The following is a 40,891-nucleotide window of genomic DNA, read 5'->3' on the forward strand; positions in this document are numbered from 1 at the left end:
CGGCTGATGATGCCGTGGAGCAGGGAGCGACGTTTCACGTGAAACACGATGCACGGCGGCCAGGTCACCGGCTGCGCGACACCCCGGTATGCGCACGTTTGGCTTCTTGGATGGGATATGCCCGCCTGCTCGTCTCGCGCAGCGGTGCCATCCCGACCGCAGGCTTCCTGGCGACCTGCATTCCACGCTGATCCGCCGGAAAGCCGACCGGACCGCCGGAAAGCCGACCGGAGGTAGCGCAGCGATCAGGTGTCCGGCGCGGCGTGCGGTGCCACGCCGGGCAGCCGACCGGATCAGCGGCGTCGCCGGGTCCGGCCCGTCCGCGCCGCCTTGGCGCGCTTGGCCGCAAAGCGCACACCACCCGGACTCTCCCCGACCTCGACCCGCACCACCGTGGACAGAGGATCGACGACGCCCTCCCCGACGTGGAGGATCGAGGTCCCTACAGCGCCGAGCTTGCTCAGCGCCGTGGTAGCGCTCTTCAGCTCCTCCTCGGCGGTGTCGCCCTTGAGAGCGAGCATCTCCCCGTAGGGGCGCAGCAGCGGGATGCCCCACGTGGCCAGGCGGTCCAAGGGCGCCACGGCACGGGCGGTCACCACATGGACCGGTGGAATCTTGCCCATGACCTCTTCCGCGCGACCGCGCGCGACGGTCACATGGTCCAGGCCGAGAAGCTCCACGACCTCGGTGAGGAAGTTGGTGCGTCGCAGCAGCGGCTCCAACAGGGTGATCTTGAGGTCTTCCCGTACGAGCGCCAGGGGGATGCCGGGCAGACCGGCGCCCGAACCGACGTCGCACACGGTCACACCCTCGGGCACGACCTCGGAGAGCACCGCGCAGTTCAGGATGTGCCTCTCCCACAGGCGGGGCACCTCCCGCGGGCCGATGAGCCCACGCTGCACGCCTGCCTCGGCCAAAAGCTCGGCGTAGCGGACCGCATCGCCGTAGCGATCGCCGAACACCTCGCGAGCTACTTCAGGCGCGGGGGGGAGTTCCGCTGCCTCCGTCACGGGGACCGTCCTTCCGTACCGCATCGGCGCTGCTTCGAGCGCCGACCACCAGAACTACCAGGCTGACAAAGACCGGCCCCGTCTGCGCAACAGACGGGGCCGGGGACGCGTGTGTAACGAATCAGTTGGGCAGCACGACGACGAAGCGCTGCGGCTCCTCGCCCTCGGACTCGCTGCGCAGGCCGGCCGACTTCACGGCGTCGTGGACGACCTTGCGCTCGAAGGGCGTCATCGGCTTGAGCCGCACCGGCTCACCGCTGTTCTTCGCGTCGGCCGCTGCCTTCGCGCCCAGCTCGGAGAGCTCGGCGCGCTTGCCGGCCCGGTAGCCCGCGATGTCCAGCATCAGCCGACTGCGATCGCCGGTCTCCCGGTGCACGGCGAGACGCGTGAGCTCCTGCAACGCCTCCAGCACCTCACCGTCACGACCGACCAGCTTCTGCAGGTCACGGGTGCCCGCGTCACTGATGATCGACACAGCGGCGCGGTCGGCCTCGACGTCCATGTCGATGTCGCCGTCGAGGTCGGCGATGTCCAGCAGACCCTCGAGGTAGTCCGCCGCGATCTCGCCCTCCTGCTCGAGGCGGGTCAGGGTGTCTGCACCCTCGGCGGCAGCGGAGGTGGTGCCTTCCGTCACGGGATGGGCTCCTTCTACTTCTTGGACGGCTACTTCTTGGACGGTGACTTGGGACGCTGCGGGCCGCCCTTGCGCTGCCCGGACTGCGCCTTGCTGCGGCCCGCGGAACCGGGCTTGGCGGCAGGCTGGGTCCTGGCGGCGTCACCGGATCCGGAGGGCTTGTCGTCCTCCGGGTCCTCGGACTTGATCAGCGAGGTGGCCTCACCGGCCGCCTTCGGCGTCGCCGACTGGCGCTGGGACTTCGACTGCCGCTTGGGCTGCTGGCGCTTCGCGGCGGCCGCGCTCGTCGGCGTTCCGTCCTCGGCATGGGTCTCGGCCTGAGCCTCGCCCTTGGCCACGACACCGTCGGCCTGGGCCACGAAGCCGGCCTTGCTCAGGGCGTTGATGAACTTGCGCTCGGCCTCGTTGCGGTCACGGCCCTTGGCCACGATGGCCTTGACGATCGCCTTCTCGCTGCGCCGACGCGTCCCGCCGTGGTGCGTGACGTGCTTGTGCAGACGCTCCAGGTAGGCGGCCTGAGCCTTGGAACCCGGCGTCGGGTTGTTGCGGATCACGTACATCTGCTGGCCCATGGTCCACACGTTGGTGGTCAGCCAGTAGACGAGGACACCCACCGGGAAGTTGATGCCGAAGACCGCGAACATGACCGGGAAGACGTACATCAGCATCTTCTGCTGCTGCATGAACGGCGTCTTGACGGAGGTGTCGACGTTCTTCGTCATCAGCTGGCGCTGCGTGAAGAACTGCGAGGCCGACATCAGGACGATCATGATCGCGGTGACCACACGGACGTCCGTCAGCGAGGCGCCCAGCGCCTCCACCTTCGCCGAGCCGTCGGTGAACTTCGCCGCCAGCGGAGCGCCGAAGATGTGCGCCTTACGCGCGCTCTCCAGCAGCTGCTCGTTGATGACGCCGATCTTGTCGCCCGTCGCGATGCCGTTGAGCACGTGGTACAGAGCGAAGAAGAACGGGGACTGCGCCAGGATGGGAAGGCACGAGGAGAGCGGGTTGGTACCCGTCTCCTTGTACAGCTTCATCATCTCTTCGGACTGGCGCTGTTTGTCGTTCTTGTAGCGCTCCTGGATCTTCTTCATCTCGGGCTGCAGCGTCTGCATGGCCCGGGTCGACTTGATCTGCTTCACGAAGAGCGGGATCAGGCAGATACGGATCAGGATCACCAGGGACACGATCGACAGGCCCCAGGCCCACCCGGTGTCAGGGCCGAAGATCGACCCGTACACCTTGTGGAACTGGACGATGACCCAGGAGACAGGTGTCGTGATGAAGCTGAAGAGGCTGGCAATCGTGTCCACTAATCATGCTCCTTGGGCATGGGACGGTGTCTCTGCGGCCGGGCTCGAAGAGAGGTCCTCGTCGGTGGCCGTTTCGGCGGCGGAGGTCCCGCCCTTGCGTGCACGCCAGGCGTCACGCAGCATTTCGTGCCACCGCGGGCGCTTGCGCGGCGGGACATGGTCCACGCCCCCCAGCGACCACGGATTGCACCGCAGGATGCGCCAGGCGGTGAGTGCCGTTCCCTTGACCGCGCCGTGCCGGTCGATGGCCGTGTACCCGTAGTGGGAGCACGACGGGTAGTACTTGCAGACCGGCCCGAGCAGCGGACTGATCGTCCACTGGTAGAGCTTGATGAGAGCCAGCAGCGGGTACTTCATCGCGCGCCCCCTCCCAGTAGCCGTTGAAGGGCGGCGTCCAGGTCTTGGGCCAGCTGTGCGTGGTCGGCGTCGCCCGCCCCGGGCAGCGCCCGTACGACTACCAGGCTACCGGGGGGGAAGAGGGTGACTCGATCGCGCATCAGGTGACGCAGTCTGCGCTTCACCTTGTTGCGCACGACCGCGCCGCCCACAGCCTTGCTGACGACGAAACCCGCACGCGTCGGGGGAGCGCTCTCCCCAGGCGCGTGCGGGTCCGTGGCACCGCTTCGAAGGTGGACGACGAGAGTCGGGCGTCCGGCCCGACGACCCCGTCGTACCGCGGTCGCGAAGTCCTCGCGCCGCCTCAGCCGATGCTCGGTAGGCAGCACGACGTCATGACCTGATCAGGCTCAGGCGGACAGGTTGGCGCGACCCTTGCTGCGGCGGTTCGCAAGAATCGCGCGGCCGGCGCGGGTGCGCATCCGCAGGCGGAAGCCGTGGGTCTTGGCGCGACGACGGTTGTTCGGCTGGAAGGTGCGCTTGCTCACTCGGGGGCTCCAGAAATCAATCGGTGGTGGCGGGGTGCCGTCCTGGCTGTCACCGTGCGCCCACGAGGTAGCTCGCGGTCAACGCCCGAGTGCACCGCTTCCCGATCACCTGACGCGATCTGTGCCCATCGGAGGCAGGCGGCAGCAGCCATCGACAACTCGACCTGGTTACGGTACGCGCGGCTGCGCCATCCGGTCAAACCGGCGGTCACAGGGAGACACTGTCCACAGGCTGGGGACAACAACTTGAACCGTACCCGCCGCCCTGACTACCGTGGCTGAACTCCGATTCGTTCCTTTGTCCCTGCCCCCGCCCGATATGAATCCCGACCGTCCCACCACCACACGAACGTGGGACCCACGAGAGAGCGTGCCCTGTGGCTGACGTGCCTGCCGATCTTGCCGCAGTGTGGCCACGAGTACTGGAACAGCTCCTCGGTGAGGGCCGTAGCCAGGGCGTCGAGGTGAAGGACGAGCACTGGATCCGGCGCTGCCAGCCGCTCGCGCTGGTGGCCGACACCGCCCTGCTCGCCGTCCCCAACGAATTCGCGAAGAACGTCCTCGAAGGACGTCTCGCCCCGATCGTCAGCGAGACGCTGAGCCGCGAGTGCGGACGCCCGATCCGCATCGCGATCACCGTCGACGACTCGGCGGGCGAGCCCCAGTCCCCGGCCCCGACGTCCATGTCGAACCCCGCCCGCCAGCAGCCGCGCTACGAGGAGCCCGAGCTCCCCGCCGGCCCCTACGAAGGGCAGGACGGACGGTACGACGCCCCGTACGAAAGCCAGTACGAGGGCTACGGCCGGCACCGCGCCGACCAGCTGCCCCCGACGCCGGGCGACCAGCTCCCCGGCTCGCGCCCGGACCAACTGCCCACCGCGCGCCCCACGTACCCCTCGGAGTACCAGCGCCCGGAGCCCGGCGCCTGGCCGCGGCCCCAGCAGGACGAGTACAGCTGGCAGCAGCAGCGGCTCGGCTTCCCGGAACGCGACCCCTACGCGTCGCCGTCCTCGCAGGACTCCTATGGCGGCCCCGCCGCCCAGGACCCGTACGCCTCGCCGTCGCAGGACTACCGCCCGCAGTCGGCGGAGCGGCCGCCCTACGACCCGTCGCCGTACGAGCAGAAGCGCCCGGAGTACGACAAGCCCCGCTCCGACTACGACCAGCGCGACTCCGGCCGCCGGGACTTGTCCGACGCCTCGTCCGGGCCCGGCCATCCGCACCGCGGGGGTCCGGGTGGCCAGGGCGGACCGGGGCAGTCCGGCATGGGCGGGCCCGGACCGTCCGCCGGCCAGTCCTCGCCGACGCCCGGACCGGGTGAGCCGACCGCGCGCCTGAACCCGAAGTACCTGTTCGACACGTTCGTCATCGGCGCCTCCAACCGGTTCGCGCACGCGGCCGCCGTGGCCGTCGCCGAAGCACCCGCGAAGGCCTACAACCCCCTTTTCATCTACGGGGAGTCGGGCCTCGGCAAGACGCACCTGCTGCACGCCATCGGGCACTACGCGCGAAGCCTCTACCCGGGCACGCGGGTGCGCTACGTGAGCTCGGAGGAGTTCACCAACGAGTTCATCAACTCCATCCGCGACGGCAAGGGCGACAGCTTCCGCAAGCGGTACCGCGAGATGGACATCCTCCTCGTGGACGACATCCAGTTCCTCGCGGACAAGGAGTCGACGCAGGAGGAGTTCTTCCACACCTTCAACACGCTGCACAACGCCAACAAGCAGATCGTGCTGTCCAGCGACCGGCCGCCGAAGCAGCTGGTCACCCTGGAGGACCGGCTGCGGAACCGTTTCGAGTGGGGCCTGATCACCGACGTCCAGCCGCCGGAGCTGGAGACGCGGATCGCGATCCTGCGCAAGAAGGCGGTGCAGGAGCAGCTCAACGCCCCGCCGGAGGTGCTGGAGTTCATCGCCTCGCGGATCTCGCGCAACATCCGTGAGCTGGAGGGCGCGCTGATCCGGGTGACGGCGTTCGCGTCGCTCAACCGGCAGCCCGTGGACCTGGGCCTGACGGAGATCGTCCTGAAGGACCTGATCCCCGGCGGCGACGACTCCACGCCGGAGATCACCTCGACGGCCATCATGAGCGCGACCGCCGACTACTTCGGCCTCACCATCGAGGACCTGTGCGGCAGCTCGCGTGGCCGCCAGCTGGTCACGGCCCGGCAGATCGCCATGTACCTGTGCCGTGAGCTGACGGACCTGTCGCTGCCGAAGATCGGCGCGCTGTTCGGCGGCCGTGACCACACGACGGTCATGCACGCGGACCGCAAGATCCGCAATCTGATGGCCGAGCGGCGCTCCATCTACAACCAGGTGACCGAGCTGACCAACCGCATCAAGAACGGCTGACGGCGCGCCGCAGAGCGCGGCCCGCAGCGTCCCGGCGCCGGAGAGGGCGTCCCCGGAGGTGTTCCGGGGACGCCCTCCGTCGTTTCCACGCCCGCCGGCGGCAGGCCCGCCACGGGCCACCACGGCCCACGAGGCCGAGGCAAGGGGCCGGTGGAAGAACCCCGACGGGAGGGCCGAGGGGAGACCGGTAGAGGGCCGACGGGAGACCGGTGGAGGGCCTGCGGAGGGCCGGCGGGGCCCGCCGCAGGGGGTCCTCGGGGCTCGTACGGGCCCGATGCGGGCCGCGCGGCGGTCGTACAGGGGTCGCTCGCAGCTCACCCGGTGTTCGATTAACAGGCCGGGTTACGGCCGCCCTCCACAGATTCGGTGACTTTTTCCCGTCCACACCCTGGGGACTGCGAAGTTGTCCAGACTGTGTCCACAGGCGTCTGCGGTGCGGGACGATCGAGGCAGGTCAACCGGCTGTGGATTCGTGGACAAAGGTTTTCCACAGCCTGTGGACGAAGAAATGATCCACAGGCTGTGCACGGAGTTGTCCACCGGCAACCCACAGGCTGGAGCCCGTTGTCCCCAGCGATCCCCGGCTTCTCCACATGTCTGTCCACTGTTCGGCAACGCGACGCGCCTCCTCACCGCGTCGAGTGAAAGGCGTCACACGAAGTTGCCGAGGTGGCCTGTGGGAAAGACGACGAAACCTGGGGACGACGCTGGGGACAAGTCGCCCCTCCCTGTGCACGGAGTGTGCAGAACTTTCCGTTCTCCACAGAAGGGCCTGGTTATCCACCGGCTCCACCCACAGGGTCGGTGGATAAAATATCGCCCCTGAGCTGGGAAAACGGGGTTATCCACGGTATCCACAGGCCCTACTACTACTGACAACTAGAGAGAGCGAGGAATCCGTTTCGAAGTGGGTCCTGTGCACAACTCGCTGTTCGGCGTCCGGCTGCCCCTCGTCACGACTTGACCCCGAGGGGCACCGACTGACAGTGCGGTGCGTCAGACTGGTCCCCGATGGTCCTTCCCCTCACCGGGGCCGACCACACCGAGACAGACGACGAAGGCCAGGCAGGGCGAGAAGCGCCGGCAACAGCAGGAGGCGGCAAGAGTGAAGATCCGGGTGGAACGCGACGTACTCGCGGAGGCCGTGGCCTGGGCGGCGCGCAGCCTCCCGGCCCGTCCGCCGGCGCCGGTCCTCGCCGGCCTACTGCTGAAGGCCGAGGACGGCCAGCTGAGCCTGTCGAGTTTCGACTACGAGGTCTCCGCGCGCGTCTCCGTGGAGACCGAGGTCGAGGAGGAGGGCACCGTCCTCGTCTCGGGCCGCCTGCTCGCGGACATCTGCCGCGCCCTGCCCAACCGCCCGGTGGAGATCTCCACAGACGGTGTACGGGCGACGGTGGTCTGCGGCTCCTCGCGCTTCACCCTCCACACCCTGCCCGTGGAGGAGTACCCGTCGCTGCCGCAGATGCCGAACGCGACGGGCACGGTCCCCGGTGACGTCTTCGCCTCCGCGGCCGCCCAGGTCGCCATCGCCGCCGGCCGTGACGACACGCTCCCCGTGCTCACCGGTGTGCGCATCGAGATCGAGGGCGACACCGTCACGCTGGCCTCCACCGACCGCTACCGCTTCGCGGTCCGCGAGTTCCTGTGGAAGCCGGAGAACCCGGAGGCCTCCGCGGTCGCCCTGGTGCCCGCCAAGACGCTCCTGGACACCGCCAAGGCGCTCACGAGCGGCGACAGCGTCATCCTGGCGCTGTCCGGCGGTGGCTCGGGCGAGGGCCTGATCGGCTTCGAGGGCGCGGGCCGGCGTACCACGACCCGCCTCCTGGAGGGCGACCTCCCGAAGTACCGCACGCTGTTCCCGACCGAGTTCAACTCCGTCGCCGTGATCGAGACGGCCCCCTTCGTGGAAGCCGTCAAGCGCGTGGCCCTGGTCGCCGAGCGCAACACCCCGGTGCGGCTCAGCTTCGAGCAGGGCGTGCTCATCCTGGAGGCCGGCTCCAGTGACGACGCACAGGCTGTGGAGAGGGTCGACGCGCAGCTGGAGGGCGACGACATCTCGATCGCCTTCAACCCGACCTTCCTGCTGGACGGCCTGAGCGCCATCGACTCTCCCGTCGCCCAGCTGTCGTTCACGACGTCCACCAAGCCCGCGCTGCTCAGCGGCAAGCCGGCCCTGGACGCGGAGGCGGACGACGCCTACAAGTACCTGATCATGCCGGTGCGGCTCAGCGGCTGACCGGCTCCTGCGTCGGCGTCGGAGGTCGTCCACAGGCTGTGCCCGAGGGGCCCCCGGTCTGTGGACGAAGCCGCAGGTGAGCGGCGGGATGGGCAGTACGTCTGAGCGCGTATGCCCACAGGTGTGCGTGACGGTCCGGGTTTAGGCTCGGACGTGGGCACGAGGTGCCCCACACGCCACACAGCGACCTAAGGAACAACTGATGGAGCTCGGTCTCGTCGGCCTCGGCAAGATGGGCGGCAACATGCGCGAGCGGATCCGCCGCGCCGGCCACACCGTCGTCGGATACGACCGCAACCCGGACCTCGCCGACGTCCACAGCCTCGAAGAGCTCGTGGGCAAGCTCAAGGGCCCGCGCGTGGTCTGGGTGATGGTCCCGGCCGGCGCCGCCACCCAGTCGACCGTCGACGAACTCGCCGAGCTGCTGGAGCCGGGCGACGTCGTCGTCGACGGCGGCAACTCCCGCTGGACGGACGACGAGAAGCACGCCGAGGAGCTCGCCGCCAAGGGCATCGGCTTCGTCGACTGCGGCGTCTCCGGCGGCGTCTGGGGCCTGGAGAACGGCTACGCGCTGATGTACGGCGGCGAGGCGGAGCACGTCGCCACGGTGCAGCCGGTCTTCGACGCGCTCAAGCCCGAGGGCGACTTCGGCGCGGTGCACGCCGGCAAGGTCGGCGCCGGCCACTTCGCCAAGATGGTCCACAACGGCATCGAGTACGCCATGATGCAGGCCTACGCCGAGGGCTGGGAGCTGCTGGAGAAGGTCGACTCGGTCACGGACGTGCGCGAGGTCTTCCGCTCCTGGCAGGAGGGCACGGTCATCCGTTCCTGGCTGCTGGACCTGGCCGTCAACGCCCTCGACGAGGACGAACACCTGGACAGGCTGCGCGGCTTCGCCCAGGACTCCGGCGAGGGCCGGTGGACCGTGGAGGCCGCCATCGACAACGCCGTGCCGCTGCCCGCGATCACGGCCTCGCTGTTCGCCCGGTTCGCCTCCCGTCAGGACGACTCACCGCAGATGAAGATGATCGCGGCGCTGCGCAACCAGTTCGGCGGCCACGCGGTCGAGAAGAAGTAATCCACAGGGTCGCCCCGCGATCCACAACCCTGGGGGAGGTCGGGACACGACCATGCACGTCACGCATCTGTCGCTGGCCGACTTCCGCTCGTACGCCCGGGTCGAAGTGCCGCTCGACCCGGGCGTCACCGCTTTCGTGGGACCCAACGGGCAGGGCAAGACCAACCTCGTCGAGGCCGTGGGCTATCTCGCCACCCTCGGCAGCCACCGGGTCGCCTCGGACGCGCCCCTGGTGCGGCTGGGCGCCGACCGCGCGATCGTGCGGGCGCAGGTCAGACAGGGCGAGCGGCAGCAGCTGATCGAGCTGGAACTGAACCCGGGCCGGGCCAACCGGGCTCGTATCAACCGCTCTTCGCAGGTCAAGCCACGTGACGTGCTGGGCATCGTACGGACGGTGCTGTTCGCGCCCGAGGACCTCGCGTTGGTCAAGGGCGACCCGGGTGAGCGGCGCCGGTTCCTCGACGAGCTGATCACCGCGCGCTCCCCGCGGATGGCGGGGGTCCGCTCGGACTACGAACGGGTGCTCAAGCAGCGCAACACCCTGCTCAAGTCGGCGGCGCTGGCCCGCCGGCACGGCGGCCGTTCCATGGATCTGTCCACGCTGGACGTGTGGGACCAGCATCTCGCGCGCGTGGGCGCGGAGTTGCTCGCCCAGCGGCTCGACCTGGTGGCCGCGATCCAGCCGCTCGCCGACAAGGCGTACGAGCAGCTCGCGCCGGGGGGCGGTCCCGTGGCCCTGGAGTACAAGCCGTCCGCGCCGGGCGAGGCGCACACGCGCGAGGACCTCTACGCGCAGTTGACGGCGGCGCTCGCGGAGGCGCGCAAGCAGGAGATCGAGCGGGGTGTGACGCTCGTGGGGCCGCACCGGGACGACCTGACGCTCAAGCTGGGTCAACTGCCCGCCAAGGGGTACGCCTCGCACGGGGAGTCCTGGTCGTACGCCCTGGCGCTGCGGCTGGCCTCGTACGACCTGCTGCGGGCGGAGGGCAACGAGCCGGTGCTGGTCCTGGACGACGTCTTCGCCGAGCTGGACGCCCGTCGCCGGGAGCGGCTGGCGGAGCTGGTGGCGCCCGGCGAGCAGGTGCTGGTGACCGCGGCGGTCGAGGACGACGTGCCGGGTGTGCTCGCGGGGGCGCGCTATGCCGTGTCCGAAGGGGCGGTGGAGCGCGTATGAGCGGCGACGAGCCCGCTGCGAAGCGGGCGCCGGAGCCGTCCGGCGTCGATCTCGCGCGCGTGGCGCTCAGGGCGGCGCGGGAGCAGGCACGCGCGCGTGGGGACGCGGCGCAGCAGAAGAAGCAGGCCCGGCGCGGGGGCGGCCTGCGCTCCGGCGCGGGCGCGGACGGCCGCGACCCCCTGGCGCTGGGCGCCGCGATCAACCGGCTGCTCACCGAACGGGGCTGGGAGGCGCCGGCCGCGGTGGGCGGTGTGATGGGCCGGTGGCCGCAGATCGTCGGCGAGGACGTGGCCAAGCACTGTGTGCCGGAGAGGTACGACGAGGAGGAGCGGGCGCTGATCGTGCGCTGCGACTCCACGGCGTGGGCGACGAACCTGCGGCTGCTCGCGCCGACGCTCGTGGCGCGGCTCAACGAGGATCTGGGCCATGGCACGGTCCGGGTGATCAAGGTCCTCGGCCCCGGTGGTCCCCAGCGTCGCTACGGCCCCCTGAGGGCCCCTGGAAGCACCGGTCCCGGCGATACCTACGGGTGACGTGCATCACGTCTTCGTGCGGCCGGGCGGTCCCGTCGGGACGGCCCGGCCTTCTTTTCGCGCGCCCGCGTGCGAGTGCGAATCGGGACCTGACTCCCAAGTAGCCAAGGGTTGACACCCGGAAGCGCTGAGTGCCTCCGTGAGCCTCTTGGAGCCCCCTTCCGCATATCGGGACCCGGAAGAGACCGGTTGAGGGCGGCACATGCGGACTCAGGTACCGGCAAACCCCCATCAGTGTCAGTGCTACCGGTAGACTGGAAGCTAATCCCGCCCCGAACGTGGGGACCGCCCGGGAAAAGCTGAGCAACGCTGATCAAGGCTTACCAACGCAACATGCCGCAGCCGCTCCGGCAACCCGCCGACGAGCCTGGCTGGTGCTGTGCCAGAAAGGGCGCTTCGTGGCCGATTCCGGCAACCCCAACGAGAACATCCCGTCCACCGACGCCGGCGCGAAGAGCGAGGCACCTGCCTCGTCGGGCCACGAGGTCACCGCCTCGTACGACGCCAGCGCCATTACCGTCCTCGAGGGCCTGGACGCCGTCCGCAAGCGACCCGGTATGTACATCGGTTCGACCGGTGAGCGCGGTCTGCACCACCTCGTGTACGAGGTCGTCGACAACTCGGTCGACGAGGCGCTGGCCGGACACGCGGACACCATCGACGTGACGATCCTGGCCGACGGCGGCGTACGGGTCACCGACAACGGCCGCGGCATCCCGGTGGGCATCGTCGCCTCCGAGGGCAAGCCGGCCCTCGAGGTCGTGCTGACCGTGCTGCACGCGGGCGGCAAGTTCGGCGGCGGCGGCTACGCGGTCTCCGGCGGTCTGCACGGCGTCGGCGTCTCCGTCGTCAACGCCCTGTCGAGCAAGGTCGCCGTCGAGGTGAGGACCGACGGCCACCGCTGGACGCAGGACTACAAGATGGGCGTCCCCACGGCGCCGCTGGCCAAGCACGAGGCCATCGAGGACACCGGCACGGCGGTCACCTTCTGGGCCGACGCCGACATCTTCGAGACGACCGAGTACTCCTTCGAGACGCTGTCGCGGCGCTTCCAGGAGATGGCCTTCCTCAACAAGGGCCTGACGATCAAGCTGACCGACGAGCGCGAGTCGGCGAAGGCCACCGCCGGGGCGGACGAGGCGGGTGCGGACGAGAAGGACGAGGTCAAGACCGTCACGTACCACTACGAGGGCGGCATCGTCGACTTCGTGAAGTACCTCAACTCCCGCAAGGGCGAAGCGGTGCACCCGACGGTCATCGACCTGGAGGCGGAGGACAAGGACAAGAGCCTGTCCCTCGAGGTCGCCATGCAGTGGAACAGCGGTTACAGCGAGGGCGTGTACTCCTTCGCCAACATCATCCACACGCATGAGGGCGGCACGCACGAGGAGGGCTTCCGTGCGGCGCTGACCAACCTGGTCAACAAGTACGCGCGCGACAAGAAGCTGCTGCGCGAGAAGGACGACAACCTCACGGGCGACGACATCCGCGAGGGTCTGACGGCGATCATCTCGGTGAAGCTGAGCGAGCCGCAGTTCGAGGGCCAGACGAAGACCAAGCTGGGCAACACGGAGGCCAAGACCTTCGTCCAGAAGGCCGTCTACGAGCACCTCAACGACTGGCTGGACCGCAACCCGGTCGAGGCCGCGGACATCGTCCGCAAGGGCATCCAGGCGGCCACCGCGCGCGTGGCGGCCCGCAAGGCGCGGGACCTGACGCGCCGCAAGGGTCTGCTGGAGTCGGCGTCGCTGCCGGGCAAGCTCTCCGACTGCCAGTCGAACGACCCCACCAAGTGCGAGATCTTCATCGTCGAGGGCGACTCCGCCGGCGGTTCGGCCAAGTCCGGCCGCAACCCGCAGTACCAGGCGATCCTCCCGATCCGGGGCAAGATCCTCAACGTCGAGAAGGCGCGGATCGACAAGATCCTGCAGAACCAGGAGATCCAGGCGCTGATCTCCGCCTTCGGCACGGGCGTGCACGAGGACTTCGACATCGAGAAGCTGCGCTATCACAAGATCATCCTGATGGCGGACGCCGACGTCGACGGTCAGCACATCAGCACCCTGCTGCTGACCTTCCTGTTCCGCTTCATGCGGCCGCTGGTCGAGGCCGGGCACGTGTACCTCTCCCGTCCGCCGCTCTACAAGATCAAGTGGGGCCGGGACGACATCGAGTACGCGTACTCCGACCGCGAGCGCGACGCGCTCATCGAGATGGGCCGCCAGCGCGGCAAGCGGGTGCGCGAGGACTCGATCCAGCGCTTCAAGGGCCTCGGCGAGATGAACGCCGAGGAACTGCGCATCACCACGATGGACCAGGAGCACCGCGTCCTCGGCCAGGTCACCCTCGACGACGCCGCCCAGGCCGACGACCTGTTCTCGGTCCTCATGGGCGAGGACGTCGAGGCGCGCCGCGCCTTCATCCAGCGCAACGCCAAGGACGTCCGCTTCCTCGACATCTGAGTCGGTCTCAGCTGACCGCACCAGGAAGGATCCCCACCAGCAATGACCGACGAGAACACTCCCGTCACCCCTGAAGAGGGCGGCGACATCGCCATGCGCATCGAGCCCGTCGGGCTCGAGACGGAGATGCAGCGCTCGTACCTCGACTACGCGATGTCCGTCATCGTCTCCCGCGCGCTGCCGGACGTCCGCGACGGCCTCAAGCCCGTCCACCGCCGGGTGCTGTACGCGATGTACGACGGCGGCTACCGACCCGAGCGCGGCTTCTACAAGTGCGCCCGCGTCGTCGGCGACGTCATGGGCAACTACCACCCGCACGGCGACAGTTCGATCTACGACGCCCTGGTGCGCCTTGCCCAGCCGTGGTCGATGCGCATGCCGCTCGTGGACTCCAACGGCAACTTCGGCTCGCCGGGCAACGACCCGGCGGCGGCCATGCGGTACACCGAGTGCAAGATGGCGCCGCTGTCGATGGAGATGGTCCGTGACATCGACGAGGAGACCGTCGACTTCACGGACAACTACGACGGCCGCTCCAAGGAGCCGACCGTCCTGCCGGCCCGTTTCCCGAACCTGCTGATCAACGGCTCGGCCGGCATCGCGGTCGGCATGGCGACCAACATCCCCTCGCACAACCTGCGCGAGGTCGCGTCCGGCGCCCAGTGGTACCTGGAGAACCCGGAAGCCTCGCACGAGGAGCTCCTGGACGCGCTGATGGAGCGCATCAAGGGCCCCGACTTCCCGACCGGCGCGCTCGTCGTGGGCCGCAAGGGCATCGAGGAGGCGTACCGCACGGGCCGCGGCTCGATCACCATGCGGGCCGTCGTCGCGGTCGAGGAGATCCAGAACCGCCAGTGCCTGGTGGTCACCGAACTGCCCTACCAGGTCAACCCGGACAACCTCGCCCAGAAGATCGCCGACCTGGTGAAGGACGGCAAGGTCGGCGGCATCGCGGACGTCCGCGACGAGACGTCGTCGCGCACGGGCCAGCGCCTGGTCATCGTGCTCAAGAGGGACGCGGTCGCCAAGGTCGTCCTGAACAACCTGTACAAGCACACGGACCTGCAGACGAACTTCGGCGCCAACATGCTGGCGCTCGTCGACGGCGTTCCGCGCACCCTGTCCCTCGACGCGTTCATCCGCCACTGGGTGACGCACCAGATCGAGGTCATCGTCCGCCGTACGCGCTTCCGGCTGCGCAAGGCCGAGGAGCGGGCGCACATCCTGCGCGGCCTGCTGAAGGCCCTGGACGCGATCGACGACGTCATCGCGCTGATCCGGCGCAGCGACACCGTCGACATCGCGCGCACGGGCCTGATGGAGCTCCTGGAGATCGACGAGATCCAGGCCAACGCCATCCTCGAGATGCAGCTGCGCCGACTGGCCGCCCTGGAGCGCCAGAAGATCATCCAGGAGCACGACGAGCTCCAGGCGAAGATCACCGAGTACAACGCGATCCTCGCGTCCCCGGTGCGCCAGCGCGGCATCGTGAGCGAGGAGCTGGCCGCGATCGTCGAGAAGTACGGCGACGACCGCAAGACGATGCTGGTGCCCTATGACGGTGACATGTCCATCGAGGACCTCATCGCCGAGGAGGACATCGTCGTCACCGTCACGCGCGGGGGCTACGTCAAGCGCACAAAAACGGACGACTACCGCGCCCAGAAGCGGGGCGGCAAGGGTGTGCGCGGCGCGAAGCTGAAGGAAGACGACATCGTCGACCACTTCTTCGTCTCCACCACGCACCACTGGCTGCTGTTCTTCACCAACAAGGGCCGCGTCTACCGGGCCAAGGCGTACGAGCTGCCCGACGCCGGGCGGGACGCGCGCGGCCAGCACGTCGCGAACCTGCTGGCCTTCCAGCCGGACGAGGCGATCGCCGAGATCCTCGCGATCCGCACCTACGAGGTGGCGCCGTACCTGGTCCTGGCCACCAAGGGCGGACTGGTCAAGAAGACGCCTCTGAAGGATTACGATTCGCCGCGTTCCGGTGGCGTCATCGCGATCAACCTCCGTGAGACGGAGGACGGTTCCGACGACGAACTGATCGGCGCCGAACTCGTGTCGGCCGACGACGATCTGCTTCTGATCAGCAAGAAGGCACAGTCGATCAGGTTCACCGCCACGGACGAAAGCCTGCGGCCCATGGGCCGTGCGACCTCGGGCGTCAAGGGCATGAGCTTCCGCGAGGGAGACCAGCTGCTCTCGATGAATGTTGTTCGACCCGGTACGTTCGTGTTCACTGCCACAGACGGCGGGTACGCGAAGCGCACCGCCGTCGACGAGTACCGCGTCCAGGGTCGCGGCGGCCTCGGCATCAAGGCCGCCAAGATCGTCGAGGACCGTGGTTCTCTCGTCGGCGCGCTGGTGGTCGAGGAGACCGACGAGATCCTCGCCATCACGCTGGGCGGCGGTGTGATTCGTACGCGAGTCAACGAGATCAGGGAGACGGGCCGTGACACCATGGGCGTCCAACTGATCAACCTGGGCAAGCGCGATGCCGTCGTCGGCATCGCACGTAACGCCGAGGCGGGGCGCGAGGCGGAGGAGGTCGACGGCGACGTTGCCGTCGACGAGACCGCCGACGGCGTCACGACCGCCGGCACGGACGAGGGCGAGGCGCCCTCGGCCGAGTAGCACGAGGAGTGAGTCATCGTGAGCGGAGCCACGGGCGCCGGTACGTCTGCCGGTACGGACAAGAGCGGCGGCGGCCGTGGCTCCGCCGCGCCTGAGGGGGACGCGCGTACGACCGACGCGCGGGGCGCGGGGGGCGCCGAGGGTCGTGCGGCGGACACCCACACGACCCAGCTGAAGGCCATCAAGGCGCCCGTGGCCGGCTCGCCCTCCTCCCCCTCGCCCTCGACCGACACACAAGGCTCGAAGGGATCCCAGGGGGGAACCGTGACGGACACCCGAGGCTCACAGGCCAAGCAGCCCGAGGCGTCGCCGCTCCCCGGTGAGCGGCAGCCGCAGCAGCCCACCGGGCCCTACCACCCGCCGCAGGCCTACCCGCCGCAGGCGGCCCCGGCCACGGCCGGCGCGGTACGACGGCCCCGGACCGGCGCCCGCACCGCGCCCCGCGTCCGCAAGGCGCGGCTGCGCGTGGCCAAGGCCGACCCGTGGTCGGTCATGAAGGTCAGCTTCCTGCTCTCCATCGCCCTGGGCATCTGCACGATCGTCGCGGCCGCCGTGCTGTGGATGGTCATGGACGCGATGGGCGTCTTCTCGTCGGTCGGCGGCACGATCTCGGAGGCGACCGGTTCCAACGAGTCGAACGGCTTCGACCTCCAGTCGTTCCTGTCGCTCCCCCACGTCCTGATGTTCACGGCGATCATCGCGGTCATCGACGTCGTCCTCGCGACGGCCCTGGCGACCCTCGGCGCGTTCATCTACAACCTCTCCGCGGGCTTCGTGGGCGGCGTCGAACTGACGCTGGCCGAGGACGAGTGACCTGGCCGTTCCAGCGGCCGCGCACCCGCACCGAGAGCCCCGCGACTATCGATTTTGGGACTGCCCAGGTCGTGCGCTAATCTTCAGGAGTCAGCGCGCGGGACACACACCGCACAGCGCGGCGGGGCTATAGCTCAGTTGGTTAGAGCGCATCCCTGATAAGGATGAGGCCACAGGTTCAAATCCTGTTAGCCCCACATGCGAGAAGACCCCCGGACCATCGGTCCGGGGGTTTTTGACATCCCCGGCGAGGCCGACGGTGGACGGGACGGGAGCCAGGGACGGTGCTCCGGCCAGTGAGCGGGCGGGTGGAGCCGGCGGGCACGTCTCTCGCAGCCGGGGCAGGTGCGGTGACAGATCGCCAGGGTGCGATGATGAGCCGCTCCGACCGGGCTTCCGGCCCCTCGAAGCCTTCCGCGGGTCTACGCCCGCGGCGAACGGGGCCCTGATCCGGGCACCCTTCGCAGAACGTTCCCTGGGGAGGGACCCGTGACATTCAAGCGTGCCGTCACCGCTGCCGCTGTGACCGCGACAGCTGCCGTGCTCCTGGCCTCCGGAAGCGCCCACGCGTCCAGCATCAGCGACTTCACCGCGAAGGCGACCTGCGACACCAGCACGGGCGAGGCCCGGGCCGCCGTCACGGTCACGGACAAGGACCCCTCCGGCACGCCCGCGGACATCACCGTGCGGATACGGATGGCGGTCGGCAGCGATGGCGAGACCGTCGGCACCGGGCGCATCGAGCACCCCACCGCGGCCGGCGTGAGCACGACCGTCCTGGTGCCGTGGCTGCAGGGCTACCAATGGAACATCTACGTGACGGCGGGCGACGTCCACGAAGAGCTGTTGACGAACCTGCCGATCTCCCCGGACACCCCCTGCGTGGCCACCGCCTCCCACCCGTCCAACGCCCCGACCGGACCGTCCCCCTCGGCCTCTCCGAACGCCACCGCGACTCCCGCTCCTTCGGCCGCCGCGCCCGCGACCTCGACGTCCCCGGTCCCCTCGGCATCCGCGTCCTCGCCGGCCGCGGACCAGGGGCTCGCCGAGACCGGAGGCGGCGGCGACACCCCTCTCATCGTCGGATCGGCCGCCGTGGTGATCACGGCCGGTGCAGGCGTGCTGGTCGCGGTGCGACGCCGTACGGCAGCCGCACGGCACTGACCGCCGACCGCCGACGGCCGGCGGCCCCGTCCCGCACGCGGGACCCGTACTCCTCGGGGCCCCCGGACCATCGGTCCGGGGGCCCTTCGTCCGATGAGCCGTCGCTTCTCAGGAGTTCAGCGCGCTGCTGATCTCCACGGCATGGGTTTCCGCCATCGCCCCGGTCGTCGGTGGGCGGGGCACCGGGTGGGCCGGGTGGGGGACGTGGCGAAGGCCCGGGGGCTCCTGGGGGGAGCTGCCGGGCCTGTCCGTGCGGGCTGTACGCAAGTTCGCCGTTACGTCTGCATCAGGGTCGGGCGGGCGCAGGGACTCAGCGCTGGAGGGGGACCGCCGGTTCGGCGAGCTCGGCCGGCTCGCAGGAGGCGGCGTTCTGCTCGGCCTGTTCCGTGTCGGGCAGGCCGCGGTGGCGGCAGCTGGGGGACTTGCCGTGGGCCTCGGCGCGGATGCGCTGCTTCATCGTGGGGGGAAGAGAGCGGGCCTGGGACCAGAGCCCCGGCGACGAGGCCGTCGGCCAGTCCGGCGTGTGTGCGGTGATCGCGCTCTCACCGGTGTGCGCCGGCTCGGTGCGTGCCGGCTCGGTCTGCGCCGTCGCCGTGGCGGCGGTCGTCGTGATCAGTCCGAGCGCCGTGCACAGCGCCAGAACGGCGGTGACGACGGCGGTCCACAGCTTCATGACCCGGTTCTCGGTCATGGCCCCTCACTTTCGGGTTGGGCGATTTGCGTACTTTCCTCATGATGTGTATGGACGCCGCGAAGTGGTGGACCGACGCTCGCGGCGTGGCGTTGTTCTGATGAACACCACCCGGATGGCCGCAAGAGGGCTGAAAACGGCAGAAGAAGGTGCTTTAGCGGTGATGCCGGTCGAAAATCACCCTCTGTCAAGGTGTGATCACCCTCCGATCGGAGCGCCGCCGTCCGCTCCTACTGCGCTGCCGAAGGCGGGAGTTGGGGGCGGGACGCAGGTCACCGATCGGTATCGGTCGGTGTGTATAGTCGGGCGCCAGAGGTCCCCAACGTCAAGGAAAGACGAGGTCGCGCGGTGAAGAAGCTTCTCCTGGTCGCACTGGCCGCTATCGGCGGGCTCCTCGTGTACCGCCAGATCCAGGCGGATCGCGCCGAGCAGGATCTGTGGACGGAGGCGACTGACTCCGTGCCCACGGGTTCGTGAGTATCGATACCGAAGACTGAGCAGACCCCGGCCGCCGTAGCGGTCGGGGTTTTGTGTTCCGTGTTGCACAAGCGTCCCAGCGGGGTTAGACGCGGGCTTTTCGGACGCTCGTACGCAATGCACGGGTGCCATGGACGCGGGCGGGGCAGGATGGCCCACGTTCGGTCGAAGGCGAGGGGGCGGGGTCGATGGGCCGGCGTGCGGGGCGGCGTGGCGGACGGCGTGGGGTTGCCGGGTGGCGCGCCGCCGTACGGATCACGGCCGTGGGCGCGGCGCTCTGCGCGTCGTCGGCGGCACTGCCAGGACCGGCCGCCGTGGCCGCGCCGGACGACGTGACGTCGTACGCCTTCTCCGACGACGTCCGCACCGTCCAGGCCGCCACGGGCACCACCGGGGCCGCCGGGCTGGAACCCGGCGCGACCTACCGGAGTTCCCTCTCCCTTCCCTCCCCGACCGCAAGCGAGGGCCAGAGCCCGGACGACAACCAGGGACAGGGACAGGGACAGGGACAAGGACAGGGGGGCGAGACGGAGGGAGAGGTCGCCAAGGCCTACTTCCGGCTCGAACTCGATGACGTCTCGAACGTCTACGTCGCCGTGACGGCCATCCCGCGCGCGGGATCGAAACTCACCGTCGGCGACGGGATCAGCGTCTCCGTGCAGGACGCCGACAGCACTCCCTGCTCCCGCGACTCGGCGATCGTCGGGGCGTCCAAGAGCCCGCAGCCGATCACCGCGTGGGGCGCGCGCGAGCTTCTGCAGGGCAGGGGAGCGTGCCACGGGGCCGGGACGTACTACGTCATCGTCGAACGCACCAGGACCAGAGCCGGGGCGAGCGCCGGAACGGGAGCCGGAACGAACGCCGGAACCGATGCTGGAGCAGGTTCTGGAACTCGTGCCGGTGCCGGTGAGGAGCCGTGGGAACTGGAGATCGCGCCCGTCTCCGAGCCTGCGCTCACGAAGGCGGTCGCCACGAGCGTGCCCGAGGAGTGGGACTCCGCCACCCCCACCCCGCCCACCGGCACACCGGTGGCCGTCCGGGGCGGCGCCGGCTTCGCCAAGGCGACGGCCGTGGACCAGGGCGTCTGGCGCGACGAGATCGTCCCCGGGCAGACCCTCTTCTACAAGGTCCCCGTCGACTGGGGCCGTCAGGTGTCCGCCTCCGTCGACCTGGGCAGCGCGGACAAGGACTCCGGGTATGTGGTCGACGCCCTGGACATGACGCTCTACAACCCGGTGCGCGCCGAGGTCAAAGACGCGAGCGTGGGCTACGGAGGCCGACAGAAGTCGGCGGCACTGCAGCCCGTACCACCGGTCAGGTACGTCAACCGGTACGCGTCCGCGAGCGCGACGAAAGCCCTGCGGTTCGCGGGCTCCTACTACCTCGTGGTGCACCTCGCCGCACAGGTCGGCGAACGCTTCGGAGCGGGCCCCTACGGGCTGACCCTGCGCGTGCGGGTCGGCGGGAGCGTACAGGCCGCGCCGGGCTACGCGGGGCGGTCGGCGCCCCGCGGGTTCTTCGACGTCGGCCCGCGCGACCCCGAGCTCTCGGCGGGGCCGGGCCTGACCAGCGGTGACGCCTCAGGAGGCCGCGGCGCGTCGGACGGCGACCCCGCGATGAAAGCCGTCGCCGTCGGTGGCATCGGCGCCGGAAGCGTGCTGCTCGCCGTGCTCGGCGCCTGGACGCTGACCGCTCGGCGCAGAGCCACGGCTCAGATGCGCGCCAACGCCCAGAACCCCACGGCGTAGCAGGCCAGCGCGAGGAGCAGCATCGGCACCGCGACCTTGGCGGGCGGGCCCGGACGCCCACGGCGGACCGCGCGGTGCCCTCGTCGACGTCCGCCGTGCTGCGAGACCTGCGAGACCTGGGAATCCGGAGAGACCTGCGAGACCTGTGGGGCTTGAGAGATCTGGAGGGACTGAGGGGCTGGGGAGGGCTGGAAGGACTGGGGGCTTCCCGGGTCCTGCGCGGTGTACGAGGCGGTGGAGGAGTCCGGGGCGCGGCCGCCGCGAGCGGGCAGCGCGAACGTCGGCTCCGGCCCGTAGGGGGCGGGGGAGCCCAGGGGAGCATGGGGCGGTGGGGTCGGCAGAGACGCGGGTGGCGGTGCGTACCCGGGCGGACGGGGAGCGGCGGGCCGCGTCGGCGGGTGCGCCGGCGTGGGGGAGGAGGTTCCGGTCGACTGCGGCGGCGGCAGGTGGAAGCTTCCGGTGTCCGACATGGAGGGATGCCGCGCCCGCCGTGGGTCCACCGGCACGGAGTCGGTGCCGGGCCACGCCGAGCCGGAACCGGGGCCGGTGCCCGGGCCGGATCCGACCCGAGCGCCGGGGCCGGGCCACGCCGCACCGGAGGGACGGGCACCGCTGCCCGCGGGGGCCGACCCGGGGGCAGTCGTTTCCGGCCGCAAGGGCAGAGATCCGGCGTCCGGACGGGCCGTGTCGGCGACCGCGCCACCGGTGATGCCGGATCGAGTGGGCGAGGAAGCGGCGTCCCGCGCGGAGGCCGAGGGACCTTCCGGACCGAACCCCGGCGGGAGAGGCCCGAGTTGGTCGAAGATCTCGATGATCTCGTCGTCCGGGCCCGGCTCTGGCAGCAGCTCGACGGCAGCGGCGAGCGCCTTGCGCGCGCCCGTGGCCGAGCGGAAACGTGCCTGCGGATCCGGTTGCAGCAGCGTGGCCACGACCTGCCAGAGAGGCTCCGGAACGGTCTTGGGGGCGCTCGGCGTCCCGTGTTCCGTGAAGTACTGCACGAGCGCCTTGGCGTCCGGCTTGGCGCCTTCCAGCAGATACAGCGCCACCAGGCCGACGGCGAACAGGTCGGCGGCGAAGTCCGGATCGGCGCCCAGCATCTGCTCGGGCGCGAGGTAACCGGGCGTTCCCACCACGAGGTTGGTGTCGGTCAGACGCGGCTCGCCCAGCCGCATCGCGATGCCGAAGTCCGAGAGCCGCAGGCGCGGCCGCCCCGTGCCGGTGGCCTCCAACAGGATGTTGGCCGGTTTGATGTCACGGTGCACGACGCCTTCCGCGTGAACCGCCGTGAGCCCGGCGAGCAACTGGTCGAGCAGACTGCACACGAACACCGGTGGCAGCGGCCCGTAGTCGTTGACCAGGTGGACCAGCGAGCCCCCCGCGACCAGGTCCATCGTGAACAGGACCTTGTCGTCGTCGGCGGCCCAGCTGGCGGGGGCGAGCACATGGGGATGGTCGATCCGCAGCGCCTGCTCACGCACGAAACGCAACAGCGCATGCGCGTCGCTCTGCTGAAGCACCTTGGCGGCCACATAGCGCCGTCGGCGGTGGTCCCAGGCTCGCCAGACCGCGCCGACCCCTCCCCGGCCGATCGGGTCGGCCAGTTCGTACCGTGCGGCGAAGACCTCACCCATGACAGTGCGTCGCTCCTCCCCCTCGGTCCCCCTCGGTCCCCCTGGCCCCCGCTTCCCCCTGACCCGCGTCTCCCCCTGGTCCCCCGTCCCCGGGCCCCCGGGTTCCCTTTCAGGAGCCCCTCTTCTGCCACTTCCCCCCGTCAGGAGCGATACGACCCTCCGTGGCGAGCTGCACGACCCCCCGTGCGCGCTGCCGTGCCGCGTCGTACCGTCCCCGACCGCTGTCCCCCGACTCCTCGCCCACCGCCCGGCTGCCGAACCCCCTCCGACGACCGGGCCGGGAGATCAGTTCTGGTGGGACTGGTAGTGCGCGACCGCGTCGGAGGTCCGGCCCGCGCCGTACACCCGGAGGAACTCTGCCAGTTCCGGGTGGGTCGGGGCGAGAGTGTCCGCAGCATCGATGATGTCGCCGGCGGCAGCCACCGAGCGCAGCAGCGACTGGATCTCGCGGACCACCCGCTTGACCGTGGGCGCCCCCGAACTGTTCGTCGTGTGTGTGGTGTTGCTGAGCACCGAACCCCCCTGGGACCGCTTGATCTCGTCCATGCGCTCGGTCGCCTCGGCGGCGCTGACGCTGCCGTCCGCGACCTGCGCCGCCAACTCCTGCAGCAGCTGCACCCGCTGCACCACAGCCGGGTTGCCGATCTTCGCCCGCTGACCGCTCATCAGCTGCGACAGCATCGGCGCCGAAAGTCCCAGCACCCCCGCGAGACGAGCCTGGTTGAGACCAAGATCGTCGATGAGCTTACGGAAGAGCGCCCCCAGCGGCTCCCCGTACCAGTTCCGCTGCAGTTCCCGCGCTCTCGCGGTCGCTTCCTGCTGTGCGGCGTCCATTGCGTCTCCCCATCGCTTCCCCAGAAGCGCGGTTCGCTGTAGCGAACCGCGTTTCTGCATCTTACGGAGAGTGGTCATCCGCGGGGACCCCCCATCTTTTTGCGAGATACCCCCGGTGACCCGGTACTCTGGTCTGCGGCGCCCACCGGTACGAGGTCTGCACCGGGCCGGACGTCCGTCGCGGGGCCTTAGCTCAGTTGGTAGAGCGCTGTCTTTGCATGGCAGATGTCAGGGGTTCGACTCCCCTAGGCTCCACACGAAGAAGACCCCTCCTACCTGCGTAGACGCAGATGGGAGGGGTCTTCGGCGTGACAGGGGGCGGTGTGCGGGAGCCGCTTCGCCGTCCGCGCCGCGCAGTGCCCGGCAGCAGCCGCTGCAGTGCCCGGCGGCAGCCGCTCAGGAGCGGTCGTCGCGATTCGCGGCCTCCTCCTCGGCCTGCTTGGCCTGCACCTCGGGGTCGAGGACGGAAGGGTCTTCGCTGCCGTCCACGGCGGTCAGGCCGCCCGAGGCGGGCACCTCCGTGGCCGCGGGCGGCTCGACCAGCCAGTCCGGGTTGGCCTGCTTGTCCCACCACTTCCAGGCCGCGAAAGCACCACCGGCGACCACACCGACCACGGCGAGCGCCTTGGCGAACTTGCCGGCCTTGGCACGACGCCGGTGCTTGCGCACCAACTTCTCGATCTCCTTGGGCGTCACCTGACCGCGCAGGGCGGCCAGCGCGGCGACGCCACGGGCGGCGGCCTCCTCCTTCACGGGCCCGGCCGCGGCGACCGCCTGTTCGATCCGCGGTCGGGAGTACTCGGCGGCCTGCCGTGCGGCCAGGCGGGTACGAGCTGCCGCTTCCTGCGCGGCCAGGTCGACCTTCGGCGGGACATGCGTCTTCGCTTGCTCCAGGCGCGGGGCGACGTGGGCGTCATACTGCACGCGGGCCTGTTCGGCGGCCTGCGACACCTTGGGCGCGAGCCGTACGCGGGCCTCATGCGCATAAAGCGCGGCCCGCTCCTTGGCCGTGTCGGCGTAGGGCGCCACCACTTCCGCGGCGTGCAGCACGCTGTCCTTCGCCGAGCCGGTCGCGGCGCGCACGCTGTCGATGCGGGTCACGTGTTCCTCCTCCTCGGTGGCGTACGGTATTTCGACTTTCCACCCTTTTACGGATCATGCCTGCCGACGGCCTACTCGGCATGCGAGGACGCGCATCCGGGTGCTGATTCCGGACAGATCACTGACGGATCATGGGTCATAGTGGATGAAATCGAGCCAGATTCGGGACAATGGCAACAGAGGGTCGACAGAACGACAAAGCCGACGATGCCACGGATCGGCCCCGACCGCTCCCGTCCTGAGCGACTCGGGCGCAATTCCGTACCCGATCCGTCGGTTCCGGTCCCGGAACGAGCCGTCCGGCCTCGACCACCCCGGACCGTGCGAGGATCGGGGCGTCACAGGAACAACGGAAGGCAGATCGTGGCCGAGCAGCTGTACGCCACCCTGAAGACCAACCACGGCGACATCGAGATCCGGCTCTTCCCGGACCACACCCCGAAGACGGTCAAGAACTTCGTCGAACTCGCCACCGGTGAGCGGGCATGGGTCAACCCCGAGACGGGTGCGAAGTCCACGGACAGGCTGTACGACGGCACCGTCTTCCACCGGGTGATCAGCGGATTCATGATCCAGGGCGGTGACCCGCTCGGCAACGGAACCGGCGGTCCCGGCTACCAGTTCGAGGACGAGTTCCACCCGGACCTGCGATTCGACCGGCCCTACCTGCTGGCCATGGCCAACGCCGGTCCGGCCACCAACGGCTCGCAGTTCTTCATCACCGTCTCGCCCACGGCCTGGCTGACCCGCAAGCACACCATCTTCGGCGAGGTCACCGACCCCGCGAGCCAGAAGGTCGTGGACGCGATCGTCGCCACCCCGACCAACCCCCGCACGGATCGCCCGCTGACGGACGTCGTCATCGAGTCGGTCGTCGTCGAGACCCGCCAGGCCTGAGCGAGGGCCACGGCTGCGCCTGAGCCCCTGAGCCCCGGAGGCCGAGTCCGGGGCCCCGGATGCCGAGCCGGGGACTCCAGGGGCTGAGCCCGAGGCTTCAGGGACTGAAGTCGGGACCGCGACCGGGACCCGGACCGGGAGCGGGTCCGGAGTCGGGTCCAGGTCCGGGGGCCGGGTCCGGATGCCGGGTTCTGGGCGGGGCGCGCTCGTCCAGCCCCCGGGAACCATGCGCCCTGTTCATCCGTAAGGATGGACAGGGCGGTTCCTTTCCGACCATGCCGCCTCGCACGACTCATTTGGGGGAGCCCATGGACCAGGCGCCTGGCAGCCGGCAGGACGACGCCCATGACGGCCTGCCCGTCTGCTACCGGCACCCCGACCGGGAGACCGGCGTCCGCTGCACCCGCTGCGAGCGCCCGATCTGTCCCGAGTGCATGGTCAGCGCCTCCGTCGGCTTCCAGTGCCCGACCTGCGTCCGCGAGGGCTCCGGCACGGGCCACGCGCCCGACGCCTCGCGGCCCCGCACCGTCGCGGGGGGCACGATCGCCGCCGATCCCCACCTGGTCACCAAGATCCTGGTCGGCCTCAACCTCGCGCTGTACCTGGTCCAGCAGGCCGCCGGCGACAGCTTCACCGAGCGTTTCGAGCTGATCGGCCGCGCGATCATGCCGGCCCTCGGGTACGGCGCGCTGCAGGGCGTGGCCGAGGGGCAGTGGTACCGGCTGCTGACCGCGATGTTCCTGCACCTGAGCTACATCCACATCCTGTCCAACATGCTCAGCCTGTGGTGGATCGGCGGTCCGCTCGAAAAGGCCCTCGGCCGGGCCCGCTACCTCGCGCTGTACCTGGTGTCCGGCCTGGCCGGCAGCGCACTGACGTATCTGATCGCCGCACCCAACGAAGCCTCGCTCGGAGCCTCCGGCGCGATCTTCGGTCTCTTCGGGGCGCTCGTCGTGCTGGTGCGCCGGCAGCGCTACGACATGCGGCCGGTCATCGCCCTGCTGGTGATCAACCTGGTCATCACGTTCGGCTGGTCCGGAATCGCCTGGCAGGCGCACATCGGCGGCCTGGTCGCAGGCCTGGTGGTCGGCGCCGCCATGGTCTACGCCCCGCGCGAGCGGCGTGCCCTGATCCAGTTCGGGGCGTGTGCGCTGATGCTGGCGGTCGTGCTGGTCGTGACGCTCCTGAGGACTGCCCAGCTCACCTGAGCGTTTCGTTGTCCACAGTCTGTGTCGAATCTTGTGCACAACGTGCGGGAACGACTGTGCCCCCTGACGTTGACCCGCGTTCGTGCAGGTCAGGCAGGGGGCGAACAGTCTTTCGAGCGGGGGTGGCGGCCGGTACTTCCGTCACACCGGCGTCAACCTCCGATGAGTTATCCACAGATCGTCTTTCTTTTCCCCATGTGGAAAACTGCTGTGGATAACTCAGTGGATAGCCCTGGGCAGAGCTGGTCGCGCTACTTCCACTGGGTGGATACGCCGAAGCCGGCGGCGATGAACCCGAAGCCCACGACGATGTTCCAGTTGTCCAGCTGGTCGATGGGCAGCGAGCCGTCGGTCACGTAGAAGACCACGATCCAGGCCAGTCCGATGAGGAACATGGCCAGCATCACGGGCGCGACCCAGGCACGGCTGTTCAGCTTGATCGCGGTCGCCTGCTTCGCCGGCGGCGGCGTGTAGTCGGCCTTCTTGCGGATACGTGACTTCGGCACGAGGGTCTCTCCTGTCGATGCGCTGCGTGGCCGCGCAGGTGCTGGGTCGGGCTCGGGGGCTGCGTACTAGGGGCCTGAGGGGCTCCCCCGGGCGTCCGTTAGCGTAGTGCTTCTACGGCGCTGAAGGAGATAAGGGTACGTTGAGCAATTCTGCCGACTCCCCCCGGACGGGATCAACGGGTTCCACCCCGGATCCCGCTCCCGTTTCCGATCCCGTCCCCTCCCCCGCCCCTTCGGCCGGCCGGCGGGGCGGTTTCCGGCCCGTGCGTGTGCTCACCGCGGGCGTCTTCGCCCTCGCCGGGCTGCTCTTCTTCACCAGCTTCACCACGGCCAAGGGCACCAACATCCGCACGGACGCCTCCCTGTTGAAACTGTCCGACCTCATCCAGGAGCGCAGTCAGAAGAACGGCGAGCTGGACGCGGCGAACGGCGCTCTGCGCGACGACGTGGAGTCGCTGGCCGAAGCCGACGACGGCAGCACGAAGGCCCAGGACGACAAGTTGGCCGGCCTGGAGAAGAACGCGGGCACCCAGAAGGTCAAGGGCCGGGCGATCACCGTCACGCTCAACGACGCTCCGCCGAACGCCACCGCCAAGCTCCCCGGCTACCCGGAGCCGCAGCCCGACTACCTGGTCATCCACCAGCAGGACCTGCAGGCCGTGGTGAACGCGCTCTGGCAGGGCGGCGCCCAGGGCATCAAGGTCATGGACCAGCGGTTGATCTCCACCAGCGCGGTCCGCTGCGTCGGCAACACCCTGATCCTCCAGGGGCGCGTCTACTCGCCGCCGTACAAGATCCAGGCGGTCGGCGACCCGCAGAAGTTGCAGCGGGCGCTCGCGGACGCCCCCTCGATCCAGAACTACATGGTCTACGTGAACGTCTACGGCCTCGGCTGGAAAGTCACCGAGGACGGGACGGTGACTCTGCCGGGCTACTCGGGCACAGTGGATCTGCACTACGCCAAGCCTGTGGAGTAGTCGAGCGAGGGCCGCCGGGGGGCGCCTGTGTCGGTGCGGGTGATCGTCAGGACGTTCAGCGAGCTGTGCATCACCGCCGGAGCCGTCATCGTCCTGTTCGTCGTCTACGTGCTGTTCTGGACCGGCGTGCGGGCCGACCGGGCCATGGACGACCAGATCGACGCCCTGCACGACCAGTGGGCCCGGCAGTCCCCGCAAGCCGTCCCGAGCACGAGCTCCGGCGCCGCGGCGGCGGCCCCCTCGACGCCCTACCGGGACGGCGCGCCCTTCGCGGTGATGTACATCCCGCGTCTTGGTTTCACGTGGAACAAGCCGGTGCTGGAGGACACGGCGACCGGCACCCTGAAGAAGGGGCTGGGGCACTACCAAGGGACCGCCCGGCTCGGGCAGACCGGGAACTTCTCCGTCGCGGGCCACCGCCGGACCTACGGCGACCCCTTCAAGGACTTTCCCGAGCTCAGGCGGGGGGACGCGGTGGTGTTGACGGACGGGACCACCTGGTTCACGTATCGGATCGACAAAGGCCCTTACAAAACCGTGCCCTCGGACGTCGAGGTGATCGACCCTGTGCCACGTAAGTCGGGGTATACGCGTCCGGGCCGGTACCTGACGTTGACCACGTGCGATCCGGAATGGGGGCACAGTCACCGGTTGATCGTCTGGGCGCACCTGGACTCCACACAGCCCGTGGAGGCAGGCGAACCGAAGGCCCTACGCCGTTAGTCTGGTGGCGTACGGCGTGAGTCAGGTGCCGTGGTGCGACGGAAGGGACGGCATGTACGGCTGGATCTGGCGGCATCTGCCGGGAAACGCGTGGGTGAAGGCGCTGATCTCGATCATGCTGATCGTGGCCGTGGTGTACACGCTCTTCCAGTACGTCTTTCCGTGGGCCGAACCGCTGCTTCCCTTCAACGATGTGACGGTGGACAACCAGTGAGCGCGCGCATTCTCGTCGTCGACAACTACGACAGCTTCGTCTTCAACCTGGTCCAGTACCTGTACCAGCTGGGCGCCGAGTGCGAGGTCCTGCGCAACGACGAGGTCTCCACCTCCCATGCCCAGGACGGGTTCGACGGCGTCCTGCTGTCGCCCGGTCCGGGCACGCCCGAGGAGGCCGGCGTCTGCGTCGAGATGGTCCGCCACTGCGCGGCCACCGGGGTGCCGGTCTTCGGCGTCTGTCTGGGCATGCAGTCGATGCAGGTGGCGTACGGCGGAGTCGTGGATCGTGCGCCGGAGCTGCTGCACGGCAAGACCTCGCCGGTGGAGCATGAGGGCAAGGGCGTCTTCGCGGGTCTGCCGAGCCCCTTCACGGCGACCCGTTACCACTCGCTGGCAGCCGAGCCGCGGACGGTGCCGGCCGAGCTCGAGGTGACCGCCCGTACGCACGACGGGATCATCATGGGCCTGCGGCACCGTGAACTGCCCGTCGAGGGCGTCCAGTTCCACCCGGAGTCGGTGCTGACCGAGCACGGCCACCGGATGCTGGCCAACTGGCTGGTGGAGTGCGGCGACCAGGGCGCGGTGGCGAGGTCGGCGGGGCTCGCCCCGGTGGTGGGCAGGGCCACGGCGTGACCGCGCTGCGCCCCGAGCGCGAGGACTCGTACGGCGCGGCGTCGTACGAGTCCTTCGGCGGTGACCACTACGCGGGAGGCGGAGCGGCGGGCGGAGCCGGGTCCGGGCCGGGTTTCGGTCCGGGAGCCGACCCCTATACAGGGGCCCCCTATACGGGGGAGCCGTACCGGCCGCCGGCGGACGACGAGACGGTGGCGCTGCGGATACCGCCGGCGTCGGCATTCGGTGGTGGCCCCATATCGGCCTCTGGCGTCCCGGCGGCCCCTGCGGCCCCTGGAACCCCGGCGGGCGGACGTGCGGCCCGCAGAAAGGCCGCCAAGGGCCGTCATGGGCGTCACGGAGGGCATGGCGGCCAGGGCGGCCAGGGTGAGGTCGCCGAGGCGCTCGACGGGCCGGACGCGCCGTCGCAGGACGAGCGGCCTGTGTCCCGTGTGGAGGCCCGGCGCCGGCAGAAGGCCCGCAAGCCGAGCGCGGCGGTCGTCGCCAGCCGGGCGGTCGGCGAGGTGTTCATCACCACGGGCGTGCTGATGCTGCTGTTCGTCACCTATCAGCTGTGGTGGACGAATGTGCGGGCCCACGCGCAGGCGGACAAGGAGGCCAGCAGCCTCCAGGACGACTGGGCCAGCGGGAAGGGCGCCCCCGGGGTGTTCTCGCCGGGTCAGGGCTTCGCGATCCTGCACATCCCCAAGCTGGACGTGGTGGTGCCGATCGCCGAGGGCGTGAGCAACAAGAAGGTGCTCGACAAGGGGATGGTGGGGCATTACGGCGAGGGTCCGCTGACGACGGCGATGCCCGAGGCGAAGACCGGCAACTTCGGGCTCGCGGGCCATCGCAACACGCACGGCGAGCCGTTCCGGTACATCAACCGGCTGCAGGCGGGCGACGACATCGTCGTGGAGACCCAGGACGAGTACTTCGTCTACAAGATGGCGTCCTCGCTGCCGGTGACCGCGCCGAGCAACACCAGCGTGCTCGATCCGGTCCCGCCGGGCTCCGGGTTCACCGGTCCGGGCCGGTACATCACGCTCACCACGTGCACCCCGGAGTTCACCAGCAAGTACCGCCTGATCGTCTGGGGCAAGATGGTCGAGGAACGGCCGCGCAGCAAGGGCAAGCCGGACGCGCTCGTCGAGTAGGCGCGCGGACCGGGTGGCATGCCTTGGACAGGCATGCAGTCGAGTAGGGGCATATTGAACGTGGCAGCGACCACCGGCGACACCGATCACGAAGAGCGCGCGCGCGTGGACGCGCCTCCGCTCGAGCCGCGGCCGCGAGGGGGCGGCCGGATCGCCTTCGCCGTCAGCGTCTTCGGCGAACTCCTCATCACGGCCGGCCTGGTGCTCGGCCTGTTCGTCGTCTACTCCCTGTGGTGGACCAACGTCGTGGCCGACCGGCATGCGCACCGGCAGGGCGACAAGGTGCGCGACAGCTGGGCCCGGCAGGACAGCGGCGCAAGTGGCCCGGGTGCGCTGGACACCAAGGACGGCATCGGCTTCCTGCACGTGCCCGCGATGAGGAACGGCGAGGTGCTGGTCGAGGAGGGCACCTCGTCGAAGATCCTCAACGAGGGTGTCGCCGGCTACTACACCGACCCGGTCAGGGCCGCGCTGCCGACGACCGGCAAGGAGGGCAACTTCGCGCTCGCCGCGCACCGCGACGGCCATGGCGCGAAGTTCCACAACATCGACAAGCTGGAGAAGGGCGACCCGATCGTCTTCGAGACGAAGGACGACTGGTACGTGTACAAGGTGTACGCGGTCCTGCCCGAGACCTCGAAGTACGACGTCGAGGTGCTCGGGCGGATCCCGGAGGAGTCCGGCAAGAAGAAGGCCGGTCACTACATCACGCTGACGACCTGCACGCCGGTGTACACGAGCCGCTACCGGTACGTGGTGTGGGGTGAGCTGGTCCGGGTGGAGAAGGTCGACGCGGACCGTACGCCGCCGAAGGAGCTGGGCTGAGCCGTCCCGGGCGGGGTCGTCAGGGTCGTTCGAGGGCCGGCAGGGGGGTCCCGGCGCTCCACTGCTCCAGCAGCCCGCGGTGGACGGCGGTGATGCCGGTCTCGGCGGCGATGTTGAGGGCGTCACGGGTGAAGGGGCAGGTCGCCACGTAGAGGGCCACCTCGGAGTCGTGCAGGACCTTGGCGGCCCCGACGAACTTCCGGAGTTCGGGGCTGGTGATGGAGAGGTGGGGCGCGAACCTCTTGCACTGGACGACGAGGCGTCGCCCGTGGGCCGTGAGGGCGGTGATGTCGATGCCGCGGTCCCTTCCGCCGCCCTGCACGACGACGTCGGTGCAGCCGTCGCGGCGCAGTAGTGCCGCGATGTACTCCTCGAACTCGCGCCCGTTCATGGCGTCCATGGCGGCCATGACTCCGGCGAGGGGGCGGTCTGCGCGAGGAGCTTCCAGCCGCTGCAGCCGGGCGTGGTGCTGCCGGAGCCGCTTCTCGATCCGCTGGACGCCCGTCCGGAGGGCGATCAGCTCCCTTTGGTGGTCGCCTGATGTGGCGATCAGTACGTTGAACATGGGCACGACGGTCCTGCCGAGGACGTGGGTGATGCGCGCGTCGATGCGGTCGTCGAGGGAGACGGAGTCCGGGGGGACGGGGTTGTCCACAGGCCGCATGCGGGACGCGTACTCCACGTCCAGGAGGTACACACGGACCTGACGTGCGACTTCGCTGTCCTGGAGCAGCATGGCCACGTTGAGGACCGCGCGGCGGGAGAAGAGAGCCAGGGAGCGCGTACGTGACCGGATCCCACTGAGGTCCTTGAAGGACCTCAGTTGCTCGCCGGTGAGGGAGTGGTAGCCGTTGGCTTCGAGTTCGCTCCGGTTGTCCTTGACGAGTGACTTGACGGCTTCCAGGCCCACCTCGAAGTACGCCGCCACCATCGCCGTGGTCACGTGCATGCCGTCCGGGAGCAGGGACAGTGCCTTCACCCTGTCGAGTGCGTCGGTGCGTTCGAGCACGCCGTCGCGCAGGCTCTTGGATTCAAGGAGTGCGGATTCGTTGATCATGTCTGTCTGCCCCGTTTGTCGGTGGTCGGGCCGTGTGGCCGGGGCAGAGCTGTGAAATGACACCCCACCCCAACGGGGGAACGAGTCGGCAGATATGAAGACACGATCGTTGTGCGGGTGTCGCGGTGGAGAGGGCCGACGCGGGCGCGGGCCCTGCCGGAAGCATCCGGCGGGGCCCGCGTCGTTTTGTCACCGCAGGGCGGTCAGCCGCCGCCTCCGCCGAAGAAGCCGCCTCCGTTGTTGCCGCCGTTGCCGCCGTTCTTGATGGCGATCAGGTTGACCGTCTGTCCCCTGTTGACCGTGCTGCCGGGGGCCGGGTCCGAACTGATGACCTGGGCGTCGTCGTCCTGGGAGCCGGCGATGTTGCCGACGTTCAGGCCGGCGTCCTGCAGGGCCTTCTTGGCGTCCTTCACGGACATGCCCTGGAGGTTGCCCGGGACCTGGACCTGCTGGGGCTGGGTGCTCTTGCCGATCTGGATCTGGACCGTGGAGCCCTTGTCGGCCTGGGAGCCGATGGACGGGACGGTCTGGACGACCTTGCCGACCTGGTTCTGGTCCTGGGTGTCGACCTCGACGCAGTTGCCCTTGAGGTCGTTCTGCTGCATCTGGGCCTTGGCGTCGTCACAGCTCTTGTTCGAGACGTCGGGGACGGTCGCCTTCTGCTCGGCCTTGGCGACGGTGAGGGTGATGGTGGTGCCCTTCTCCACCTCGTCGCCCAGCGTCGGGTTCTGCTTCAGGACGGTGCCCTCCTGCTCGGACGACACCTCCTCCTTCGTCTCGACCTGGAACTGGTACTTGTCGCCTTCCAGGAGCGTCTTCGCCTCGTCCAGGCTCTTGCCGAGGACGCTCGGCACGACCACCTTCGGTGCGCCCGTCGACACGACGAGGTTGATGGTGTCGCCCTTGTTGACGTTCTTGCCGGCCGCCGGGTCCTGCGAGCAGATGTTGTTCTTGGCGGTGCTCTCACAGGGTTTCTGGGTGAACACCGGCTTCAGCTCGGCGTTCTTGGCCATCGAGGCGGCCTCGACCTGTGTCTTGTTCACGAAGTTCGGGGCCGGGAAGGGTTTGTCGGCGGCGCCGTCGCCGGTGAACACCCACTTGCCGATCAGGATCGCGCCGACGAGTACCAGGACCGCGGCCAGGACGAGCAGGATCGTCGAGGTGTTGGACTTCTTCTGGCGGCGTCGGTCGGGGCGGTCGTCGTAGCCGTAGCCGCCGTCGTCCGGGTTCATGGGGGGCAGCATCGACGTGGCGCCGGCGTCCGCGCGCATGGCGGTGGTCGCCTGGTCGTCGCCGTAACCGCCGTAGCCGACGGAGCCCATCGCCGCCGTCGCCGCGACCGGCTGGCCGTCGAGGCAGGCCTCGATGTCCAGGCGCATCTCGTCGGCCGACTGGTAGCGGTAGTTCGGGTCCTTGACCAGTGCCTTGAGGACGATGGCGTCCATCTCGGGGGTGATCTCGGGGTCGAAGACGCTCGGCGGCTGGGGCTCCTCCCGCACGTGCTGGTAGGCCACCGCGACCGGGGAGTCGCCGACGAAGGGGGGCCGGACCGTGAGCAGCTCGTAGAGCAGGCAGCCCGTGGAGTACAGGTCGGAGCGGGCGTCGACCTGTTCGCCCTTGGCCTGCTCGGGCGAGAGGTACTGGGCGGTGCCGATGACCGCGGACGTCTGCGTCATCGTCATGCCGGAGTCGCCCATGGCGCGGGCGATGCCGAAGTCCATGACCTTGACCTGGCCGTTGCGCGTCAGCATGACGTTCGCGGGCTTGATGTCGCGGTGGACGATGCCGGCTCTGTGTGAGTACTCCAGGGCCTGGAGGATGCCGATGGTCATCTCCAGGGTCCGCTCCGGCAGCAGTTTGCGGCCGGAGTGGAGCAGCTCACGGAGTGTGGAGCCGTCGACGTACTCCATGACGATGTACGGGATTGAGACCCCGTCGATGTAGTCCTCGCCCGTGTCGTAGACCGCGACGATCGCGGGGTGGTTGAGCGAGGCGGCAGACTGGGCCTCCCGGCGGAACCGGGCCTGGAAGGAAGGGTCGCGCGCGAGGTCCGCGCGCAGCGTCTTCACCGCCACGGTGCGGCCGAGACGGGTGTCATGCGCGAGGTAGACCTCCGCCATGCCACCACGACCGAGCACGTGGCCCAGCTCGTACCGGCCGCCGAGGCGACGCGGCTCTTCCATAGCTACCTACCAGCCCTCTCCGTCGGTCCCGACCGGCACACGTGTGCGGTCGGAGGCTGCCGTCCGGGCTTACCGTACCCGGACGGAGCTGTGTGACCTGGCCGAGCTCGTCACCCGATACAGGACCGGTATCGCAACGTGCACCGATGTGTAGGGGACGTGATCGGGGTCACTTCTTGCTGTCGATGACTGCCTTCATCACGTCCCTTGCGATCGGGCCGGCGAGGCCGCCTCCGGTGATGTCCCCGCGGTCCGCCGCGCCGTCCTCGACGACGACGGCGACGGCGACCGGCGCGCTGCCGTCGGACAGCTTGGCGTAGGAGATGAACCAGGCGTACGGCTTCTCGCTGTTGTTGAGGCCGTGCTGGGCGGTGCCGGTCTTGCCGCCGACCTTGGCGCCGTCGATCTTGGCCTTGCCGCCGGTGCCCTGCGGGTCGTTGACGACGGTCTCCATCATTTCCTGGAGGGCCTGGGCGGTCTTCGAGGAGACGGGCTGGGAGAGCTGCTGCGGCTGGGTCGTCTCCAGGGTGTCCAGGTTGGGGGCCTTGAGCTGGTCGACCATGTACGGCTTCATCAGCTTGCCGTCGTTGGCGACCGCGGAGGCGACCATGGCCATCTGGAGCGGGGTGGCGCGGTTGGAGCCCTGTCCGATGCCGTCGAGGGCGTTCTGCGGCCGGTTGTCCTTGGGGAAGATGGACTCGGCGGCGCGCACCGGGGTGTCCAGTTCGGCTTCGTTGAAGCCGAACTTCTCCGCCTGGTCGATCATCTTCTCGTTGCCGACGTTGTCGGCCATCTTCGCGAAGACGGTGTTGCACGACACCATGAGGGCGTAGCGCAGGGTGGCGTTCTCACAGTTGCCGTGCTCGTTGGTGAGCTTGCTGGAGGACTGCGGCAGGGGGAACGGGTCCGGGGTGGCGGTCTTGGTGTCGACGCCGGAGACGGCGCCGTTCTCCAGCGCGGCGGCGGCGGTGACGACCTTGAACGTGGAGCCCGGGGGGTAGGTCTCGCGCAGCGCGCGGTTGAGCATCGGGTCGTCGGGGTCGTTCTTCTTCTGGACCTTGCCCCAGGCCTGGGCGTCCGCGTCGGAGGACCCGGCGAATTTGGAGGGGTCGTAGGAGGGTGTGGAAACCAGGGCCAGGATCTTGCCGGTGGACGGCTCGATCGCGGCGACCGCGCCCTTCTTGTCGCCGAGTCCTTGGTAGGCGGCCTTCTGGGCGGCGGCGTTCAGGGTGGTGACGACGCTGCCGCCCTCTTTCTCCTTGCCCGTGATCATGTCGAGGGTGTTGCGGAAGAACAGCCGGTCGTCGTTGCCGCTGAGGATGCCGTCCTCCAGCCGCTCCAGCTGGTTGGCGCCGAAGGCCTGCGAGGAGTAGCCGGTGACCGGCGCCCACATCGCTCCGTTGGACCAGGTGCGCTTGTACTTGTAGTCGCCGGTGGTCTCGACCGAGCCCGTGATGGCTTTGCCGTCGACGATGATGTCGCCGCGCGGGGTGGAGTAGCGCGTGATGTTGACGCGGCGGTTCTTGGTGTCGCTGGCGAGGCTGTCGGCTTTGACGTACTGCAGGTAGTTGTCGCGCAGCAGCAGGGTCAGGACCAGGAGGCCGCAGAAGATCGCGATCCGGCGCAGGGGCTTGTTCATGACGGGCGGACCACCTGGGTCATCTCGGCGTCGGGGTTGGAGGCGGGTGCGGGCGCCGGGCGGCGCGCGGTGTCGCTGATTCTGATCAGGATGCCGATCAGGGCCCAGTTGGCGATGACGGAGGAGCCGCCGTAGGCGAGGAAGGGCATCGTCATGCCGGTGAGCGGGATGAGGCCCATCACGCCGCCGGCGACGACGAAGACCTGGAGGGCGAAGGCGCCGGAGAGGCCGATCGCGAGCAGCTTGCCGAAGGGGTCGCGGGCGGCGAGGGCGGTGCGTACGCCGCGTTCGGCGATCAGGCCGTACAGGAGGAGGAGCGCCATGATGCCGGCGAGGCCGAGTTCCTCGCCGAAGGTGGCGAGGATGAAGTCGGAGTTGGCGGCGAACCGGATCAGCTCGGAGTGGCCCTGGCCCCAGCCGGTGCCCAGCGTGCCGCCGGAGCCGAACGCCCAGAGTGCCTGCATGGCCTGCTCGGAGTGGATGCCGGGGGCGCCGGACTGGCTGAGCTTGTACTCGCGCATCGGGTCGAGCCATGCCTGCACGCGCTGTTGGACGTGGCTCTCGAAGCTGGCCACGCCGACCGCGCCGGCCGCGGACATCAGCAGGCCGAAGACGATCCAGCTGGTCCGCTCGGTGGCGACGTACAGCATGATGACGAACATTCCGAAGAACAGCAGCGAGGTGCCGAGGTCCGTCTCGAAGACGAGGATGAGGATCGAGATGAGCCAGACCACGATGATCGGGCCGAGGTCGCGGCCGCGCGGGAGGTAGAGGCCGAGGACGCGGCGGCTGGCGAGGGCGAGCGCGTCGCGCTTCACCATCAGGTAGCCGGCGAAGAAGATCGCGAGCACGATCTTGGCGAACTCGCCGGGCTGGATGGAGAAACCGGCGACGGAGATCCAGATCTTCGCGCCGTAGATGTTCTGGCCGAGGCCCGGGACGAGGGGGAGCAGCAGCAGAAGGACGGCGCCGACCATGGAGATGTAGGTGTAGCGCTGCAGGACGCGGTGGTCCTTGAGGAAGATCAGCACCACGACGAACAGGGCGATGCCCAGGGCTGTGTAGAGCAGTTGCCGTGGTGCGGCGGTGCCGGCCTGGTGGATCTGCTTCAGCAGCTTGGACTGGTCGAGTCGCCAGATGGCGACCAGTCCGAGGCCGTTGAGGAGGGTGGCCACCGGCAGCAGCAGCGGGTCGGCGTACGGCGCGAACTTGCGGACGGCGAGGTGGGCGACGCCGGCCAGCAGTCCGAGGCCCAGGCCGTAGCTCAGGAGGCCGGACGGCACCTGCTCGTTGATGGCCAGGCCCACGTTGGCGTAGGCGAAGACCGGGATCACGACGGCGAACACGAGCAGTGCGAGCTCGGTGTTGCGTCGGCTCGGTGTGCCGATCGAGCCGATCGTGGACGTGTGGTGCGTCGGCGAGTTGGTAGTACTGCTCATCGTGTGACGGGGCCTCTCACGGCTTGCCTACTGCTCACCGCACCGCGAGACGACCTTCTGCTCCTCCTCCGACAGGCTCGGGCCGGGGGTGGGAGTGGGGGTCGCGGGTGTGGTCGGGGACGCGGTTGCCGAGGGGCTCGGCGATGCCTTGGACGTGAGGGAGACGGGGGTGGTTCCCGTGGTGGCGGCCGCCTGGCCCTCACCGGTCTTCGAGCCGGTCTTGGAACTGGTCGTGGAACCGGTCTTCGAGCCGGTCTTGGAGCCGGTGGCGCCCGCGGCGGCGGAACCGGCCTGCTTCTTGCAGGCGGAGGCCTGGACGGCCAGCTCGTCGATCTTCTTCCGGGCGGTGGACAGGTCGCCCTCGGCGATCGTGGCCTCCACCAGTTTGCGCTGGTACTCCGGGAGGTACTTGAGTTCGATCTCGGGGTGGTCTTTCTCCACCTTCGACAACGACACCCACGCCAGGTCCTGGCTGATGCCGCGGTACAGCGCGACGTGCTCGCTCTTGGTGCCGACGTAGTACTGCGTCTGGGTCCAGCGATAGCCGCCGTACAGTCCGCCGGCGATGACCGCGAGTGCGAGGACGCTGTAGAAGGATCTCTTCAGCCACCTGCGGCCCTTGCGGGGCTTGACGAAGTCGTCGTCGGTGTAGTCGCCGAAGCCGTCGGTGGGGATGAAGCCGGTGATGTCGCCGCCGGAGCCGGGCGGGCCGAACTCGCCGCCTCCGCCGTGCCCGTGCTGTCGGCGGCCGAGGCCCGAGGCGCGGCCGGCCGGGGTCTGCATGATGCCGTTGTCGTGTTGCTGGAGCTGGTTCTCGGCGACGGCGCCGACCACGACCGGGGTGTCGGACAGCTGTCCGGCGAGGGTGTCTCCGGTGTCCAGGTCGAGGACGTCGGCGACGATCACGGTGATGTTGTCGGGGCCGCCGCCGCGCAGGGCGAGCTGGATGAGCTCCTGCACGGTCTCCTGGGGGCCCTGGTAGCTGGCGAGGGTGTCCTCGAGCGTCTGGTGGGAGACGACGCCGGACAGGCCGTCGGAGCAGATCAGGTAGCGGTCGCCGGCTCGGACCTCGCGGATCGACAGGTCCGGTTCGACGTGTTCGCCGCTGCCCAACGCCCGCATCAGCAGGGATCGTTGGGGGTGGGTGGTGGCCTCTTCCTCGGTGATGCGGCCTTCGTCGACCAGGCGCTGCACCCAGGTGTGGTCCTGGGTGATCTGGGTGAGGACGCCGTCGCGCAGCAGGTACGCGCGCGAGTCGCCGACGTGTACGAGGCCGAGGCGCTGGCCCGTCCACAGCAGGGCGGTCAGGGTCGTCCCCATGCCTTCGAGCTGGGGGTCCTCTTCGACCAGGGCGCGCAGCTGGTCGTTGGCGCGCTGGACGGCGGTGCCGAGCGAGGTGAGGACGTCGGAGCCGGGGACGTCGTCGTCGAGGGCGACGATGGTGGAGATGGCCTCGGAGGAGGCGACCTCGCCGGCGGCGGCGCCGCCCATGCCGTCGGCGATGGCGAGCAGGCGCGGGCCGGCGTAACCGGAGTCCTCGTTGCCCTCCCGGATCATGCCTTTGTGCGATCCGGCGGCGAAGCGCAGTGACAGACTCATGCGCACCTCGCCCGTCGGCCCCGGGTACAGCCGGTCGTGTCGAGCCACACTGCCCACCCTCCGGTCGGGAGCACACCGGGGCCCTGGGTGCCGGCCGCCGCCGCGTGCTCGCTCCGCTCGCGCTCACTCATGATGTAGCACTACTTCCGAAGCTCGATGACGGTCTTGCCGATACGGATCGGCGCGCCCAGCGGGATCGGTGTGGGAGTCGTCAGTCGCGATCGGTCGAGATACGTGCCGTTGGTGGAGCCCAGGTCCTCGACGATCCACTGGCCGTCGCGGTCCGGGTAGATCCTGGCATGGCGGCTGGAGGCGTAGTCGTCGTCCAGCACGATCGTGCTGTCGTGTGCCCGGCCCAGCGTGATGGTCTGGCCCTGGAGTGCGACGGTCGTGCCGGTGAGGGTGCCCTCGGACACCACCAGTTTGGTCGGTGCGTTGCGGCGCGTGCGGCCGGCGGCGGCCGGCTGCTGGCGCTGCTGCGGGGGCGCCTGCTGGCGCTGGGCCTGTTGCTGCGCCCGTCCCGCCTCCCGGCGCGAACCGCGCTGGGTGACACGCGTACCGAAGAGGTCGCTGCGGATGACCTGCACGGCCACGATCACGAACAGCCACAGTACGGCCAGGAAACCCAGCCGCATGACCGTGAGGGTCAGCTCTGACATTGCCCCCGCTTCACCCTTCGGCTTGCCGGTAAATGATGGTGGTGCTGCCCACGACGATCCGCGAGCCGTCGCGGAGCGTAGCGCGGGTGGTGTGCTGCCCGTCCACCACGATGCCGTTGGTGGAGCCGAGATCCTGGATCGTCGAGGGCGAACCGGTCCGGATCTCGCAGTGCCGGCGTGAGACGCCGGGGTCGTCGATCCGCACGTCGGCCTCGGTGCTGCGGCCCAGCACGAGTGTCGCGCGGGAGATCTGGTGGCGGGTGCCGTTGATCTCGATCCAGTGGCGGGTGCGGGACCCGGGCTGCGGTGCGCCGGCCAGTCCTGCGCCCGCCGCGCCGGGGCGCTGGGCGCCGGCGGCGGGCGGGTAGCCGTAGCTTCCGGGGCGGGCGCCGGGGGCGCCGGGCGGTGGAGCGGACG

At 69.4% G+C, this 40,891-nt stretch carries 37 protein-coding genes and 2 tRNA genes; 21 read left to right on the forward strand and 18 right to left on the reverse strand.

The annotated features are described in order from the left end of the window. Positions 1-293: 293 nt before the first annotated feature. From rsmG to rpmH, 6 genes are all read right to left on the reverse strand, one after another. Positions 294-1,010, reverse strand: coding sequence for a 16S rRNA (guanine(527)-N(7))-methyltransferase RsmG (rsmG, locus tag BG482_RS13855; RefSeq protein ID WP_069769303.1), 717 nt, complete (start codon positions 1,008-1,010; stop codon positions 294-296). A gap of 121 nt (positions 1,011-1,131) precedes the next feature. After that, the gene (locus tag BG482_RS13860) at positions 1,132-1,644 is read right to left on the reverse strand and encodes a R3H domain-containing nucleic acid-binding protein (RefSeq protein WP_069769304.1); all 513 of its coding nucleotides are present in this window, start codon (positions 1,642-1,644) and stop codon (positions 1,132-1,134) included. Positions 1,645-1,673: 29 nt separating this feature from the next. After that, positions 1,674-2,957, reverse strand: coding sequence for a membrane protein insertase YidC (gene yidC / locus BG482_RS13865; RefSeq protein WP_069769305.1), 1,284 nt, complete (start codon positions 2,955-2,957; stop codon positions 1,674-1,676). 3 nt (positions 2,958-2,960) lie between these two features. Beyond that, positions 2,961-3,314: a membrane protein insertion efficiency factor YidD gene (yidD, locus tag BG482_RS13870; RefSeq protein ID WP_069769306.1), complete on the reverse strand. Its 354-nt coding sequence runs from the start codon at positions 3,312-3,314 to the stop codon at positions 2,961-2,963. Beyond that, a complete protein-coding gene (gene rnpA / locus BG482_RS40900; RefSeq protein ID WP_078615780.1) occupies positions 3,311-3,682 on the reverse strand; it encodes a ribonuclease P protein component in 372 nt (123 codons plus the stop codon). The genes yidD and rnpA overlap by 4 nt, the downstream gene beginning before the upstream one ends. Before the next feature lie 21 nt (positions 3,683-3,703). After that, the gene (gene rpmH, locus BG482_RS13880; protein WP_018846094.1) at positions 3,704-3,841 is read right to left on the reverse strand and encodes a 50S ribosomal protein L34; all 138 of its coding nucleotides are present in this window, start codon (positions 3,839-3,841) and stop codon (positions 3,704-3,706) included. A gap of 377 nt (positions 3,842-4,218) precedes the next feature. Here rpmH and dnaA point away from each other — a divergent pair, with 377 nt between their 5' ends. The 10 genes from dnaA to BG482_RS13930 all read left to right on the forward strand — a co-directional run bounded on the left by dnaA (position 4,219) and on the right by BG482_RS13930 (position 18,295). Continuing rightward, on the forward strand, positions 4,219-6,198 hold the full coding sequence (dnaA, locus tag BG482_RS13885) for a chromosomal replication initiator protein DnaA (protein ID WP_079141791.1): 1,980 nt from the start codon (positions 4,219-4,221) through the stop codon (positions 6,196-6,198). Between the two features lie 1,105 nt (positions 6,199-7,303). After that, positions 7,304-8,434 (forward strand): DNA polymerase III subunit beta, encoded by a 1,131-nt coding sequence (gene dnaN, locus BG482_RS13890; protein ID WP_069769309.1) that lies wholly within the window; start codon positions 7,304-7,306, stop codon positions 8,432-8,434. 202 nt (positions 8,435-8,636) lie between these two features. Further along, positions 8,637-9,512: a phosphogluconate dehydrogenase (NAD(+)-dependent, decarboxylating) gene (gnd, locus tag BG482_RS13895; protein ID WP_069769310.1), complete on the forward strand. Its 876-nt coding sequence runs from the start codon at positions 8,637-8,639 to the stop codon at positions 9,510-9,512. A 52-nt stretch (positions 9,513-9,564) separates the two neighbouring features. Further along, positions 9,565-10,686, forward strand: a complete 1,122-nt coding sequence (gene recF, locus BG482_RS13900) for a DNA replication/repair protein RecF (RefSeq protein ID WP_069769311.1) — start codon at positions 9,565-9,567, stop codon at positions 10,684-10,686. After that, positions 10,683-11,219 carry a DUF721 domain-containing protein gene (locus tag BG482_RS13905; protein WP_069769312.1) on the forward strand — a complete coding sequence of 179 codons (537 nt, stop codon included), beginning with the start codon at positions 10,683-10,685 and terminating at the stop codon, positions 11,217-11,219. Before recF ends, BG482_RS13905 begins: the two co-directional genes overlap by 4 nt. Positions 11,220-11,593: 374 nt before the next feature. After that, a complete protein-coding gene (gene gyrB / locus BG482_RS13910) occupies positions 11,594-13,681 on the forward strand; it encodes a DNA topoisomerase (ATP-hydrolyzing) subunit B (RefSeq protein WP_069769313.1) in 2,088 nt (695 codons plus the stop codon). Between the two features lie 42 nt (positions 13,682-13,723). Next, entirely contained in the window at positions 13,724-16,318 is a 2,595-nt protein-coding gene (gyrA, locus tag BG482_RS13915) for a DNA gyrase subunit A (RefSeq protein ID WP_069769314.1), read from the forward strand. A gap of 18 nt (positions 16,319-16,336) precedes the next feature. Then, complete coding sequence (locus BG482_RS13920) at positions 16,337-17,131, forward strand: DUF3566 domain-containing protein (RefSeq protein ID WP_069769315.1); 795 nt, start codon at positions 16,337-16,339, stop codon at positions 17,129-17,131. A gap of 123 nt (positions 17,132-17,254) precedes the next feature. Continuing rightward, positions 17,255-17,328: transfer RNA gene (locus BG482_RS13925), tRNA-Ile, on the forward strand. Positions 17,329-17,620: 292 nt separating this feature from the next. Then, complete coding sequence (locus tag BG482_RS13930; RefSeq protein WP_069769316.1) at positions 17,621-18,295, forward strand: LAETG motif-containing sortase-dependent surface protein; 675 nt, start codon at positions 17,621-17,623, stop codon at positions 18,293-18,295. A 310-nt stretch (positions 18,296-18,605) separates the two neighbouring features. Here BG482_RS13930 and BG482_RS13935 read toward each other — a convergent pair whose 3' ends face one another. Further along, positions 18,606-18,986 carry a DUF6344 domain-containing protein gene (locus BG482_RS13935; RefSeq protein WP_069769317.1) on the reverse strand — a complete coding sequence of 127 codons (381 nt, stop codon included), beginning with the start codon at positions 18,984-18,986 and terminating at the stop codon, positions 18,606-18,608. A gap of 348 nt (positions 18,987-19,334) precedes the next feature. On the opposite strand from BG482_RS13935, the gene BG482_RS40915 reads away from it, so the two are divergent. Together BG482_RS40915 and BG482_RS13940 are read left to right on the forward strand one after the other, a co-directional pair. Next, positions 19,335-19,463, forward strand: a complete 129-nt coding sequence (locus tag BG482_RS40915) for a DLW-39 family protein (protein WP_003999697.1) — start codon at positions 19,335-19,337, stop codon at positions 19,461-19,463. Between the two features lie 263 nt (positions 19,464-19,726). Beyond that, the gene (locus BG482_RS13940; RefSeq protein ID WP_256096352.1) at positions 19,727-21,211 is read left to right on the forward strand and encodes a hypothetical protein; all 1,485 of its coding nucleotides are present in this window, start codon (positions 19,727-19,729) and stop codon (positions 21,209-21,211) included. Here BG482_RS13940 and BG482_RS13945 read toward each other — a convergent pair. Then, complete coding sequence (locus BG482_RS13945; RefSeq protein ID WP_069769319.1) at positions 21,175-22,842, reverse strand: serine/threonine-protein kinase; 1,668 nt, start codon at positions 22,840-22,842, stop codon at positions 21,175-21,177. The genes BG482_RS13940 and BG482_RS13945 overlap by 37 nt on opposite strands. A 285-nt stretch (positions 22,843-23,127) precedes the next feature. Then, positions 23,128-23,676 carry a DNA-binding protein gene (locus tag BG482_RS13950; protein ID WP_069769320.1) on the reverse strand — a complete coding sequence of 183 codons (549 nt, stop codon included), beginning with the start codon at positions 23,674-23,676 and terminating at the stop codon, positions 23,128-23,130. 182 nt (positions 23,677-23,858) lie between these two features. On the opposite strand from BG482_RS13950, the gene BG482_RS13955 reads away from it, so the two are divergent. Continuing rightward, positions 23,859-23,931: transfer RNA gene (locus tag BG482_RS13955), tRNA-Ala, on the forward strand. Positions 23,932-24,072: 141 nt separating this feature from the next. Here BG482_RS13955 and BG482_RS13960 read toward each other — a convergent pair. Further along, positions 24,073-24,777, reverse strand: a complete 705-nt coding sequence (locus tag BG482_RS13960) for a DUF5324 family protein (RefSeq protein WP_069769321.1) — start codon at positions 24,775-24,777, stop codon at positions 24,073-24,075. 363 nt (positions 24,778-25,140) lie between these two features. Here BG482_RS13960 and BG482_RS13965 point away from each other — a divergent pair, with 363 nt between their 5' ends. Together BG482_RS13965 and BG482_RS13970 are read left to right on the forward strand one after the other, a co-directional pair. Continuing rightward, on the forward strand, positions 25,141-25,674 hold the full coding sequence (locus BG482_RS13965; RefSeq protein ID WP_069769322.1) for a peptidylprolyl isomerase: 534 nt from the start codon (positions 25,141-25,143) through the stop codon (positions 25,672-25,674). Positions 25,675-25,982: 308 nt separating this feature from the next. Further along, positions 25,983-26,882 carry a rhomboid family intramembrane serine protease gene (locus BG482_RS13970; RefSeq protein ID WP_069769323.1) on the forward strand — a complete coding sequence of 300 codons (900 nt, stop codon included), beginning with the start codon at positions 25,983-25,985 and terminating at the stop codon, positions 26,880-26,882. Positions 26,883-27,133: 251 nt separating this feature from the next. Here the strand turns inward: BG482_RS13970 and crgA are convergent, their stop codons facing one another. Next, positions 27,134-27,388 carry a cell division protein CrgA gene (gene crgA, locus BG482_RS13975; RefSeq protein ID WP_069769324.1) on the reverse strand — a complete coding sequence of 85 codons (255 nt, stop codon included), beginning with the start codon at positions 27,386-27,388 and terminating at the stop codon, positions 27,134-27,136. Between the two features lie 140 nt (positions 27,389-27,528). Between crgA and BG482_RS13980 the strand changes: the two genes are divergently transcribed. From BG482_RS13980 to BG482_RS14000, 6 genes are read left to right on the forward strand one after another with little or no spacing between them, the layout of a single operon-like run. Continuing rightward, positions 27,529-28,365, forward strand: coding sequence for a DUF881 domain-containing protein (locus BG482_RS13980; RefSeq protein ID WP_079141794.1), 837 nt, complete (start codon positions 27,529-27,531; stop codon positions 28,363-28,365). 33 nt (positions 28,366-28,398) lie between these two features. Then, positions 28,399-29,088, forward strand: a complete 690-nt coding sequence (locus BG482_RS13985; protein ID WP_069769343.1) for a class E sortase — start codon at positions 28,399-28,401, stop codon at positions 29,086-29,088. 16 nt (positions 29,089-29,104) lie between these two features. Beyond that, positions 29,105-29,302, forward strand: coding sequence for a hypothetical protein (locus BG482_RS42575; protein WP_176741366.1), 198 nt, complete (start codon positions 29,105-29,107; stop codon positions 29,300-29,302). Further along, positions 29,299-29,937, forward strand: a complete 639-nt coding sequence (locus BG482_RS13990) for an aminodeoxychorismate/anthranilate synthase component II (protein WP_069769326.1) — start codon at positions 29,299-29,301, stop codon at positions 29,935-29,937. The genes BG482_RS42575 and BG482_RS13990 overlap by 4 nt, the downstream gene beginning before the upstream one ends. Continuing rightward, a complete protein-coding gene (locus tag BG482_RS13995) occupies positions 29,934-31,073 on the forward strand; it encodes a class E sortase (protein ID WP_069769327.1) in 1,140 nt (379 codons plus the stop codon). Before BG482_RS13990 ends, BG482_RS13995 begins: the two co-directional genes overlap by 4 nt. A gap of 54 nt (positions 31,074-31,127) precedes the next feature. Next, positions 31,128-31,898 carry a class E sortase gene (locus BG482_RS14000; protein WP_176741370.1) on the forward strand — a complete coding sequence of 257 codons (771 nt, stop codon included), beginning with the start codon at positions 31,128-31,130 and terminating at the stop codon, positions 31,896-31,898. A gap of 19 nt (positions 31,899-31,917) precedes the next feature. On the opposite strand, the gene BG482_RS14005 is transcribed toward BG482_RS14000, so the two are convergent. The 7 genes from BG482_RS14005 to BG482_RS14035 all read right to left on the reverse strand — a co-directional run. Next, a complete protein-coding gene (locus tag BG482_RS14005) occupies positions 31,918-32,955 on the reverse strand; it encodes a restriction endonuclease (RefSeq protein WP_069769328.1) in 1,038 nt (345 codons plus the stop codon). Positions 32,956-33,158: 203 nt separating this feature from the next. Next, a complete protein-coding gene (pknB, locus tag BG482_RS14010) occupies positions 33,159-35,138 on the reverse strand; it encodes a Stk1 family PASTA domain-containing Ser/Thr kinase (RefSeq protein WP_069769329.1) in 1,980 nt (659 codons plus the stop codon). A gap of 169 nt (positions 35,139-35,307) precedes the next feature. Next, a complete protein-coding gene (locus BG482_RS14015; RefSeq protein ID WP_069769330.1) occupies positions 35,308-36,777 on the reverse strand; it encodes a penicillin-binding protein 2 in 1,470 nt (489 codons plus the stop codon). Beyond that, positions 36,774-38,216 (reverse strand): FtsW/RodA/SpoVE family cell cycle protein, encoded by a 1,443-nt coding sequence (locus tag BG482_RS14020; RefSeq protein ID WP_069769331.1) that lies wholly within the window; start codon positions 38,214-38,216, stop codon positions 36,774-36,776. Before BG482_RS14020 ends, BG482_RS14015 begins: the two co-directional genes overlap by 4 nt. Positions 38,217-38,243: 27 nt before the next feature. Beyond that, the gene (locus tag BG482_RS14025) at positions 38,244-39,815 is read right to left on the reverse strand and encodes a Stp1/IreP family PP2C-type Ser/Thr phosphatase (RefSeq protein ID WP_256096353.1); all 1,572 of its coding nucleotides are present in this window, start codon (positions 39,813-39,815) and stop codon (positions 38,244-38,246) included. Between the two features lie 140 nt (positions 39,816-39,955). Beyond that, the gene (locus tag BG482_RS14030) at positions 39,956-40,474 is read right to left on the reverse strand and encodes an FHA domain-containing protein (RefSeq protein WP_069769333.1); all 519 of its coding nucleotides are present in this window, start codon (positions 40,472-40,474) and stop codon (positions 39,956-39,958) included. Positions 40,475-40,484: 10 nt separating this feature from the next. Further along, the coding region (locus BG482_RS14035) for an FHA domain-containing protein (protein WP_141746572.1) at positions 40,485-40,891 on the reverse strand (407 nt) is incomplete at its 5' end.

It is taken from the genome of Streptomyces sp. LUP30 (assembly GCF_001746365.1).
In the GTDB taxonomy this organism is placed as follows: domain Bacteria; phylum Actinomycetota; class Actinomycetes; order Streptomycetales; family Streptomycetaceae; genus Streptomyces.

Excerpts from the sequence above, each read along its gene's own strand:
- gyrA (WP_069769314.1), top strand. The coding sequence starts at position 13,724 with ATGACCGACGAGAACACTCCCGTCACCCCTGAAGAGGGCGGCGACATC.
- BG482_RS13970 (WP_069769323.1), top strand. The coding sequence starts at position 25,983 with ATGGACCAGGCGCCTGGCAGCCGGCAGGACGACGCCCATGACGGCCTG.
- BG482_RS13935 (WP_069769317.1), bottom strand. The coding sequence starts at position 18,986 with ATGACCGAGAACCGGGTCATGAAGCTGTGGACCGCCGTCGTCACCGCC.
- BG482_RS13945 (WP_069769319.1), bottom strand. The coding sequence starts at position 22,842 with ATGGGTGAGGTCTTCGCCGCACGGTACGAACTGGCCGACCCGATCGGC.
- BG482_RS14030 (WP_069769333.1), bottom strand. The coding sequence starts at position 40,474 with ATGTCAGAGCTGACCCTCACGGTCATGCGGCTGGGTTTCCTGGCCGTA.
- BG482_RS13950 (WP_069769320.1), bottom strand. The coding sequence starts at position 23,676 with ATGGACGCCGCACAGCAGGAAGCGACCGCGAGAGCGCGGGAACTGCAG.
- recF (WP_069769311.1), top strand. The coding sequence starts at position 9,565 with ATGCACGTCACGCATCTGTCGCTGGCCGACTTCCGCTCGTACGCCCGG.
- BG482_RS14015 (WP_069769330.1), bottom strand. The coding sequence starts at position 36,777 with ATGAACAAGCCCCTGCGCCGGATCGCGATCTTCTGCGGCCTCCTGGTC.
- BG482_RS14025 (WP_256096353.1), bottom strand. The coding sequence starts at position 39,815 with ATGAGTCTGTCACTGCGCTTCGCCGCCGGATCGCACAAAGGCATGATC.
- pknB (WP_069769329.1), bottom strand. The coding sequence starts at position 35,138 with ATGGAAGAGCCGCGTCGCCTCGGCGGCCGGTACGAGCTGGGCCACGTG.
- BG482_RS14020 (WP_069769331.1), bottom strand. The coding sequence starts at position 38,216 with ATGAGCAGTACTACCAACTCGCCGACGCACCACACGTCCACGATCGGC.
- yidD (WP_069769306.1), bottom strand. The coding sequence starts at position 3,314 with ATGAAGTACCCGCTGCTGGCTCTCATCAAGCTCTACCAGTGGACGATC.
- BG482_RS14005 (WP_069769328.1), bottom strand. The coding sequence starts at position 32,955 with ATGATCAACGAATCCGCACTCCTTGAATCCAAGAGCCTGCGCGACGGC.
- gnd (WP_069769310.1), top strand. The coding sequence starts at position 8,637 with ATGGAGCTCGGTCTCGTCGGCCTCGGCAAGATGGGCGGCAACATGCGC.
- BG482_RS13905 (WP_069769312.1), top strand. The coding sequence starts at position 10,683 with ATGAGCGGCGACGAGCCCGCTGCGAAGCGGGCGCCGGAGCCGTCCGGC.